57 protein-coding genes and 1 tRNA gene (1 of these 58 running past the window's edge) are annotated in these 57,671 nt (G+C 52.2%); 24 read left to right on the top strand and 34 right to left on the bottom strand.

Going from position 1 to position 57,671, the window contains the following annotated elements; all coding sequences use genetic code 11:
• From EVJ32_RS07090 to EVJ32_RS07080, 3 genes are all read right to left on the bottom strand, one after another.
• A protein-coding gene (locus EVJ32_RS07090; RefSeq protein WP_131457673.1) for a DUF2750 domain-containing protein crosses the window boundary here: on the bottom strand, positions 1-250 show its beginning. 467 nt of this gene lie to the left of the window's left edge; 250 of the gene's 717 nt are visible here — the first part of the coding sequence; its start codon is at positions 248-250; its stop codon lies off the left edge, out of view.
• A gap of 97 nt (positions 251-347) precedes the next feature.
• Positions 348-1,088, bottom strand: coding sequence for a hypothetical protein (locus EVJ32_RS07085; protein WP_131457672.1), 741 nt, complete (start codon positions 1,086-1,088; stop codon positions 348-350).
• The gene (locus EVJ32_RS07080) at positions 1,066-1,353 is read right to left on the bottom strand and encodes a hypothetical protein (protein ID WP_131457671.1); all 288 of its coding nucleotides are present in this window, start codon (positions 1,351-1,353) and stop codon (positions 1,066-1,068) included. The genes EVJ32_RS07085 and EVJ32_RS07080 overlap by 23 nt, the downstream gene beginning before the upstream one ends.
• Positions 1,354-1,624: 271 nt before the next feature.
• Here EVJ32_RS07080 and EVJ32_RS07075 point away from each other — a divergent pair, with 271 nt between their 5' ends.
• The 7 genes from EVJ32_RS07075 (at position 1,625) to EVJ32_RS07045 (ending at position 6,081) form a co-directional block, all read left to right on the top strand.
• Positions 1,625-2,080, top strand: coding sequence for a helix-turn-helix transcriptional regulator (locus tag EVJ32_RS07075; RefSeq protein ID WP_131457670.1), 456 nt, complete (start codon positions 1,625-1,627; stop codon positions 2,078-2,080).
• A 13-nt stretch (positions 2,081-2,093) separates the two neighbouring features.
• Complete coding sequence (locus EVJ32_RS07070; protein WP_131457669.1) at positions 2,094-2,540, top strand: hypothetical protein; 447 nt, start codon at positions 2,094-2,096, stop codon at positions 2,538-2,540.
• A complete protein-coding gene (locus EVJ32_RS07065) occupies positions 2,537-2,815 on the top strand; it encodes a hypothetical protein (protein ID WP_131457668.1) in 279 nt (92 codons plus the stop codon). The genes EVJ32_RS07070 and EVJ32_RS07065 overlap by 4 nt, the downstream gene beginning before the upstream one ends.
• 10 nt (positions 2,816-2,825) lie before the next feature.
• Entirely contained in the window at positions 2,826-3,242 is a 417-nt protein-coding gene (locus EVJ32_RS07060) for a group-specific protein (protein WP_131457667.1), read from the top strand.
• Complete coding sequence (locus EVJ32_RS07055) at positions 3,239-3,769, top strand: hypothetical protein (protein WP_131457666.1); 531 nt, start codon at positions 3,239-3,241, stop codon at positions 3,767-3,769. Before EVJ32_RS07060 ends, EVJ32_RS07055 begins: the two co-directional genes overlap by 4 nt.
• A gap of 1,051 nt (positions 3,770-4,820) precedes the next feature.
• Positions 4,821-5,657: a GGDEF domain-containing protein gene (locus EVJ32_RS07050; RefSeq protein WP_161568787.1), complete on the top strand. Its 837-nt coding sequence runs from the start codon at positions 4,821-4,823 to the stop codon at positions 5,655-5,657.
• A gap of 148 nt (positions 5,658-5,805) precedes the next feature.
• Positions 5,806-6,081, top strand: coding sequence for a GNAT family N-acetyltransferase (locus EVJ32_RS07045; RefSeq protein WP_236635566.1), 276 nt, complete (start codon positions 5,806-5,808; stop codon positions 6,079-6,081).
• Here the strand turns inward: EVJ32_RS07045 and EVJ32_RS07040 are convergent.
• Complete coding sequence (locus EVJ32_RS07040) at positions 6,066-6,479, bottom strand: hypothetical protein (RefSeq protein WP_131457664.1); 414 nt, start codon at positions 6,477-6,479, stop codon at positions 6,066-6,068. The genes EVJ32_RS07045 and EVJ32_RS07040 overlap by 16 nt on opposite strands.
• 75 nt (positions 6,480-6,554) lie before the next feature.
• On the opposite strand from EVJ32_RS07040, the gene EVJ32_RS07035 reads away from it, so the two are divergent.
• Positions 6,555-6,962: a hypothetical protein gene (locus EVJ32_RS07035; RefSeq protein WP_131457663.1), complete on the top strand. Its 408-nt coding sequence runs from the start codon at positions 6,555-6,557 to the stop codon at positions 6,960-6,962.
• Positions 6,963-6,998: 36 nt separating this feature from the next.
• Here EVJ32_RS07035 and EVJ32_RS07030 read toward each other — a convergent pair whose 3' ends face one another.
• From EVJ32_RS07030 to EVJ32_RS07020, 3 genes are all read right to left on the bottom strand, one after another.
• A complete protein-coding gene (locus EVJ32_RS07030; RefSeq protein WP_131457662.1) occupies positions 6,999-7,757 on the bottom strand; it encodes a DUF817 domain-containing protein in 759 nt (252 codons plus the stop codon).
• Positions 7,758-7,765: 8 nt separating this feature from the next.
• Entirely contained in the window at positions 7,766-8,626 is an 861-nt protein-coding gene (locus EVJ32_RS07025; protein WP_131457661.1) for a metal-dependent hydrolase, read from the bottom strand.
• Between the two features lie 221 nt (positions 8,627-8,847).
• Complete coding sequence (locus EVJ32_RS07020; RefSeq protein ID WP_131457660.1) at positions 8,848-9,843, bottom strand: helix-turn-helix transcriptional regulator; 996 nt, start codon at positions 9,841-9,843, stop codon at positions 8,848-8,850.
• A gap of 116 nt (positions 9,844-9,959) precedes the next feature.
• Here EVJ32_RS07020 and EVJ32_RS07015 point away from each other — a divergent pair, with 116 nt between their 5' ends.
• Positions 9,960-10,805, top strand: a complete 846-nt coding sequence (locus tag EVJ32_RS07015) for an alpha/beta fold hydrolase (protein ID WP_131457659.1) — start codon at positions 9,960-9,962, stop codon at positions 10,803-10,805.
• Positions 10,806-10,830: 25 nt separating this feature from the next.
• Here the strand turns inward: EVJ32_RS07015 and EVJ32_RS07010 are convergent, their stop codons facing one another.
• The 9 genes from EVJ32_RS07010 to EVJ32_RS06970 all read right to left on the bottom strand — a co-directional run bounded on the left by EVJ32_RS07010 (position 10,831) and on the right by EVJ32_RS06970 (position 18,637).
• Positions 10,831-11,247, bottom strand: coding sequence for a YhfM domain-containing protein (locus EVJ32_RS07010; RefSeq protein WP_236635567.1), 417 nt, complete (start codon positions 11,245-11,247; stop codon positions 10,831-10,833).
• Positions 11,248-11,338: 91 nt separating this feature from the next.
• Positions 11,339-11,761: a YhfM domain-containing protein gene (locus EVJ32_RS07005; protein WP_131457658.1), complete on the bottom strand. Its 423-nt coding sequence runs from the start codon at positions 11,759-11,761 to the stop codon at positions 11,339-11,341.
• 77 nt (positions 11,762-11,838) lie between these two features.
• Positions 11,839-12,132, bottom strand: a complete 294-nt coding sequence (locus tag EVJ32_RS07000; protein WP_131457657.1) for a hypothetical protein — start codon at positions 12,130-12,132, stop codon at positions 11,839-11,841.
• Positions 12,133-12,256: 124 nt separating this feature from the next.
• Positions 12,257-13,675, bottom strand: coding sequence for a glycoside hydrolase family 32 protein (locus EVJ32_RS06995; protein WP_131457656.1), 1,419 nt, complete (start codon positions 13,673-13,675; stop codon positions 12,257-12,259).
• An 18-nt stretch (positions 13,676-13,693) separates the two neighbouring features.
• Complete coding sequence (locus tag EVJ32_RS06990) at positions 13,694-15,124, bottom strand: sucrose-specific PTS transporter subunit IIBC (RefSeq protein ID WP_070327302.1); 1,431 nt, start codon at positions 15,122-15,124, stop codon at positions 13,694-13,696.
• Entirely contained in the window at positions 15,121-16,065 is a 945-nt protein-coding gene (locus EVJ32_RS06985) for a carbohydrate kinase family protein (protein WP_131457655.1), read from the bottom strand. The genes EVJ32_RS06990 and EVJ32_RS06985 overlap by 4 nt, the downstream gene beginning before the upstream one ends.
• 109 nt (positions 16,066-16,174) lie before the next feature.
• Positions 16,175-17,164, bottom strand: coding sequence for a LacI family DNA-binding transcriptional regulator (locus EVJ32_RS06980; protein ID WP_131457654.1), 990 nt, complete (start codon positions 17,162-17,164; stop codon positions 16,175-16,177).
• A 46-nt stretch (positions 17,165-17,210) separates the two neighbouring features.
• Positions 17,211-17,687: a GNAT family N-acetyltransferase gene (locus EVJ32_RS06975; protein ID WP_070327305.1), complete on the bottom strand. Its 477-nt coding sequence runs from the start codon at positions 17,685-17,687 to the stop codon at positions 17,211-17,213.
• Positions 17,688-17,773: 86 nt separating this feature from the next.
• A complete protein-coding gene (locus EVJ32_RS06970) occupies positions 17,774-18,637 on the bottom strand; it encodes a cation diffusion facilitator family transporter (RefSeq protein ID WP_070327306.1) in 864 nt (287 codons plus the stop codon).
• Positions 18,638-18,818: 181 nt separating this feature from the next.
• On the opposite strand from EVJ32_RS06970, the gene EVJ32_RS06965 reads away from it, so the two are divergent.
• From EVJ32_RS06965 to EVJ32_RS06940, 6 genes are all read left to right on the top strand, one after another.
• Complete coding sequence (locus EVJ32_RS06965) at positions 18,819-19,130, top strand: hypothetical protein (RefSeq protein ID WP_070327307.1); 312 nt, start codon at positions 18,819-18,821, stop codon at positions 19,128-19,130.
• Between the two features lie 41 nt (positions 19,131-19,171).
• Positions 19,172-19,963 (top strand): class I SAM-dependent methyltransferase, encoded by a 792-nt coding sequence (locus EVJ32_RS06960; protein ID WP_236639494.1) that lies wholly within the window; start codon positions 19,172-19,174, stop codon positions 19,961-19,963.
• Between the two features lie 147 nt (positions 19,964-20,110).
• The gene (locus EVJ32_RS06955) at positions 20,111-22,492 is read left to right on the top strand and encodes an immune inhibitor A domain-containing protein (RefSeq protein ID WP_131457652.1); all 2,382 of its coding nucleotides are present in this window, start codon (positions 20,111-20,113) and stop codon (positions 22,490-22,492) included.
• A gap of 109 nt (positions 22,493-22,601) precedes the next feature.
• Positions 22,602-22,672 (top strand) — tRNA-Thr (locus tag EVJ32_RS06950).
• A 136-nt stretch (positions 22,673-22,808) separates the two neighbouring features.
• Positions 22,809-23,369, top strand: a complete 561-nt coding sequence (locus tag EVJ32_RS06945; RefSeq protein WP_131457651.1) for a hypothetical protein — start codon at positions 22,809-22,811, stop codon at positions 23,367-23,369.
• 147 nt (positions 23,370-23,516) lie between these two features.
• Positions 23,517-24,212, top strand: a complete 696-nt coding sequence (locus EVJ32_RS06940) for a queuosine precursor transporter (RefSeq protein ID WP_201738373.1) — start codon at positions 23,517-23,519, stop codon at positions 24,210-24,212.
• 15 nt (positions 24,213-24,227) lie between these two features.
• On the opposite strand, the gene EVJ32_RS06935 is transcribed toward EVJ32_RS06940, so the two are convergent.
• On the bottom strand, positions 24,228-24,488 hold the full coding sequence (locus EVJ32_RS06935) for a hypothetical protein (RefSeq protein ID WP_233589672.1): 261 nt from the start codon (positions 24,486-24,488) through the stop codon (positions 24,228-24,230).
• A gap of 147 nt (positions 24,489-24,635) precedes the next feature.
• Here EVJ32_RS06935 and EVJ32_RS06930 point away from each other — a divergent pair, with 147 nt between their 5' ends.
• From EVJ32_RS06930 to EVJ32_RS06920, 3 genes are all read left to right on the top strand, one after another.
• Complete coding sequence (locus tag EVJ32_RS06930; RefSeq protein WP_070327312.1) at positions 24,636-24,992, top strand: PilZ domain-containing protein; 357 nt, start codon at positions 24,636-24,638, stop codon at positions 24,990-24,992.
• Positions 24,993-25,078: 86 nt separating this feature from the next.
• Positions 25,079-25,711 carry a hypothetical protein gene (locus tag EVJ32_RS06925; protein ID WP_131457650.1) on the top strand — a complete coding sequence of 211 codons (633 nt, stop codon included), beginning with the start codon at positions 25,079-25,081 and terminating at the stop codon, positions 25,709-25,711.
• 88 nt (positions 25,712-25,799) lie between these two features.
• On the top strand, positions 25,800-26,072 hold the full coding sequence (locus tag EVJ32_RS06920) for a hypothetical protein (RefSeq protein WP_236633769.1): 273 nt from the start codon (positions 25,800-25,802) through the stop codon (positions 26,070-26,072).
• Positions 26,073-26,143: 71 nt separating this feature from the next.
• Here EVJ32_RS06920 and EVJ32_RS16440 read toward each other — a convergent pair whose 3' ends face one another.
• Together EVJ32_RS16440 and EVJ32_RS06915 are read right to left on the bottom strand one after the other, a co-directional pair.
• Complete coding sequence (locus EVJ32_RS16440) at positions 26,144-26,275, bottom strand: hypothetical protein (protein WP_016509559.1); 132 nt, start codon at positions 26,273-26,275, stop codon at positions 26,144-26,146.
• A 57-nt stretch (positions 26,276-26,332) separates the two neighbouring features.
• The gene (locus EVJ32_RS06915; protein WP_131457649.1) at positions 26,333-28,996 is read right to left on the bottom strand and encodes a cation-transporting P-type ATPase; all 2,664 of its coding nucleotides are present in this window, start codon (positions 28,994-28,996) and stop codon (positions 26,333-26,335) included.
• Positions 28,997-29,242: 246 nt separating this feature from the next.
• On the opposite strand from EVJ32_RS06915, the gene EVJ32_RS06910 reads away from it, so the two are divergent.
• Positions 29,243-30,277, top strand: a complete 1,035-nt coding sequence (locus EVJ32_RS06910) for a PTS sugar transporter subunit IIC (protein ID WP_131457648.1) — start codon at positions 29,243-29,245, stop codon at positions 30,275-30,277.
• A gap of 40 nt (positions 30,278-30,317) precedes the next feature.
• Here the strand turns inward: EVJ32_RS06910 and EVJ32_RS06905 are convergent, their stop codons facing one another.
• The 3 genes from EVJ32_RS06905 to EVJ32_RS06895 form a co-directional block, all read right to left on the bottom strand.
• Complete coding sequence (locus EVJ32_RS06905; RefSeq protein WP_131457647.1) at positions 30,318-31,313, bottom strand: Gfo/Idh/MocA family oxidoreductase; 996 nt, start codon at positions 31,311-31,313, stop codon at positions 30,318-30,320.
• A 61-nt stretch (positions 31,314-31,374) separates the two neighbouring features.
• Positions 31,375-31,863, bottom strand: a complete 489-nt coding sequence (locus tag EVJ32_RS06900) for a GNAT family N-acetyltransferase (RefSeq protein WP_131457646.1) — start codon at positions 31,861-31,863, stop codon at positions 31,375-31,377.
• A gap of 85 nt (positions 31,864-31,948) precedes the next feature.
• On the bottom strand, positions 31,949-32,344 hold the full coding sequence (locus EVJ32_RS06895) for an OsmC family protein (protein ID WP_370250776.1): 396 nt from the start codon (positions 32,342-32,344) through the stop codon (positions 31,949-31,951).
• Between the two features lie 125 nt (positions 32,345-32,469).
• Here EVJ32_RS06895 and cls point away from each other — a divergent pair, with 125 nt between their 5' ends.
• Positions 32,470-33,927: a cardiolipin synthase gene (cls, locus tag EVJ32_RS06890; RefSeq protein ID WP_131457644.1), complete on the top strand. Its 1,458-nt coding sequence runs from the start codon at positions 32,470-32,472 to the stop codon at positions 33,925-33,927.
• Positions 33,928-34,155: 228 nt separating this feature from the next.
• The gene (locus EVJ32_RS06885; protein ID WP_161567620.1) at positions 34,156-34,998 is read left to right on the top strand and encodes a sensor domain-containing diguanylate cyclase; all 843 of its coding nucleotides are present in this window, start codon (positions 34,156-34,158) and stop codon (positions 34,996-34,998) included.
• A gap of 63 nt (positions 34,999-35,061) precedes the next feature.
• Here EVJ32_RS06885 and EVJ32_RS06880 read toward each other — a convergent pair whose 3' ends face one another.
• The 9 genes from EVJ32_RS06880 to adhE form a co-directional block, all read right to left on the bottom strand.
• Entirely contained in the window at positions 35,062-37,041 is a 1,980-nt protein-coding gene (locus tag EVJ32_RS06880; protein ID WP_131457642.1) for a methyl-accepting chemotaxis protein, read from the bottom strand.
• A gap of 198 nt (positions 37,042-37,239) precedes the next feature.
• Complete coding sequence (locus tag EVJ32_RS06875) at positions 37,240-37,905, bottom strand: alpha/beta family hydrolase (RefSeq protein ID WP_131457641.1); 666 nt, start codon at positions 37,903-37,905, stop codon at positions 37,240-37,242.
• A 48-nt stretch (positions 37,906-37,953) separates the two neighbouring features.
• A complete protein-coding gene (locus EVJ32_RS06870) occupies positions 37,954-38,475 on the bottom strand; it encodes a GNAT family N-acetyltransferase (RefSeq protein ID WP_131457640.1) in 522 nt (173 codons plus the stop codon).
• A gap of 132 nt (positions 38,476-38,607) precedes the next feature.
• Positions 38,608-40,515, bottom strand: a complete 1,908-nt coding sequence (locus tag EVJ32_RS06865; protein WP_131457639.1) for a PTS fructose transporter subunit IIABC — start codon at positions 40,513-40,515, stop codon at positions 38,608-38,610.
• Entirely contained in the window at positions 40,512-41,441 is a 930-nt protein-coding gene (gene pfkB, locus EVJ32_RS06860; RefSeq protein ID WP_131457638.1) for a 1-phosphofructokinase, read from the bottom strand. Before pfkB ends, EVJ32_RS06865 begins: the two co-directional genes overlap by 4 nt.
• Positions 41,438-42,184, bottom strand: coding sequence for a DeoR/GlpR family DNA-binding transcription regulator (locus EVJ32_RS06855; RefSeq protein ID WP_131457637.1), 747 nt, complete (start codon positions 42,182-42,184; stop codon positions 41,438-41,440). The genes pfkB and EVJ32_RS06855 overlap by 4 nt, the downstream gene beginning before the upstream one ends.
• A 142-nt stretch (positions 42,185-42,326) precedes the next feature.
• On the bottom strand, positions 42,327-43,235 hold the full coding sequence (locus EVJ32_RS06850; RefSeq protein ID WP_131457636.1) for an alpha/beta hydrolase: 909 nt from the start codon (positions 43,233-43,235) through the stop codon (positions 42,327-42,329).
• Between the two features lie 99 nt (positions 43,236-43,334).
• A complete protein-coding gene (locus EVJ32_RS06845; RefSeq protein ID WP_131457635.1) occupies positions 43,335-44,531 on the bottom strand; it encodes a zinc-binding metallopeptidase family protein in 1,197 nt (398 codons plus the stop codon).
• Positions 44,532-44,677: 146 nt separating this feature from the next.
• Positions 44,678-47,269: a bifunctional acetaldehyde-CoA/alcohol dehydrogenase gene (gene adhE / locus EVJ32_RS06840; RefSeq protein ID WP_131457634.1), complete on the bottom strand. Its 2,592-nt coding sequence runs from the start codon at positions 47,267-47,269 to the stop codon at positions 44,678-44,680.
• A gap of 386 nt (positions 47,270-47,655) precedes the next feature.
• Here adhE and EVJ32_RS06835 point away from each other — a divergent pair, with 386 nt between their 5' ends.
• The 3 genes from EVJ32_RS06835 to EVJ32_RS06825 all read left to right on the top strand — a co-directional run bounded on the left by EVJ32_RS06835 (position 47,656) and on the right by EVJ32_RS06825 (position 50,362).
• The gene (locus EVJ32_RS06835; protein WP_070327337.1) at positions 47,656-48,102 is read left to right on the top strand and encodes a MarR family winged helix-turn-helix transcriptional regulator; all 447 of its coding nucleotides are present in this window, start codon (positions 47,656-47,658) and stop codon (positions 48,100-48,102) included.
• A 79-nt stretch (positions 48,103-48,181) separates the two neighbouring features.
• Positions 48,182-48,895: a YebC/PmpR family DNA-binding transcriptional regulator gene (locus EVJ32_RS06830; protein ID WP_070327338.1), complete on the top strand. Its 714-nt coding sequence runs from the start codon at positions 48,182-48,184 to the stop codon at positions 48,893-48,895.
• Positions 48,896-49,042: 147 nt separating this feature from the next.
• The gene (locus EVJ32_RS06825) at positions 49,043-50,362 is read left to right on the top strand and encodes a Na+/H+ antiporter family protein (RefSeq protein WP_131457633.1); all 1,320 of its coding nucleotides are present in this window, start codon (positions 49,043-49,045) and stop codon (positions 50,360-50,362) included.
• 149 nt (positions 50,363-50,511) lie between these two features.
• On the opposite strand, the gene EVJ32_RS06820 is transcribed toward EVJ32_RS06825, so the two are convergent.
• The 3 genes from EVJ32_RS06820 to EVJ32_RS06810 all read right to left on the bottom strand — a co-directional run bounded on the left by EVJ32_RS06820 (position 50,512) and on the right by EVJ32_RS06810 (position 57,415).
• Positions 50,512-51,963 (bottom strand): glutamate synthase subunit beta, encoded by a 1,452-nt coding sequence (locus EVJ32_RS06820; protein ID WP_131457632.1) that lies wholly within the window; start codon positions 51,961-51,963, stop codon positions 50,512-50,514.
• On the bottom strand, positions 51,960-56,399 hold the full coding sequence (gene gltB, locus EVJ32_RS06815) for a glutamate synthase large subunit (RefSeq protein WP_131457631.1): 4,440 nt from the start codon (positions 56,397-56,399) through the stop codon (positions 51,960-51,962). The genes EVJ32_RS06820 and gltB overlap by 4 nt, the downstream gene beginning before the upstream one ends.
• A 269-nt stretch (positions 56,400-56,668) precedes the next feature.
• Entirely contained in the window at positions 56,669-57,415 is a 747-nt protein-coding gene (locus tag EVJ32_RS06810) for a TspO/MBR family protein (protein ID WP_070327341.1), read from the bottom strand.
• Between the last annotated feature and the right edge of the window lie 256 nt (positions 57,416-57,671).

The following is a 57,671-nucleotide window of genomic DNA, read 5'->3' as shown; positions in this document are numbered from 1 at the left end:
CGTTCGCAGCGACCGTTATAAAGTGTTCAGGCAACCCGCGCTCGTCCCTGTTCGCACGGATAATATCGTCCCACGTTTTGTTGAAGAAGCGTTCGTCTTTAATCGGATAGAAGAACCATTCCCCGACCTCGAATTTATTATCATGTCGCCACGCCTCCCGAAGTTCGTTCGGCAAACGACTCCCGAGCTCTTTTTCGACCGCTTCGATTGTCTCTAACGTAAATCCTGGAAGATTTGTTTCGATTCGCATTGCAATCCCTCATTTCGTCATTCAATAACATGAGTATACTTTTTTTGGCGAAAAGAGGGAATGCGTTTTTCGTGGTTTGCTTTGGTGTTTTAACGCTTCAAACACGAAGAAACGTTACATCCGTTCCGTTGATTTGAAGAAATCCGCCAGTACATCCGCGCAGGTCACCTGTCACCCGTCCGCATCGAATCGGCTTCTCCCGACGACCGAACGTCCAACGGTACAGTTCGCCGCCCGTCACGAAATAAGCTATCTCGTCGACAATCGTCATCGCCTCGCTATCACAGATTATCTTTGGTGTCCGATAGGCGACGATGCGTCCGTTACGGTCAATCTGTGTCAATTCGCGTTCGAGCGACGGGAAGAACCAGACACCTGATTCGGTCGTGACGAGGTGCTCACAGTCGACGATAATCGGGGCTTTACGCGTGTCGTGGTTATAGCGAAACAAGACGTACCCGCTTCTTGAGAAACAGACGAGCGCCTCGGTCGATATCCCCTCGCTAAAGATTCCCTCATCTCCATAGCCGACCCAAATACCCGACTCATCGACGACGATGGACGCGATAAACGTACCGGCGTGAAAACTTGTCTCGATGGAACCGTCCGCTCGAACGACCCAGGCGTTTGGTCGCAAGTTATCGCGTGTGAAGTCGACAAGCACAAATGTGGTTTCATCCATCACGCGAATGAACGGATCTGTCAATGCGAGTGCGAGTTTTATTTCTTCGCCTCGCCACGTCACGATGGCAGCGTCGTCTGCTTGATGCAGCGTGATGATTGTCCCGCCCCACAAGTCGGCATCAAGTAACCGGTTATGTGATCCGCTCATCGTCATCGCGTTTCACTCCTTTTTGTTTGGCTGACTTAAACCATTTTTTCAGCAACTGAATCCCAATCCATAAAATGACAATGATCCAGGCAGCCTCACAGGCACTCGTGAATAGGATGAAATCCAGTCGCCCGACGTCTTCAAGCTCACGAAAACCAAACTGTGGAATCTCCCAACTGATAAAAACTTGATAATAACCGACCAACCCAAAAACAAACGGAAACATCGACCAGAAAAACGGATTTATTCGCTTAGGCAAATGCAGCTCCACGTAATCCCCTCCAAATTAAAGTGATTCCCACTACATCCTCGAGCTGAACTTCCGTCTCTGAAACGGGTAACAACGTAATCAACTGTTCTTTCGTCATTTTTATTCCCCTTTCCAACTTCATCTATTTTATCGCAAGGATGATTCCGAATTATATACATAAAATGAGAGATCACATTGACACTGTTCATGCTTAGTGTAAAATTACACTTGTAACTAATTGTAAATAAAACACCTAGAAAAGGGTTAATGCTTTCAAGCAAAGAGGTGCTCGATGAACAAATCGGATTTCATCCAACTCGTATCAAAACAAGTAAAAACGGTTCGTCTGGAACGACAATATTCTCAAGAAGAGATGGCTGACATCTTAGGGTTATCCAAAAAGACGCTCATTCAAATTGAAAAAGAGCGGACCATCGCCAACTGGAGCACGATCGTCACATTGTGCTCCCTGTTTAATGATAGCGAGATTCTTTTGAGCGAAATCGGGGACGACCCAGTCGAGTTCGTCAGACTGATCGCCAAAGACGTCTCGTACGAACCGAAGTCAAAGACACTCGGTGGTCGTGTCTGGTGGAAGCAAACCGCAACAGAAGGAGATTATGTGTTGCAACAAAACCTGATCAGCGGCCATTACCGGATTTTAGATCGTCAAAACGTCCGCTGGCACAGCTCGTTCGACGTAGAAGAAGCCACACTCGTGTTGGCCAAACTAGCGCAAGACGTATGAAAGGAGTCAGATCGTGAAAACTAATAAAAGATGCATCGTGACGTTGTCAGTCGTTTATGTCATCGCGTTGATCGTGAATATTATCCCGTCGGCCACCTTCCCCGACGCAACAATTCGTCCCCTGCATGCCGCAGCCTCGGTCGCGCTCCTGTTCTGTCTACTAGGAACTTGTTTATTGCGAAATCAGGTTGCCAAGCTGTATATCACGGCACTCCTGTTCGCGAGTGTCACCGTTTTCACATTGAACAGCTTCGAGACGTATATGCGTGACATCCTTCTTTTGGACGCTTTATTTTCAATCCAATACCCGCTCTACATTCTATTCGTGTCCCCGTTGTTCGGCCTCAACTTCTTTTTGAACGTCGGAGCGGAATACGTCTCATTGATCACTTTCTTCATCGCGATTCTGTTACTCATCATCCACGAGGTCTCAATGACGGCTTCACGTGAACGGCTATGACAAGAGCGCAACTCATCGGATCTTCAAGCCTGCTGATTGCCATTCCCTACTTTCTACTCGCTCCGAACTGGACGCATGCTGGATTCGTCTGGATAGACGGTACAGCCACCTTGCTCATCATTTCGGCCATCGGTTTCAGCTTTCACATATGTCACAGTCGAGAGTGGACGCGACGACAAGGCATTACTTTCGGGATCGGCTTGCTCACAGCCTATGCTCTCGCGTTTCTATTTCTATTATGGCGAGTCGTCGCATACAACATGAATACGATTTAGGAGGCTACTTATGAAGTTTTACATCGGGTCCGATTTTTATAACATCAATCACGTCCGGCAATTGCGGGACCATTTCATCGAACAAGGCCACACCCATACATACGATTGGACCATGAATGAACGAGCAGCGACAATCGAGGACTTGCGAGACATCGGCGCTAAAGAATTCGAAGCGATTCGTACATCTGATTTTGTCGTCATCTTACTGCCGGCCGGGAAGAGCAGCCACGTCGAACTCGGGATCGCCCTCGGCGCGGACGTACCACTGTTCATCCATGATGCAGCGAATCGGTTCAACGACTTCGAGATGACGAGTACGTTTTATCATCTATCCTCTGTCACTCAATTGACAGGGCCGCTCGAGGCCATCCCTTCACATATCGCCGACCATTTCACAACGGTATACGCAAAGCAGGATACTCTATGATTTTCCCGATTTATTTGGTCGTAGGATTTATCATTCTGCTTCATATCATAACTATGGCCACGATTTATTTCACAGTGTACAAACGACGTCGAACTAACACTGTACAATCAAATCCAGGCCAAGGTGCCGCCATCGCACCGCCTGATAAACTTGCGATTGTCTTATTCATCGTCACTATAGTCGTGAGCGTCTTGATCAGTTATGTTGCAGGATACACCGACGCCTACAAAGCGTATGAACAAGATGTCTGGGTCCTTTCACCGTCTGACATTGAAACATTTTATGCTGAGGTACGAGAAGTTGAAGACGATGCTATTGAAGTCCAAAAGATGTCGTTCGATGACGCAACTGATCAAGGCACGCTTCGATATGAGATTGTGGAAGAACAGGTGAGCATCTATCGACAGGATAAAATCATCCAACTCTCTGACTTGTCTGAAGAGGATTTAATCTCAGTCATCCTGATGAAAGATCGATCGGGGATGACGAGCGTATTTAAAATCGAATTACTTAACGCCAAAAATTGATCCTTCTAAATAGAAGAGTCGTAATCCAATAAAACCGGCTGATTGAGAAAAAACTCTCACTAGCCGGTTTTTATTTGAATCTAAAATCATATTGAATAAGTCCTTATTCAATATGTCTACTCGTTTTCAGCCGAGACAAACATTCCTCTACGACCGAAATAATGACGTCTGGACAATCTAAATGGATTGCGTGCGACGCTTGCTCCGCAATCACAAGTCGGCTATCCGCCGAGAGAATCGTTTGCTAAATGCCCCAGCTATAAGTTATAGATTTCAAGTTTATTTTGAAATCGCTCATACGTATCCAAAATGATTTGAACATCTTCTTGGTAGAGATGACTGATTGTATGCATTGAATCAATCGACACCCACTGCACAGCTGAAATATCTTGATCAATCTGGCTCGACGCCAACGTATCTGTAAGTGCCACAAGATAATAGTGAGTTTGAATGTATTGTCCGCCGTGAGACTAACGTATGATCATATAAGCTGTCGTCAAATTTATTTAAAAAGTATTGGGATGAATTCAGACACCAATTCTGTTGCTTAGTCTATAATCAATAGTTTAGTCTATACTATTACTAGTTGAACTACCCCCACCTACGCCTTGTTTAGAGGTGGAGGATTCCTGAGTTATCCGACCTATCAGTCGGAACCTGATCAGGCTAACCCCGTCGTCCCGACGGTTGGAAGTTGATCGTGTCCGTTTCTTTAGTGCTGATGCCTACTTTGCTTGGTTTTCGCTACTTCGGTCATCTGCTAGGTGAACGTTGAAAATTTTACGTGACAGACGAACTTCCTGCCACAACCCTATATCTTCAGTTTTCAAGGAACGTGACACTTATTTTTTACCTGATTTCAGGAAGTTCAAACACGATGTCGAACCATTGCCGTATCGAAAGACACGCCTGGTTCGAAGGCGATTCATCTCCCACTTTCACTAGGGCTTCGCCCGCGTCGTTTAGAAGTGGGCGTATTCTCGCCTAATTTTGATAAACGAGGAATTTCCGTAAACATGGGGACAACACGAACTCAGAAAGAGGAATGATCATGAATCAATGGACTCAAGAATCAATTAAACTATTCGGGCTCATCTCTTGCCTCATCATCGGCACCATTCTATACGTGTCTCTACTCTTGATGAGTGACGTCGGAGTCATCGGATTAGTCATCTTACCAATCATCGTCATTGCCTCTCTCGCCTTTGGGATGCGGGCAGGATTGACGTTTTCTGTCGCCTTGCTGGCATTCTTGTTTGTCTACTTCTTGTGGTTCGCTCCTATCTATCAAGAAGGAGAAGTTCAGTTTTTCAACTGGAAAGGGCTTAGCTATACAGCTCTCCTCCTCACCATGTCTATCTTGTCCGGCCTCATTCATCAACTCGTGAAGAAGGTCCAGTTGTCACGACATGAGCTAGAAGAACGGGCCCGGCAACTGATCGCCGTCGATCCCGAGACGTGGCTCGACAACTCAGAACGGTTTCAGATGGACGTCAACTCAGAACGAGACCGTCTTATCCGCCATGGTGGTTCCTTCGCGGTCTCGTTTATCCAGCTGCACGAGTTCACGCATTTCGAGGAACGTTATGGACGGACCGAATATGAATGGTTTTTGAATTACTTCAGTGACGAACTCCACATGGCGACAAGACGTACCGATCAAAAATATCGGATCGCACACGATACGTTCGCTATCATTTTCCCGTATACATCACCTGAATCGGCACAAGTCGTCCATGATCGCATCCGTCCGCTGCTCGAACAATATGAACTGCAGAGCGGCGAACACGTTGGATTGACGTATGAGGACACGTTTTATGAAGTGAGTCGAGAGAATTGCAATGCGATCGTCGAGCAAATCCTCTCTAAAGCATCAGCAACTGGCTAGATGGAGAAGACGTGATTGACGGACGTCGCCCATATAGTGTATCAAGCGTTCGTCATGGGTACATCGAGCAAAAAAACATACGAAGACGTCGTCCACGACTTATCCGCAAACGTTGATTGCGCTCAAAGAAGGGAGGTGCGTCGGGACCGTGTCGTTGTTTGAGCAAGATTGCGCGACTCGGCCCGCCTACACTCCTTGGCTCGCTTCGTTATACACTGATCCGACATACCGAGGACAAGGCATTGCTGAAAAGTTGATTGAGTCATTACTTGCCCTTGCAATCGAGTTCGGTCATTCAACCGTCTATTTACGTACAGACAATGCGACCGACTATTACTTGGCGCGTGGATGGCTGCATGTCGAAACAACCGAATCAGGACTCGACATCTGTAAAAGGGATATTTTGAATCAATCGCTCGAGTAAAGGACGTCTCCTTCTGCCGAACGCAACTCATAGTCAACTCCAGTCGACTGTACTTTCGTCAACGTGACCGTACAATCAAACAGCGTGCCCGGCCCGTACGCGACGTCCGGCGTTGCTCGAAAATCGTACGATGCTTCTTCAAACCAGAGCGTCACCCCGCCCTGTTTCGATTGATTGTCGACGACGTAGCAACTTCCGCTCTCCGTCTCATAGCGGCCAAGCGCACGATCATATGTATCGGGTACGGCGAGCATAAAACAAACGATGGCTATTAAAACACTAAATACAGCACCTAGCAGTTTACTCAGTTTACGCTCGCTCCGCCACTGCGATATATACATGAAAGTTGAGAACACACACATGAATCCGACAACCCAAAACGCAATTAATTGTGCCAATCTGATCACCTCTTCCGTAGTATACGAGCACTGCTGAATAATGTTTCATCATCCCACCAGATTAAGGAGTCCTATATGACCCACTTCCTCAAGTTACAATCAATCTCAATTTTAATGGCACTCGTCTTATTGGTTAACATTCAACTACTCGCCAACAGTGGACGGCTGTCCTTGTGGATCGGCGACGCGTATGTACCTGTCATCGCTGTGATCGGACTCACCTCACTCGTCGTATTCGCACGTGTAGCTATCCAGCAAATCGTGCAGTTGACCCCAACACTTTGGAATCTCTTGCTTTATCTCTTATGGCTTCCGTACTTGGCTTTGTTCACGTTTGGCTGGACGCGTATCATCCCTCCTCCTAACGAAGCAGCCTGGCCGACACCGGTCGTCGGTCTATTGATAATCGCCCTCACGCTCACGTTCCCACTCTATATATTCATCGTCCATATGTGGGCCCGCTCCAAACAACCAACGACCTAAAAAACGTGTGCGACCGATTCCGGTTGCACACGTTTTTTACGAGAGTTCCTGGCGTCGCTTCTGCCACGCCACGAGCAAGATACTGATGATGACGAGCAAGAACCACGACGACAACTTGCCGAGGTCGACGAGTGCCCAGCCGCTCAACTGATTCGGATACGCCCAACCGTTATAGAACGTGACGATATTCTCGGCGAACCAGATGAAGCAGGCGATCAAAAAGAAAGCGACGACGACCGGCATCGTGAAACGGCGGTCGTCAAGCCGGTACGTGACGATGGCCCGCCCAAACGTGAGGAAGACGAGACCAATCAACAGCCAGCGCAAATCGAGCCAGATGTGGTGCCAAAAGAAGTTGAAGTAGATGGCAATACCGAGCCCGAAAGCGATCAGCGGTGGTGGCATCTTCAAAAACTCGAGGTCGAGCCGGCGCCACGACTGGACGACGTAACTGCCGACGCTCGCATACATGAAGCCGGCGTAAAGTGGGACGCCAAAAAGTTTCGTCAGCGCCTCGTCGGGATAGCTCCACGACCCCATCTGTACTTTGAACAGTTCGAGGCCGAGACCGATGACGTGGAACCAACTGATGACTTTCAGTTCTTCCATCGTCTCGAGCCCGGTTTTGACGAGCACGACTTGGACGAGCAGGCACCAAATGAGCAGCACGTCATAGCGTGGCAGCGGAAAGTCGAGCCATTTTGTCAGCGCGAGCGCACCGAAGATCGCAACCGGGAAGATACAACTGAGCGCCTGCTCGTAACCGAAAATGAACAAATAACGTAGCCGTCGCATGATGTCACCTACAATTCGATGTATTCATAGAGGAATGACGACTCGCCGTCAAAGAAACGCGGATCGTATAGACCGAGACGTTCATCCTCTTCGACGACGACAACGAACGGGGACCACTGTTTGAGCGTGATCGCTTCTTTATTCTCATCAAACAGCGGCGTCAAGTCGGCATCGTCCGCGCTCGTCAGCTCGTATTCGAGCTCAGGTGTCTGATAGATCGAGTCACTGAAGATCGAGACGGTCTCGTCCGTTTTCGTGACGACTGTGAACTGGGTCGGGATGAACGAGGCCGATAGTGCCACTTCTTCATGCTCGGCGGCGTACGTCTGATACAAGTACGCACCCTGCGCACTTTGAATCAAGACGTGGACAAGGATGGCTGCCCAAGCGTAGCGGTACACCGTATGCCGGACGTCCGCCCGACGCGCGACGAGCCAAGCGACGAGGAAAATCCCCCAATAGACGAAGTCAACGATCGGGATGACGCCGAACGTGACCCGGACGTCGGACAACGGTTCGAAATAACCGGTCCCCCAGGCGTTGAACAAATCGGCCGTATTGTGGATGAACACAGATAAGAGTGCCCACCAGAAATAGCGGACATCGGTCACGTTGAACAGCACGCGGACGAGTATGTAAATCAGTAACGCGAACAGCGGCACGAGGAAAATCGAGTGGGTGATGCCGCGATGCCACATCTGATACATCCCTTCCGTATCCCACAGCCGCGATATGACGTCACTGTCCGGAATCTGACTCCCGACGAGTGTTGTCACGAACAGCGCCCGCTTTTCATTTTTTTGTAGTTCACGCTTGTCGGCCGCCCCGTAGAGCGTCAAACCGAACAACGTATGTGTGATCGTATCCATGCAACACCTTCTTTCTGTTTTGAAAAGACATCCCCCTCATCGCGAGGCGGATGTCTGTCCATACTTTATTTCTCTTGGTCCATTTTCATGGCGCGTCTTGCGACGACGGCGACAAAAATGACAGCGACAATCGGAATGATCAAAGGCATCCAATTCAACATCCGCCTGTCCCCCTTCTACAAGTGTCGCAAGCAGTATATCACAGTTTCAAATCAATCGTTTTAGTGGATGCTCGCCTTGGCGTAACGGCCTGCCATCGACTCAATCGTTTCACGCATATGGTCGCGCAGCGTGATCGGTTCGAGCACCTCGACTTGCGTGCCGAGCGACAGGAGCCAGAAGACGAAACCGTCTGATACGGCCGCGTCGAAGCGGATGAGGAATCGTTCCTCTTCACGTGTGATCGATACATCTTCCCCGAGCTTGTCGAAGATGACCGGGAGCACCCGCTCATCGACGGCAAGAATGATCTCCTCATCGAGCCCGTTATACATGTTAAACGATTTTTGGAAGTAATCGTCCGCCAGATGATGCTTCAGGCGCGGCGTGTCGTCCTCGACGATTTCCGAATTGACGATGCGATCGACACGATAGTTGCGAATCTCCCCGATCGATTCGTCGATGCCGATCAAATAGTACTGCTCATGGTTCCAGTGTAGGTCGATCGGATTGACGACGTAGCGCTCGCCGTCACGGCGGAGCGGGAACGTGCGTTTCGTGACGTCAAAGCCGACGACGTCCGTGTATTGGAACGAGATCGCCTTCTGTTCTTGGATCGCCCGTTGGATGCGGTCGATATGGTACGGAATCTGTCCATGCTTTTTCTTCGGTGTCTTGATGATCGACTGGAGCGTCTCCGCTTCCGGGATGCTCGTCAGCTTCTGGAGCTTCTCGACGATACTTTCCGTCACATCTTCCGAGATGAACTTGGCCGCGACGATCGCATCGACCATCATGCGAAGCTCGTGAATTTCAAACAGACGGGCCGAATGCCAGTATTTTTTGGCGAGACCGTTCTTTTCAAGCTCATCCTGCACCTCGAACCCCGAATCGGTCAATGCTTGAATGTCGTCTTTCACCGATTTTTTTGCTAACTTAGAAGTATCTCCAATTGTCGATAAATATTCGAGCAAGTCTTCTAACGTCTTTGGATGATTGTCATCTGTGTGGCGTTCGAAAAACCGTCTCACCTCGAGTAACCGTTCTCGGTTGTTCACGGTTTAATCCCCTTTCAGTTCTCTATATGTATGATGTATAAACAGACATTATCATGTAATTTCCATGAAATAAAGTTATTTTCCATTACAATTCATTTAAGGAGGCGCACGCCGCTGTGAAACACTATGCCCATGTCAACGGCACGAAAATCGAATATATGGACCGCGGTCATGGTCCGGTCGTCATCTTGATTCATGGGACCCAATCGTCGAGTCTAGAACCGTACCATGTGGACCGTCTCGTCTTGTCCGGCTTCCGGGTCATTGTCCCATCACGGCCTGGATACGGTGAGACTCCGTACTCATTTTCGGCCACGCCGCAACAGTTCGCAGGACACTTACGGCGCTTGATGGAAGTCATGGCCATCGACCGCTATCACATCTACGGCATCTCGGCAGGTGGGCCAACGGCGATTGAGCTCGCTTCTAACAATGAGCGGACGGCGAGTTTGACGCTCGCTGCCGCCGTGACGAGCGTAGTCGACTTCCCGTACCGTGATTACGTCAGCCGAAACGTCGCCCAGCCCGCGTTCATCATGGCGCAATATGCGATGAAGTACTTCGTCTTTAAAGCGCTTCAAAAGCAACCGTTCGAGGCGACGGCGCGGATGATCGAATCGACGAGTCTGCTCGCGCTTGACGTCATCCGGGACGAAGTGACGCCGTACGATATCTTCTTATTGAAGCGGGTCGCGAGCCAGATGGCGTTCGGGCTCGGTGCCCAGTTCGATCTTAGGCAACGTGTCCCCGCCGAGGCGTTACGCGGGGTGACGTGTCCGACGTACATCGTCCATTCGAAGAACGACAAGGCCGTCCCGGTCCGGCATGCGTTCTACGCGAAGCGGCTTATCCCGCACGCCCAAATTATCATTTTGAACAGCCCCGGCCACTTGATTTGGATCGGCCGCCACGCCCGGAAGAGCGAACAGCAGATCGAGCGCTTTATCCGCTTCAACTCGTGAGACACCTGAGGTCAGGTGTCTTTTTTCAATCCGTCTCAAGCAGTTCAATCAACTCGTCCGTCACGTCAGCCGGGACGAGGTAAACCGTGTTCGTATCGTTTACGTTCATCAGGCTAGTCGGTTTACCAGATTCCCCAATCCAGACGTAATAGCGGTCTGTCTTATCACTCGTATATCGAACTTCCACATCATATTCGGGTGTCGCCATATTCACGATTCCTGGTTGTTCGTCAGCGTTTCGAATCATGTCCGCAAACACTTTGACGTCTTCGAGTCTGTCGTACGTGACGACGGCCCGCTCCTGGAACCGACCAAAGTCGACCGATTCAGCGATACGGACTTGCGCGATGTCTTCCGCAACCAGTTCGCTCGTTTCGCACCCTCCCATCAAGCCGACGGTCAAGGCCGCCAAACCTGTCATCCATTTATCCCGACGTTTCATCTAGTCTCACCTCCGCATGTTGTCTTGTATCTATACGAGAGACGCGTGTGATTGGTTTCATGGGGCAAAAAAAACCTTCTTATATACCGCTTCAGTCGTCAATCCCGAGCGTACGAATCAGCCGGTCCGTGACGTCCGCCGGCACTTTGTATACGAGATGCGTTTGCGAGACGTTCATCAGTACACTCGGTGACCCGACTCGACCGAGCCAAAGATAATAGCGTTCCACGTCATCGCCCTTGTAACGGATTTCGAGATCAAAATCCGGTTCATTGTGAATCGTTTCGCCCGTAAACTCATCAGCATTTCGAAGCATGTCCGCGAACACTTTAATGTCACTTAATCGATTCAACTCGATTAAAAATTGTTCACTGAATCGCGTCCTCCCTGAGGACTCAGCGATTTTCACCTGATCCATCTCTTCAGCGTCAATCGCCTTGAGTCGTTCTCTGCCATATCCATATGGCAACGTGATCCGCCTTACTTCTTTCATAAAATCAAACAGTCGGTCCACAATTACATCACTCCCAAGTTTATGATTATCCTTTCATACGCAAAAAGTGAGCGCTTGGTTTCACTTGCATTTCGGAATTATAATCTTCGTTTCTTCATGCTTCGTTCTAAAAAGATTGGCAACATGTTCAATCCAATCGAGATGCTCGTCAGTACCCACCAAGCTCGCCCCATGCCAGGTACGACATCCGCCAACGCACTCCAATCCTCCGCTTCGACCCAGACAGATAAATAACTATAATCCGCGCACACCGTCAACGCGGTCAGCGACAAGGCAATCGCCATCGGCAGCTTGTAGTCTCTCCCGACACTGAACGTATACAAGTTGAACAGCGTCGCCGCAATCGCAAGTAATCCAAATATGATCCACATTGTCCTATCGTCTCCTATTGTTTGATATGTAAGTTATTACCTATTCCCAGAATAACACACGCAAGGAATGAAACAGTCGGATTTATAGGACAACAAAAAAGCCGGGCCGAAGCCCAGCTCTTCCTTATTGATACGTCCAACCTGTCAGACTTGCGACCGCACCCACGTAGCGCAACTGCTTCTCGAGCTCGCTCGGGAACACGCGGAGCGTGGCGACGGCCTCGCCGTCATTGACGAAGCATTCGACACTCGACGAGTCGACGAACACATGAAGTGATTCGACGGCGATCGTTTTCGTCCGTGTCGTTCCGAACTCGGTCGCGAACGGCTCACCGGCGTTCGTCCGGTCGATCGTCAATTCATGCGTCGCTGCATCATAACGGATGACGAGTGACTCATTCCCGACTTGAAGCAGGTCGAGCGTGAAGTCAGATCCGTCCGTTTTCAGCTCGAGCTCGTAACGGTCCGGTGTCGAAGTTTCAATCACCGTACCGGATGCGTTGACGAATTCGTCTTGGCGCAGCTTCGTCATCGCTTGCACCGGACGCTGTTTGAGCGCCCCGTCCTCGAGCGAGAGTTCACGCGGTAACGTCAAGGCGTGGGCCCAGCCGTAGCGGTCCGTCGGGTAGTCAATCTCCGGCAAACCCATCCAACCGACAAGTACACGGCGGCCTTCATGTTCGGTCGTCTGTGGTGCGTAGAAGTCGAACCCGAAATCGAGCTCTTCGAACGCGCCGTGTGTGAACGTCAACGTCTCGACGTCGAGTTTGCCGATCAAGAATCCAGACTGATAGATGTTGTGATAACGGTGGCCTTCCGGCTCGATGCCTTGTGGCGAGAAGACGAGGACGTGTTGACCGTTCAGTTCGAACACGTCGGGGCATTCCCACATGTAGCCGAACGGGTCGAGACCCGTTTTGACTTCGCCGAGGAACGTCCAGTCGTTCAAATCAGCTGAACGATACAAGACGACACATCCCGTCTCGTTATCACGCTGCGCTCCGACGATGGCGTAATAGACATCGTTCTCGAGCCACACTTTCGGGTCACGGAAATGTTCCGTGTACCCGGCCGGTACGTCCGGGATGGCGACGTTCCGGCGTTCGATCTTGCCGTCTCGTAGCACGCCGATGATTTGCGAGGCGTGACGCGTCCAGTCGTCCGTCCGGTGGTTGCCGGTGTACATGACGTGGAGTTCACCGTCCTTCACGAAGCCGCTGCCCGAATAGGCACCGTGTGAGTCTTCGGTCGTCTCCGGGACTAACGCCACCCCGCGGTCCGTCCACGTGACGAGATCGGGTGATGTGACATGATACCAATGCTTCAGACCGTGTACCGGTCCGAGCGGGAACCACTGATAAAACATGTGATACTCCCCGTTGTAATACGTGAATCCGTTCGGATCGTTCAGGAGTCCTGTCGGCGGTTGGATATGGTATCCGAACCGCCACGGGGAAGCGGCCGTCTTCGTGCGGAGCGTCTCCATCTCGAGGGCACTCACGTCACGTAACGAGCGGTAACGCTCTGCCTTCGTCCAACTCATACAATCACTTCCTTTTTCTTAAGCTGCTTGTTTGACTGCTTCTTTTTTCGCTTGGCGTTTCGCAAGGACGAACGTCAATCCGAATGCGACCGCGAACGAAATTGCCATGCCGATAATATACGACACGATCGATGCCGGTGCGATCGAGATGATCCCTGGAAGACCTGCCGCACCGAGGGCGACGGCGAGGACTTCACGACCGACGATGAACGCCGAGGCGATCCCAGAACCGATGATGGCGGCGATGAACGGATAGCGCAGTTTCAAGTTGACCCCGAACATGGCCGGCTCGGTGATACCGAGTAGTGCCGAGATACCTGATGCCGAAGCGACACCTTTCATCTTCTTATCGCGTGTCAAGAAGAAGACGGCAAGCGTAGCCGCGCCTTGAGCGACGTTTGACATGGCCGCGATCGGGAAGATGAACGAACCACCTGTGCGCGCGATATCGGCGAGAAGTTGCGTCTCGATGGCGATGAAACTGTGGTGCATCCCTGTGATGACGATCGGGGCGTACAAGAGACCCATGACGAGACCACCGAAGAAGCCCAGCGAGTCATACGTCCAAACGAGCGAATCGATGATCAAGTTACCTGCTTCACGCGTGATCGGTCCGACGAATGCGAACGTGACGAACGCCGTGATGAGGAGTGTAAGCAGCGGTGTGAGCAAGATGTCGAGTGATACCGGCATAAATTTGCGGATGTTGATCTCAAGTTTCGATAAGATATAAGCCGAGACGAGGACTGGTAACACTTGTCCTTGGTAACCGAGCTTCTCGATCTCAAAGCCGAGAATGTTCCAAACCGGGATGTCACCGACCGTCGCTTGTGCGTAGGCGTTGACGAGATCCGGGTGGACCATGATCATCCCGAGCGCGGCGCCGAGATATGGGTTGCCCCCGAACCGCTTGGCGGCGGAGAACCCGATCAGGACGGGTAAGAAGACGAAGGCGGCGTTGGCGAACGTGTTGATCATCGCGGCGAGATCGGCGATACCAGGGTACTGGTCGATCAGCGAGCTGCCGTCGAAGAACAAATCAGGTGCCGTGAGCAAGTTGTTGATCCCCATCAAGAGACCGCCGGCGACGATGGCCGGGATGATCGGTACGAAAATATCAGATAGCATCTTGACGAACTGTTGGAGCGGGTTCATCTTCTTCGCCCCGGCCGACTTGACGTCGGTCGTCGACATGTCACCGAGACCTGTCAATTCGGCGAATTCGGCGTACACTTTGTTGACCGTACCTTGGCCGATGATGACCTGATACTGGCCGCCTGTCGAGAACGTTCCTTTGACGACGTCAAGTGCGTCGAGTTTTTTCTCATCGACTTTCGACTCGTCGTTTAGGACGAGGCGGAGCCGGGTCGCACAGTGGGCCGCGGCGGCGACGTTATCTTTTCCGCCGACCGCTTCTAAAATCGCTTCTGCTTCTTGTCTGTAGTTCATTCTGATTTCCCTCCTAGCGCTTCAAGCACACGTTGTTGTGATGGTATGGCCGGAATCGCGCCGTAAGCGGTGCATGTAAGCGCGCCGGTCACGTTCGCATATTCGATATCCTTTAGTAAACGAGCGTCATCGACCCCGAGTGTCGCTAAGCGATACAAGTAGGCACCGACGAAGGCGTCACCCGCTCCCGTCGAATCGACGCTGTCAATCTTCACCGACGAAATCACGTTGTTGCCGTCTTTCGTGGCGATCAATGTCCCGCGCGAGCCGAGCGTGATGGCGATCCGTGTCGCACCTGTTTCGAGAAGTGACGCGACCGCTTGATTTAAATCGTCATGCCCGGTCAAAAGTTGCGCTTCCTCTTCGCTCAACTTCACAAAATCGGCTTCTCCGATAAAGTGGAGCGAGTCTTGTTTAAACGCGTCGATATCTGTGACGAGCGCGTCCCGGTAGTTCGGGTCGAACGAGACGAACAAGCCGTCACGCTTGGCGAACTGTAACAGTTTGAAGTAAGCATTCTTCAACTCACCGTCTAGCAGTGCCGTCGCTGAACCGAAATGGACGATGTCACCTGGCTTGAACGCGGTCAAGTCGATCGCTTCGAACGCATAGTCGCCGTCACTCCCACGACGGAACGTGAAGTCGCGCTCCCCGTCCGCTTGGATCGAGACGAAAGCGAACGTCGTGTCACCCTGTTCGACTAGATTCTCGACGCCGACGCCGTTGTCGACGAGCGTCTGTTTTAAAAATTGTCCGAACGGGTCGGCTCCGACCTGTCCGAGAAAACTTGAGCGTCCCCCATGTTTACTGACGACGGCGGCCACGTTCGCCGGTGCGCCACCTGCTTTCTTCACGAACGTCGTCCCATTGACGAGATCGCTCGACGCGTCTTCACAAACCCAATCAATCAATAGTTCACCAATGCAATGTACGGTGTTCATCCGTCCACCTCCATGTTTGAATGTATTGCTTCGTATCATTTATCGAACCGGTTCCATAAACAAATAAAAAATGTTGCGGAACCGGTTCCGCAACACAAATGTAAACGATTTAATTCAACATGTCAACGCTTTCTCGCAATTTTAATTCAAAAGTTGTGAACGTTTTCATCGGGGTGGCTTCACCTGTCAGCAACTGGAGGATCATGTCAGCCGCACGAGACCCGGTCCGTCGATATGGAAGGTGAACCGTCGTCAGCGATGGATGCAATACTTCTGTGAAATCATACCCACCGAAACCGCTGACCGAGATGTCGTCCGGCACTCGTTTGCCGCCGTTCGCTAACCCTTTCAAGACACCTAGCGCGATGTTGTCGGTCGCACAAACGACGAGCGTCGCGTCCGTCACGTCGGTCGCGAGCTGCTCACCGATCGGGATGGCGTCGTCGATTCTGAACGTCGTCGTCATCGAACGGACGACGGCGCCAGCTTCATTGAACGCTCTCAAAAATCCGTCACGACGGGCTTGTCCGACGGCGATATCATCCTCTGCCACCCCGACATAGATGATGTCCCGGTGCCCCCACTCCATGAACTGTCGCCCGAGCGCATAAGCCGACTCATTGTCCGGGTAGACGAGGCTATGCACGCTATCGTGCTGCTGACCGATCAACAGGACCGGGATTTGAATCGCTGCGATCGCCTGTAGATGCGCTGGCGTCACCGTCGTCCCGAGCCAAATGATGCCGGCCACTTTTTGTTTGGCCAAGTTATACAGTTGCTCGATCTCACGCTCGGTCTGTTGGGCCGTGTTGACGACGAGCATCTGATAGCCGTACTCGGTCAAGCGTTCGTCAATCCCCATCATCGTCCTTGAAGCCGCGTACGAATCGAGCCGTGGGACGATGACGCCGATCATTTTCGTCTGCTTCGACTTCAAACTTTGGGCGAACTGGTTCGGTTCATATTTCGTCTCACGGATGACCCGCTCGATTTTTTCACGGGTCACCTTCCCGACCGACCCGCCGTTCAAATAGCGGGAAACGGTACTTTTGGCGACCCCGGCGAGCTTGGCAATATCATTGATCGTCACTTGTTTCATCTCAAAACCTCCATACGAAAAAACTGACGCGCTAGACGCCGTCAGTTCAGTGGTTCATCACGTATCGTTTTTTAAAGTTTAAATAATAAAGTCCGTTGCGTTTCTCGAAGCCGTTCTTTTCAAGGACGCGACGCATCGCATCTTTATGTGGACTCGTCGGCGGAATGCCGGCGCGGACGGTATGACCGTCTTTTAAATCGGATTGCTCAAGCGCGAGGCGCAATCCTTCTGTCGCATAACCTTTATCTTTATACGGGTCAAACACCATCAAATCGAGCTGATAGACGCGAGCAAGCTTGAGAAGCAGTACTTTACCGACGATTTGTCCGTCTTGAACAAGGTCGAAGTAAAAGTCCTCCCCATAACTATGCTCATCGGCCGTGTATACATGCTCGGCCCCCATCTCGACGAAAATACCTTTTAATTCTTCGGCTGAGATGCCGTAAGAGCTTTGACCATATTTCTGAAAATGTTCATATTCGATCTCATCGATCTGGCGAATAGGTTGACGCACGATTTTCATCCCGTGCCCTCCTTAACAGTTATTCCAACGTCTTTCCAAACTCATTATATACGAAGCGCGTCACGAAGCGCAAAAGATAACCTAAATCAGACCGGTTCGATATGAATGTGGACTGAATCGACGGCGTGGTGTTTATCGAGTTCCCGTTCGATATCGTCACAAAGCGTGTGGGCCTCGTCGACGGTCAAGGCACCGTCAACGGCGATCGTCACGTCGAGCATGACGTGGTTACCGAGATGCCGGCCTTTGATCTCCCGAACTTCTTTGACGGTATCGAAATGTTGAATCGTCTCTTCATAAGACTCGACGAGATCAGGCGGGAACCCGTCAGACAGTTGATGCGTCGCATCGAGAAAGATTTGGATGGCGGTGCGGATGATGAGTCCGGCGATGACGACCGCGAGCACTGTATCCATCCACGGCAGCTTAAAGTAAGCGAACAAGACGCCGAGCGTCGCACCGATCGAGATCAAGGCGTCGGCCAAATTGTCTTTCGCGGCCGCTTTCAGCGCGAGTGATTTGGTCTGTTTCGCCAAGTTCAAATTGTAGCGATGGACACCGTACATGACGATCGCACTAAAGAATGCGACGACGGCGGCGAGCGGGTTCGGCTCGACGTAGACACCGGCGAGCAGATTGGCGATGCTGTTCAATAATACGAACACCCCGACCGCGACCATGATGAGCGAAGCGACGAGCGCCGCAATCGTCTCCATCTTCGCATGCCCATACTTATGTTCAGCATCCCGCGGCGTTGCCGCCACACGAATCCCGATATAGACGGCAATTGATGCGATGACGTCGGTCGTATTGTTGAAACCGTCGGCGAGCACGGCTTCCGAATTGTAAATATAGCCGAAGACGACTTTGAGGACAGATAAAATCAAATAAGTCGTGATTGATAAAATGGCTCCTTTGAGCGCTTTTGGTGGATGATTTGTCGAATGCATCCGCCCACCTCCTTTTTAGCTAGGTTAGTATACCAGTTGTTCTTCGTGTGGGCATAGAGAAACAGTGTTTCCCGAAGTCAAAATAAATGGAATATATTCCCGGTAGTTTCGTCTTCCGAAAATTATGGTAAAGTAAACAAGAAGAGACCCTTGTGGTTAAACCGTAAAAGAGGTGAAACATATGTTCACAGAACGTGATGGTATTAAACTTCGTTTGGAACAAATTGACAGATTGTTATCCGATTTGAATCGTGAAGCGAAACAATTGATGGTACGCTTACGCGAACTTGATGCGAGTGGTGAGAGCCCACAAGAAGCGTCACTTAAGCCAGAAGATCGTGATACGCTCAAAACGTCGATCGATGAGACGCTCGAAGCGCTCCAAACCCGCTCGAAACGCCCGATCAACCCGAACGATGAGAAAAAGAAAGAACTCGCCTCGAACAAGGCGCTCATCGACGAGTTGTCAGATCTACTCAGTAAGAAAAAATGAGACGCCACCGCGTCTCATTTTTTAAGTAAGGAGATTAAATGATGTATATCGTCACAACTTGTCTACGACCGACTGAAACAATCATTCATAAGGCAAACGAGCACTCCTTGCTACACGATGTACCGTTCGTCTCGCGGCGAAAGCATTCAATCGAGACGTTGATGACCCGGTATGGTGCCGCCGTCCTCGTTTTCGATAAGCGCCGCGTTGAGTATACGCCGCTCGGCGCCAAAGAGCCGTTCTTCTTCCATCCATCAAGCTCGGTCTTCCGTGTCAAGCAACTGCTTCGTGACGGCAACGACCCACTGATCGATGCGGCCGACCTTCAACTCGGAGACCGCGTGCTCGATTGTACACTCGGACTCGGTTCCGACAGTATCGTCATGAGCCACGCCGTCGGCCCGAGCGGTCGCGTCGTCGGCCTCGAGAGCGAATTCATCACAGCGACACTCGTCAAAGAAGGCATGTCGGTCTGGGAAGAGAAAGAGAACGCTTTGAATGAAGCGATGCGACGCATCGAGGTCGTTTGGACCGACGCCCTCACTTATTTGAAAAATTGTGCGGATGACGAATTTGAAGTCGTCTATTTCGACCCGATGTTCGAAAAAACGATTTCAGAATCAGTTCATCTGAACCCGTTACGAGCGTTGGCAAACGAAGCGCAGTTGTCAGATGAACTGATTCTAGAAGCCAAACGCGTTGCGAAAAACAGAATTGTCCTAAAAGCACATTATGAGAGCCCGGCTTTCGAAAAGTATGGATTTAAGCGACTTTCACGCAAAACTTCGAAGTTCCATTATGGATATATCGAAAAAGAGACTCGTTCGGATTAGGTAATTTGACTTAATCGGGACGAAAGTCTCTTTTTTCTTATTTTTCATAATTATTATTTTCTGAATATTGACATTAATCAGACACAAGTTTAACGTTTACATCAAGCTCACACAATTTCCCATTATTTTTACAGGAGGTCAGTCCAAATGAAAAAACGTTCCATCCGTCGTACGACGCTCGCCGTCGCGCTGACATCGGTCATGAGCGTCAGTGCGATCCCGGCCGTCGGTGCCGCTCCACTTGCCGCTTCACCGTTACCAACCGCAACAAATACTGCCCCATTCGATCACAATATCATCGATGAGGATCGTCTCGCCAAAGCGCTCGAAAAGCGTGGCGTCATCAAAAAAGGGCTTTCAACGAAAGAGCGACAGAAAGCCGTCGACGCGTATATTAAAAAGAAGCAAGGTACAGCGCAAGATGCCCACGATCACAAACATGATGACAAATTGAATGACAAAGCGGCGAAAGCGAAAGAGAAGATACATAACCAATTCGAAAAAGAATCGAAACGTCTCCTCGACAAAGCGAAAAAAGGTCAAGGCAATTATCGAAAAGGCAAACCGAATGGCCAAATCAAAGTCGATCCGGCCAAAGCAACGGGCTATAACGGTGCGGTTCGTGAAGACAAAGTGCTCGTCCTCCTCGTCGAGTACAGCGACTTCAAACATAACAACATTGTCCAAGATCCCGGTTATATGTATAGCGACAATTTCAGCAAAGAACACTACGAGCAGTATATGTTCGGTGATAAGTCGTTCGAACTGTTCAACGGTGAGAAAGTTCAGACGTTCAAACAGTATTATGAAGAACAGTCTGGCGGCAGCTACACAGTCGACGGTACTGTCTCTGAATGGTTGACCGTACCAGGTACGGCGAAAGACTACGGCGGTGACAATCCGGCCGGCGGGAATGACAACATTGGTCCAGGTCCCCGTCAACTCGTCAAAGACACATTGAACGCGGCGGTCGCTTCAGGAATGGACCTCGCCGAATACGATGAGTATGACTTGTATGACCTCGACGGCGACGGCGACTTCAACGAACCGGACGGCTTGGTCGACCACTTGATGATCATTCATGCTGGTACCGGCCAAGAAGCAGGCGGCGGAGTCCTCGGTGACGACGCGGTCTGGTCACACCGTTGGGTACTGGATGGCGTATATGGTGTTGAGAACACGACGGCTGACGTCCCATATTGGGGCGGTAAAATGGCCGCATACGATTACACGATCCAACCTGAAGACGGAGCGGTCGGCGTATTCGCCCACGAATTCGGTCATGACCTCGGTCTTCCTGACGAATATGACACGCAGTACACAGGCCAAGGCGAGCCGGTCCAATCATGGTCGATCATGAGCGGCGGCAGCTGGGCTGGTAAAGTGGCAGGAACGGAGCCGACGAGCTTCTCGCCACAAAACAAGGAATACTTCCAAAAATTGATGGGCGGCAACTGGGCCAACATCACGGAAGTCGATCTTGAAGACATCACTGAGCAAGGTTTCGTCTCGAAGCTCGATCAATCGGTGACGAAATCGAACAACCCAGGGTTGTTGAAAGTCAACCTTCCGGACAAGAAAGTGAAAGGTATTGAACCTGAGTTCGGACAGTACTACTACTACTCGACAAAAGGTGATAACTTGCACACTGAACTCGTGACACCAAGCGTCAAGCTCGGTGCTGACGGCACACTCGCCTTCGATACACGGTTCGATATCGAATATGATTACGATTACTTGTACGTCAAAGCACTGAGCGGCGGCAAAGAAGTCGTCCTTGACGTCTATGGTGACGACAACACCGGAAATGACGCCGAGTCGACGAACGGCGCATGGGTGAACAAATCGTACGACTTGTCACAGTTCGCCGGTCAAGACGTCCAGATCGTGTTCGAATACGTGACAGACGGCGGTCTCGCCCTTGAAGGATTCGCCCTCGACAACTTGGCGATCACGTCAGACGGACAGACGCTTCTCGCAGATGACGCGGAAGGTGCTGAGGCGGTCACGCTCGACGGCTTCGTCAAGTCGGACGGTTATGACACGAAACCGCACTACTACTACCTCGAATGGCGTAACCACGCAGGCGCTGACACGGGTCTCTTGAACGGCCGTGGCGTCAAGTACAACACCGGTCTCGTCGTCTGGTATGCCGACGACTCGTTCTCGGACAACTGGGTCGGTATCCACCCGGGTGAAGGTTTCCTCGGAGTCGTCGACTCACATCCAGAGGCACTCATCGGTAACTTGAACGGCAAAGAAACGGTTTCAGGCAGTACGCGCTACCAAATTGCGGACGCGGCGTTCAGTTTAGACAAAACGCTCGCTTGGTACCTCGATTCTCCGAGCCGCGGAATTTACGACTACAAGGCACAATCTGGCGTGAAACAGTTCAATGACGCCAACACGTACATCAATTCGCTCATCCCGGATGCGGGCCGTAAGCTTCCACAATACGGACTCGTCGTCGACGTCGTCGGCGAAGCGAAAGACAATTCGGCTGGAGCTGTTTGGGTCCGGACGAAGTAAGCATGATTTGTTTGACCCTCGCCCTTCTCATCAAGAGAAGAACGGGGGTCTTATTATTCTAAAAAAGCTTGAATTTTCAAGTGAGACTGTGTAACATATTAGTTGTAACGCCTCTGTAGGTTAGTGGCAGACCTCAGCAATGGTAATGCTGCAGCACGAGTTCGATTCTCGTCGGAGGCATCAACTGAATCCGTTTTACGGAGCGATAAAAGCACTTTCTCGAAAAATAGAGAAAGTGCTTTTTATTGTATCTAATCCGATTTGATATTCCAATAAATGGTATAATGGGTAAATACATATATAAAGGAGACTAGATATGAAACATATCCCCATCTTACTTGCTGCCGTCACCTTATTGGCCGCCTGTTCTGAACAGACGACAGATCGTGCGTCTGACTCAGCCCAAAGGAATGAAAATGTCGTGATCGATGTATCTGAGACGCAACCCTTCTCCGAACCTGTCCCGACCGAAAAAGAAGTCTCGATATTTTTAGGCTATCTCCAGTCATTGAGCAGTGATACGCTCGGTGCGCTGCGTCAATCCGAGCAATCCATCTTCGCCTGTGGGACGTCTTGTGAAGACCGTCCGCTCGAAGAAATCTCTACTCAAATCGACAGTAACCGTGAAGAGCTTGAATCAATCCGTGCCGATATTGATGAAATTCTTCCGGCGCTTGACCACCTTGTGTCATCTGACGTATCAGGAATCGACCGTGAAGGACTGACCAACGTATTGAACGAATTCACATCCGTGAGTGAGGCGTTGACGCATTTTTTAGAAGCTGACGATTGGTCATTTTGGGAAGAAGCCCGGACCCAATTGAATAGCATGTCATCGACCATAAAAGGCATCGCTATTTATCTAAGTGGTGTGTGACATTATATCAACTACATAGGCTGCTCTCATCCAAACTCGGGTGAGGGCTTTTTTTCTTACAGTCATGGAAACTGTCTTGACACGTCTCCGGTTCCTCTATAAACTTGAAAAGTTGAATTGAATGATTTTTCGGAAGGAGCATGACAGATGCTGAATGAATGGTTATGGATCCCTTCTGCCCTGCTCACGCTCGGTCTCCTCGTCCTCAGCTACAAGCTGTTCGGACGGGTCGGACTGTACGCCTGGATTGCGATGGCCTCGGTCGTCGCCAACATCCAAGTGACGCAGCAGATTGTGATTGGTGGTTTCATCTTCACACTCGGGAACATCGTCTACGGTTCCCTTTATTTAGCGACAGACATCTTGAACGAGAAACATGGCCGTCACGCTGCCCGCAAAGGCGTCTGGCTCGGGTTCTTCATCTTGATCGTCTCGACGGTACTCATGCAGTTCGCCTTGCTTTACGAACCGTTTGAAGAAGCGCTCTATATGCATGAGAGCTTCGAGGCGTTGTTCTCGATGCTCCCGCTCATCACGCTCGGCAGTCTCGCGGCGTACCTCGTCTCACAACTGTTCGACGTCTTCATCTATTCGAAGATTCGGGCGAAGACGGGTGAGAAGAAACTGTGGCTCCGGACGACGGGCTCGACGGTCGTCTCACAGTTGATCGATACGCTCACGTTCTGTACGATCGCCTTTTGGGGAATGGAATGGGACATCTGGTGGAACATCTTCGTCACGACGTATGTCGCGAAGTTCATCATCGCCTGGATGGCCACGCCGTTCATGTATTATGCGAAGCGGACCGAACCACAAGACGACGAGACGGAAAAAGCAGCCTAATAAAAAACCGCAACCTCAACGGGTTGCGGTTTTTTCTCGGATTTGCAGACGCACCGCGTAAGGCCGTGCATCTTCGAGTGACGACGTCTCCCGACAAACAGTGAGTGCCATGTAAGCGTCGATAGCGAGCGCTTCGATGGTCTCGTCCGTCGTCTCGACCTCAAGTATGGTGTAGGGCGGCAGATGTTCGAGCTTGACCCACTGCCCGTGCAGGTTCTTCACATAGATGATTGGTTCGTCAATCGAGTAACGTCGGAGTAAATCAGACACGTTCACGCGATCCCCTCCTTAAACCAAACCTTTATCCTCATTATAGAAAGCGCTTACGATTCTGTAAACCGTGCTTCCCGAAAATTTGGCGGTCCAACGCTTCAAAAATCGTGAAATCGAACCGATAATCTAGTAGAGAAATGAGGTGAACCGATGCGTTATCGCCGACAAGAAACGTTCCGCTATATTTTACCGAACCCCCGTTTCATCCCCTACCGCCTCGTATGGGAAGACAAGGAGTTGCATGACGGTGAAGGCATGCTGCTCAACATTAGTGCCCACGGCTTGAAGTTGCGCTGCGACTACTTGTTCCCACTGTCGGAAGGGCTGAAAGTTCAGGTCGTGCTCGACCTCGTTCCTTTAATCCAATCAATCGAATTGACTGGTCACGTCCGTCACCGTAGTCAAATGGGAAGCATGTACGATTACGGGATCCGTCTTGAAGCGAATTCAGAAGAAGCCCAACAGCTCGTGACGATGATCAAAGCTTATGCAAGAGAGAACCAATGAGAACGTGTCGTCAGACACTTCTCATTTTTTGTTCGTCCGATAACAGGGTATACTAATGACAACAGAGACAGATTAGAGGTGTAGCCATGACTAGAAAATTTTTATTGATTCCTTGGGCCGCCGCGATCGCCATCGCGCTACTCGGTCCTAACACCCCGTTCTCGAGCCGGTTCTTGCTCGACTTCCTGACGTACAATACCGATGCCTATGAAGGATATTCTTTGTCCCTCTTTAGCGTGCTAGGCGTCTACCCGCTCGCGCTGTTCCCGCTGCTTTGGTCGGAAGTGAACCAACTGCGGCCGAATCCACTCCTACCGGCAGCAACCGGTTTTGTCGTCGGAGGATTCATCATCGCTCCGTATCTCGCGTTCGCACGGCAGTCGCCCTACCCGACGCCAATCAAGCCGTTGCCGACGAGACTGCTCGGGGTCGTGTTGCTCCTCGTCACGATCGGTTTATTCATCGCTGCCGTGATGACTGGGAACGTCGCACAGTATTGGTCATACGTCGAACAGAATCAATTCGTCCGCACGATGACGGTCGATTTCTTCTTGCTCGCCTTCGTCCAAATGACATTGATGACCCGGGATGCGAAGCGCTATAAGATGAGCTTGTGGCCGCTCCCGTACATCCCGCTATTCGGTCTATTGTTTTGGCTCATCATTCGTCATAAGCAACCGTTCAACGAGGCGCCGCCGCGACGGCCGAAAGTGGTTTGATGCTGTACTTGAGAGTGGGTTTCCCAAAACCCACTCTTTCCTTTATACTAGAGCGAGAGTTTATCTAGAGAAAGAAGGGTCAAATCCAATGAGATTTTTTAAAGTAATGACACACACGAACGACAAGGGAGAAGACGTCATCCTAAGCGAGTATTTCAAAATCGCCGACAAACAGGCTGAACAATTCCTCAAAGATACGTTAGAGCTCGACATGTTCGACGAGAAAGTGACGCTCAAAGAGTGCCAAGTCGCGAAAGACCGGTGGGAATGCCCGGTCGGTGACTTCGTCGTCGTCGAATACTTCAATGAAAAAGAGTTTGATAAAATGAACGAGTATCGTGTGGTCGCACCGAAAAAGTGATCCACAGCAAAGGCGACTTTCCCATTTAATCGGGAAAGTCGCCTTTTTATCGTTCGAGTCATCGACGTGCGTTATGACTCCTCGTTATCTTCTTCCGGATCCGGATCTGGATGTTGCGTCGGAGCCGGTTTTTTCGCCGGATCAGACTCATCGTCTGGCATCGGGTCCGGGTGAACCCCTGGTTGCGATTCGTCACGTTTCATTGAGCATCCCTCCTCTGTCATAGTGGACTAATTCCACATTGATCAAGAGTCGAAACATCAGTGTATGTCTTTATTGCCGATGACACGACGTGAGATCGCTTTTTCAATCTCGACGATGACGAAGACGATGGCACCGAAGACGACCGGATAGATCCAATCATTCAAATCAAGTGCCGCTGTCCCGAACAACGTGTGCATAAACGGCACGTACGTGATGAACAGTTGAAGTGCAATCAATAGTGCCGATACGATAAACGCAATCTTGTTATCGAAAAAGTGGCGGTTAAACGCCGGAGCGAGTTCGGTCCGACAGTTATACAAGTGGAACAACTGGGCCATGACGATCGTATTGAGTGTGATCGTCTGCAGCTTCGCGATTGAGAAATCAAAGTCGGCTAACATGTAGTTGATGATCAAGCTACCTCCCCCGATCAAAATCGAGACGAAGATGATCCGGAACACGTAATAGCGACTCAACAGCGGGACGTTCGCCGGACGCGGCGGACGTTTCATCGTGCTCTCTTCGAGCGGTTCGAAGGCGATCGCGAGCGACAGTGTGATGGCAACGACCATGTTGACCCAAAGGATTTGGACCGGGCTGAGCGGTGCCGCGGCACCGAGCAAGATGCTCATCGCGACGAGGAGCGCTTGTCCACCGTTCGTCGGGAGCAAGAACAAGATCGTCTTCTTCAAGTTGTCGTATACACGGCGGCCTTCACGCACCGCGTTGTAAATCGTTTTGAAGTTGTCGTCGACGAGGACCATCTGCGACGCCTCTTTTGCGACTTCGGTCCCTTTGATACCCATCGCGACACCGATATCGGCCCGTTTCAAGGCCGGGGCATCGTTGACACCGTCACCGGTCATCGATGTGATGAGCCCGTTTTGCTGCAATCCTTTGACGAGACGCAGCTTATCATTTGGGCTCGTCCGGGCGAACACATCGTTATGAACCGACGCTTCTTTGATCTCCTCGTCCGACATGTTCGTCAATTCTTTCCCTTCAAGTGCGCCTTCGACTTCCATGCCGAGTTCACGGGCGATGGCGACGGCTGTGTCTTTATGGTCACCCGTGATCATCTTGATGCGGATACCGGCGTCACGGCAAGCCGCGACGGCTTCAATCGCCTCTGGACGTGGTGGGTCGACGATTCCATACAAACCGAGGAACGTGATACCGGATTGGACGTCCTCATGGTCGACCGTCTCTTTCGAGCGATCGACCCGTTTGAATCCGCCACCGAGGACACGTTGTCCGCGGTCGGCGATCTCTTTACGTTTCTCATCCCAATAGGTGCGGTCAAATTCCGTATCTTCAGCCATATCGAACAGGCGGTCTGGCGCCCCTTTGATGAAGATCATCCGCTCATCTTTATAGTCGACGAGCGTCGCCATGTACTTATACTCCGAATCGAACGGGATTTTCGAGATGACTTTCAGCCGTTCGATCGGTCGCTCCGCTTTTTCGGCGAGCGTGAGCAAGCAAGCTTCTGTCGGGTCGCCATTGATGACCCATTCACCGTTTTCTTCATACAATTGGGCATCGTTACACGTCTTCCCGACCGTGAACAGGTCGATCATCGACTCGTCGTCATCGAGGTCGAACGGTTGACCGTTTTGTTCGAGGTCACCATCTGGAGCGTATCCGCCGCCTGACACTTCGATGTCGTGCTTCGCCGTGACGACTTGCTTGACGGTCATCTCGTTTTTCGTCAGCGTACCCGTCTTATCGGTACAGATGACAGAGACCGCCCCTAACGTCTCGACGGACGGTAGACTACGGACGATTGCTTTCTTCTCGGCCATGTTACGAACACCGAGTGCGAGAATGATCGAGATGACGGCAGGGAGACCTTCCGGGATTGCTGCGACCGCTAACCCGATCGTCGTCAGCATCAGTTCGATCGGATCGAAATCACGTACAAAGTAGCCGAACGCGTAAATGATGACCGAGATCACAAGGATCGCAATCGAGACCGTTTGACCGAATTTCGTCGTCTGACGGATGAGCGGTGTCTTCACCGTCTCGACTTCAGCGATCGATGCGTTGATTTGACCGAGCTCCGTCCCTTCACCGATCGACGTGACGATCGCTTTCGCGCTGCCCGTCGCTATACTCGTTCCTGAATAAATCATGTTTTTCCGGTCACCGAGGACAGCATCTTCCTCCACGACTTGAATTTTCTTCTCGACCGTCGTCGCTTCACCTGTCAGAGCCGATTCTTCGACTTTGAACTTCTCGGCTAGAATGACTCGCGCATCGGCCGGGACTTTGTCACCGGCAGCGAGCACCAAGACGTCTCCGACGACGAGTTCGCTCGATTCGATTTGGAACTGCTTGCCGTCTCGGATGACGCTTGCTTTCGTCTCGAGCAGTTTTTTAATCCCCTCAAGCGCCTGTTCAGCCTTGTTTTCTTGCAAATAACCGACGACGGCAATGATCGTGACGACGAGCGCGATGACGATCGTATCGATATACTCACCTAAAAAGCCGGTGACGACAGCCGCACCGATTAGGACGTACACAAGAATATCATTGAACTGTCTCAAAAATTTTATGATTTCAGGTGTCTTTTCCTTTTCCGGCAGAACGTTCTTCCCGAACTGTTCTTGCCGACTCGACACTTCTTGCTTCGACAGCCCGTTGTCTACGTCTGTCTCAAGACTACTCCTCACCTCTTCCGGTTCGAGTGCGTGCCAATTCTTGTTCTCCATCTGCATCTCTACTCCTCCTTGGTCGATCCTATATGAAAATCTATCTCTTTTATGTTCCCACTCCATGGCTTCCTGACACATCAGACGACACATTTTCACAACATTTTCAAAAAAACCGTTCACATTTGCCTCGTTTTTCATTTGGAAACGCTACCATCCAAAAAAGTCGTGTCAGATGGATGAAATGGCTTTACATAACGGTCTGAATGGTTAACTATAGAGAAAATAAAACAGAGAGAAAGAGGTACACGTATGGTCATTATTCAAGGGATCGCCCTGTTGCTGTTGATTCTCGCCTTGTTCACGTTATTCAGTTACAAAGCACCGTTCGGGATGAAAGCGATGGGAGCACTCGCCGGCGCCGCAATCGCGAGCTTCCTCGTCGAAGCGTTCAACGCCTACGCGATCGGTGGGTTACTGCCGCTCCCTTTATATGAAGAAGTCGGCCAAGCTGCCGGTGCGCTGTCGGGACCTGCGGCAGCGGCACTTGTCGCGATTGCGCTCGGCATCAACCCGGTCTACTCGTTGATGCTCGGTTTGTCCGTGTCAGGCTTCGGGATTCTCCCCGGCTTTTTCGCAGGGTACGTCCTCGCCTTACTCGGCGGCAAGCTCGACCGGCACCTTCCGGCCGGTGTCGACATGATCTTTTACGTCATCATCATGGCACCGCTCGCCCGTCTCGTCGCCATCGGTGTCGATCCGCTCGTCTCGAACACGCTCGCTCAAATCGGGGCGGTCATCGAGCTCGCAGCGACGCAAAATCCGATTGTGATGGGACTCGTCCTTGGCGGAATCGTCACGGTCGTCTCGACATCACCGCTCAGTTCGATGGCGCTCACGGCGATGCTCGGTCTGACCGGTGTCCCGATGGCAATCGCGGCCCTTGCCCTGACGGCGTCGATTTCGATGAACTATTTACTCTTTAAGCGATTGAACATCGGCTCGAAGAAAGACCAACTTTCGGTCGCGATCGAACCGCTCACACAAGCCGACCTCATCTCGGCGAATCCGATCCCAATCTATAGCGTCAACTTTGTCGGTGGTGCCATCGCCGGACTCATCGTCGCGATGACCGGAATGGTGAACAACGCACCTGGGTCTGCCGCCGGTATCCCGGGACTGCTCGTCATGTATGGCTTTAATGACTGGCAGACGGTGACGGTGACGGCAATCATCGTGTTCGCCGTCGGCATCATCGCCGGTCTCGTCGGCAGCAAACTGTTCAGCAATTTCCCGATCGTTCGACATACGGAAAAGATGGCAAATCCTGAAGAGGAAGCCGCATGAAAAAGCAGGAAGTCCAATTCGCGGACTTCCTGCTTTTTCGTTATTCAAACGATAACGTTGTTTGCGTTTGAGACGATTGCCGTGCAAGTTCGATCACACGCGTCGTCAACAAAGCGTCCTCGAGGGAAACGACCGGCCGTCGCGTCGAATAACTGTCAGCGAGCTGGCGATAAAATGCCAAATAACGCCCCGGCTCGATTTCAATCGTTTGCGGCTCATTTACAACGAGTGTCCCCGTCTCACGGACACCCGCTTCGATCGTGCCGTCTCGGAGCGCGGCCTCTTGCGGGTCGAGACCGTATTTCATAAAGCTGCCTGCCGTACCGTGGACTTCAAAGCGAGGCGCTTCAACGGCGACGAACGGGTTCGAACGTAAGTAGACGCGCTTTTCACCGTAGTGCAGCGTCACGTTGAAGCCGTCATCGGACTGTCCGCCGTCTCGTTGGACCATGACGTCTGCTGAGACGTGGTCCGGTTCGCCGAACAACACGAGCGCCTGATCGATCAAATGACTGCCGAGGTCGAACAAAATACCAGACCCAGGACCTGCGTTCTCACGCCATCTGTCCCGGACAAGCGGACGGAACCGGTCAAAGCGTGATTCATACACTTTCCAGTCTCCGATTCGGTTTGATTCGAGCAGTGACGCCACCGTCAAGAAATCTCCGTCCATGCGTCGGTTGTGGAACACGTTGACGATCCCGTCACGCGTCTTCTCGAGGGCGATGAGGGATTCCCCTTCCTCAGACGTTAGGAACGCCGGCTTCTCGACGAGGACGTCTTTGTTTGCGTCGAGACACGTCGTTACCATGTCTTTATGTAAGTTCGACGGTGTCGTGATCACGAACAGCGTCGCATCGGTCGCGATCGCTTCTTCGAGCGTCACGTATACGTCCACGTCAGGGAGCACGGCACGGACGTCATCCGGTCTAGAGGAGACGACCCCAGTAATGTTGAATTCCTCGAGCGTCGTCAAAAATGGTAGGTGGAACGTCGTCGCTGAAAAGCCGAAACCGACCACTACTGTGTTGATCATATGTATTCCTCCTTTGTTTCTTCACGATTGATTGTAACAAAAAAAGGGGTATATTGACCCCTCACGCACTGACACTTTCATCCAATCCATATTCAAACGTGTTGTATCCGTTACGTGAATCGACGTAAACGAAACCAAAACGTGGATAATACTCGTTCAAAAACTCGTTGTCGGCGACACAGTCGAGACGGATCGGCTCGTTACCATCGGCTTCGCGGAGTACATGTTGCATCAGCTGTTGACCGACGCCACGGCCTTTCAATTGTTCACTGACGACGATGCGATGTATGTATTGACCGCGCTCGCCATCTTCCCATAAATTGTGATCCCATTCATCCGGAGGAAGCAAGGCGATCGAGGCCAATACATAGCCATGTTGTTCATACACGTACACACTTCCCGTCGCAATGTCGGTTCGCACGCGTTCTAACAAATCTAGCTCCAAATATTCCGTCCACTGGTCACTTCCTGTTTCATTAAGCGCTACGGCTCGTTGTTCGATTAGGTGCGCGATGTGCTTAGCATCGCGTTTCGTCGCGAGTCGAATCATAACGTCCTCCTTTATTTATGCAGTATTTGAAATACCAATATAACGGAGACGTTTGACCGATTTCAACCATCTTGCCTGAGCGATGTCATGGGAACGGGATGACGTCGCCCCCGTTCAATTGATAACTATACGTCAAAGTCGCGTTCAAGCTATGCGATACCGAGCAATAGCGGTCGACGGACAGTTCGATGGCACGGCGGACCCGTTCCTCCGGCATCTCCCCTTCGAGCACATACAGGATGTGGATTGCTGTGAACCGCATCGGGTGCTCGGTCGCCCGCACTGCGTCGACTTCCATCCCGAACCGTTCGAGCGGCAGGCGCATCTTGTGCAAAATCGAAACGATATCGATGCCCGTACAGGCCGCCGTGGCGTGCAGCAACATCTCGGTCGGCCGTGGCCCCGTATCCAATCCCCCGACATCCGCCGCCGCATCGAGCGTCACGCTATGTCCGGAAGGTGTCGTCGTTTGAAACGCCATCCCTTGTTGCCAATCCACTTTCAAGTTCATCTCAGTCTCCCCCTTATTTTTTCACTAGAATACTATTCCCTCGATTGAGGTATTATAAAGCTAGTTGCACAATTTGTCGTTTAGGAGTGGGTCGCATGGAGTGGTCGGTCATGATCAGTTGGGGGCTGTATATCGTCCTCGGGTTAAATTTATTGTTCGCTTTAGCCGTTATCTTCGCGGAACGCCGCGATGTCGGTGCCACCTGGGCCTGGCTGCTCGTCTTGTTTTTCCTACCGATTTTCGGATTTATCATCTACTTGTTCCTCGGTAGACAGCTGAAAAAAGATAATTTCTTTAACTTGAGTGTTGAGGAGCGATCGTTTCATTCGTTGCAAGTCGAGAGTCAAATCGAGCAGATTCACCGTAAAGAGACCGCGCTCGCCCAACCGCTATTTGAGAAGTACGAGCAGTTGCTCGAGATGAACTTGCGCTCATCGAAGTCACTCATCAGCGTCCACAACAAGTCGACCATCATGCATGACGGGGAACAGAAGTTCAAGGCGCTGATGGACGATATCCGTAGCGCAGAGACCGAGATCAACATCCAGTATTACATCATCCAGCGTGATGCCCTCGGGAAGGCACTGATCCACGAACTGATCGAGCGCGCCAAAGCGGGCGTCAAAGTCCGGCTGTTGTATGACGCGGTCGGATCGCGCAGCCTCCGCGATTCAGACTTCAAGGAGTTGATCGCGCATAACGGTGAAGTCCGTGTCTTCTTCCCGCCGACGTTCGGCTTGATCAACTTCAAGTTGAACAACCGGAACCACCGAAAAGTCGTCATCATCGATGGGAAAATCGGCTACGTCGGCGGCTTCAACGTCGGTACCGAATACCTCGGCCTCGTCGAAAAATTCGGCTACTGGCGCGATACCCACCTCCGGGTCGAGGGGGACGTCGTCTATCACCTGCAGCACCGGTTCATCTTGGACTGGAACTTTTCGGGGAGCAAGCATCACGACCCTGAAAACTCGTTCTGCTTCGCGCGCCACGATATTAAAGAGCAGTCACCGATGCAAATCGTGACGAGCGGACCGAACTCGGACACCGAGCACTTGAAAAATATGATGATCAAAATGATCGCGTCGGCCAAGCAGCGGGTCATCATCCAAACGCCTTACTTCATCCCGGATACGAGCTTCATGGACGCCTGCAAGATGGCACTGTTGTCCGGTGTCGAGATGGACATCATGATTCCCGGAAAACCGGACCATCCGTTCGTCATGTGGGCGTCACTGTCGTTCCTCGGTGAGCTGCTCGATTACGGGGCGAACGTCTACATGTACGATGAAGGCTTCCTGCACGCGAAGACGCTCGTCGTCGATGACGAAATTTCGACCGTCGGCACGACGAATTTGGACGCCCGCAGCTTCCGCTTGAACTTCGAAGTGAACGCCATCATCTACGATGAGCGGGTCGCGCTTGAGCTCGCCTCGTTGTTCGAGTCGGACGTCGCCGTCAGTCGGCGCTATACGGTCGACGACTATGCGGTCCGGAAGTGGAGCGTCCGGATGCGCGAAGGTGTGTCACGGTTGCTCAGCCCAATCTTATGACCGTTGTGAGATCGCGCAAGCGGTCTCTTTTTTATGTCCATCAGCCGACAATTTCTAGATTTCAGCTTATTTTTATCATGTTTTAGCTAATATTCTTCCAAATAAGGGTATAAAGTATCAGTACGAACGTCCTAAACTCTCGTTTCGTTAAAGAAAGGAGGAAGTATGCGTTCGCGCATATGTCATTCTATGGCTGATCAAGAACGAATTCACCAAGACACCCACACCATGAAACCCGATCCTTCCTCGTGGGACCAGTTACCGATCGGTCTCTTTGCATTCGATACGTTCGGACGCATCATCAGTTACAACGATTCGTTCGTCGACTTACTCGGGGTCGTCCCGACGACAAGCTCGATGTTTGAACGGTGCACGACCTCAACGTTTGACTTATACGGTGCCGTCGCCCGTGTACTGGCAGGCGAGACCGTCCGTTTAGCCGGTTGGTATACCCCTCCGAATCGACAGCCCCGTTTCGTCCGGACGACGATGTCGCCAAGCTTTCAGGCTGACGGCCGAATCGACGGCGGGGTCGGCGTCATCGAAGACACGACCGAACAGCGACGTTATGAAGAACGGATGGAGCATCTGTCGTCACTCGACCCGTTGACCGAGTTATTCAACCGTAAAAAAGTCGGCGACGTCCTGACCTCGGCTGTCCAAGATACGGCCGACACGAAAGCACCTGCCGCCGTCATCATGCTCGATATCGACTACTTCAAGCTCGTCAACGACACGTTCGGTCACCCGACCGGCGATCTCGTGTTACGTTCGATCGCTCAATTGCTCCGCCGCAATATAAGGAAGACCGATTCGATCGGTCGCTGGGGCGGCGAAGAGTTTTTAATCGTCGCCCCGCAGTCGACACTTACTGATGGCATCCAGTTGGCCGACAAGTTACGTCAAAAGATCAACGACGAACCGTTCGGTCCGGTCCCGCACGTCACATGTTCGTTCGGCGTCAGTTCGCTTGATGGCGGAAAGACCGTCGAACAAGCACTTCAAGACGCGGACGAGGCGCTGTACGTGGCAAAAAACTCAGGCCGCAACCAAGTGTCGAGCAAACGATGATATGAACTCTAAGAAGAATCGAAGTGTACCAAAAAGGCAGAGCGGATCCGCTCTGCCTTTCGTTTATACATTGAATCGTGATACGAGTTCTTGCAACTCCTCCGCCATATCGGCGAGTGCTTTCGCGGATTGCGACACTTCCTCCATCGAACCGAGCTGGTCTTCTGTCGTCGCCGCGACTTGTCTCGAGGCGTTCGAGTTCTCCTCAGCGATGTGAGCGATTTGCGTCGCTGATGCTGAAACTTCTTCGACGTTCGCCGCGATTTCTTCGACAGTGGCCGTCACGTCCTCGATCCGTGGCGTCATCTCCTGCGTCCGTAACATGATCTTCTTGAAGCGCTCCGCCGTGTTCTCGGTCGTCTCAAGACCCGCTTTCGTATGGGCCGACACTTCTTTCATCAACGTGACAGACCGCTCCGTCTCTTGCTTGATGTTCTCAATCAACTGCGAAATTTGCTTCGTCGAGTCCTGTGACTGTTCGGCTAACTTACGGACCTCACTCGCGACGACGGCAAACCCTTTACCGTTCTCACCGGCGCGGGCAGCTTCGATCGCCGCGTTCAAAGCGAGCAAGTTCGTCTGCGTCGCGATCCCGTTGATCACATCGACAATGTTTCCGATCTCGTTCGAACGCTTGGCGAGCGACTCGATGACTGCACCGAACGTCTCGACCGATGTGTCGATTGCTTTCATTTGCGTCACGTTATGAGTGACGGCAGCAGTCCCGTCTTCCGCTTCGATCGCCGTCTCGCGAGACAGTTCCGATACGTCCGTCGAGCTTTCAGCGATGCGCATGATGCCTGCCGTGATTGCTTGGAGCGAGACGGCGTTGTCGTCGAGCTGACGTTTCGAATCGTCGGCCCCGGCCGCCATCTGCTGGACCGCGCCGGCAATCTGCTCAGAAGATGCCGCATTCTGCGCCGAGTTGGCCATGAGTTCTTGCGACGATGCGGCGACTTGCCCGATCGATTGATCGAGATTGATGATGATCGAGCGGAGTGACGCCGTCATGCCGTTGAAACTTTCAGCGACACGTCCGATCTCATCGTTCGAATCGACGACGATCTCTTCCGTCAAATCTCCTGCTTGAATCCGTTCCGCGCCCGTCGTCAACCGGTTCAACGGTCGAATGATCGAGCGTAAGATGAAGTATAAGATGACGGCAGCAAGCAAACTCATCCCGGCGATGACACTTAATGTCGTCCACAGGATACCGACCGTCTCATCTGTAATTTCTTTATCATACAACGTCCCGGCCACTTTCCAGCCCGTCAAGTCGTTCGTCATGAAGTCCATTTGTTTGTCTTCATTTTCGAACACATATGAAAAGCTGCCGTCTTTGCCGTCGTAAAGCGATTCGACCCAATCGCCTGATGCCTTCTCGCCTGCGGCTAACGTCGGATGGGTCACGAACTGCTGGTTCGCATCAAGGATTGTGACATAGCCTTCTTTCCCGATTTGAATGCCAGCCGCAACACTCGCGATGTCATCGACGTCAACGTCGACTGCGATGACGCCACGACCGTCATCCGTTGTCTGCGATAGCGTGACCATCATTTTACCTGATGACGCATCGACGTAAGGGTCGGTGATGACGACGTTCCCTCCGGCACCATCTGCCGCTTCGTACCACGGACGTGTCCGGGGATCATAGCCGTCAGGCAACGACTGGACAGGGTAAATCGTCATCACGCCTTCCGTCGACGCGTAATAGATGTTCGTCACTTTCGGATGGGTCGCCAAATATTCGACGAACTTCTCCTCTAACCCAAGGTTGTCTTCTCCTTCTTCGTAGAGCGACTCGTCAATCCGCCCCGCAAAAAAGGCGACGTCGCGCTCAATCGGTTCAATCAGATTCGTGATCTCGTCATTCATCCGCTCCACACCCGCGTGCGCCGACTGCATGATTTGATCCGTAATTTTTTGTTTCGCCTGATAGTAAGCGACAAAGCCGATCAATAACGATGGAATCAATAATAAGAGCAATGACATCGTGATCAACTTTTGTTTAATGCTGATGGTTCGTTGTTTCGTCCGTTTCATAAATAACCCCTATTCCCGAGAATAACTCTCGCTACGTTAACCTATGTATCGGCTAGAATTCGGGGCTTTTTGATGACCTTAGCAAAAAATCGTCACCGTTTTTCTATTCTTGTCAATTGAAAACCTTTTCATTATATACAGAAAACCGTCTGCTCGCATCAAACGAACAGACGGTCCTATCAATGGGTTAACCGCGGCTTAATCGCCATCCGTTACATTGTCTAGTAGGAACTGATTGATTGCATCGATCACTTGTGTGAGGACGGCAAGCGAGCCCAACGTATCGTGCTCACGTTCTAGGCTGTGGTTCACATCAGGAAGCAGAACCGACGTCAGCAAAGGAACGTCTGAAATTTCTTTGTAACGGCTCTCCGTATAACAGTGGTCACGGTCCCCGATGACGACGAGGCGAGGTGTCTCAGACGAAACGATAGTCTCCCTGACATCATCTCGTTGAATGAGTGGCGTTAGCCAGATAGCAAACGCATCCTGGAAAATCGATCTTTTCAATTCCGTGACCATTGCGATCGTTCCGAGCGACTTGCCGATTAAATAAAATTGCTCATATGTATGCTGCGACAACACGTGGTCGACAATTGTGGCCACATCCTGTCTAACAATCTCGCCGATGTCTTCGATTTCATCGTATTGCTCGCGATAATATTCATAGTTGATCTCCAACACATCAACGTGGCGTTCAAGTAAAAGGCTCGTCGAAAAATGAAACACCGGGGCATCGGTCGAATAGCGAAAACCGGGCAATAAAATGGCCAGCTGAGAAGAAGTCGTCTCATGTTGCATCAGCGAATACGGGATTTCGATTCTGCCAATTCCTGTCACTGTACTCGTTACTACTTGAATCATAATCTGCCCCCTTATTAATGAAATAGACGCGGCCAGATAGGCCGCGTCTCAAGCTCCGACAATCGCATCATGGGTCGCTTCCGTCCAGCCATAGGCGACTTCGCGCAACGCGAGTTCGCCGAACAAGCGCTCTTTCGCATCGACGACTCGTCCTTGGCGCTGTTCATAAAACGCCCGGTGCGGGTTCAGCTCGAGCGCCCAGATGATAACGCCACGGCTAGACATCGTTTGGACCGCGCGTTCGAGTAAGAGTGAGCCGATCCCGTTCCGTTGATGGTTTTCTAAAATGTAAATCGCGTAAATCTCGTTCGGATGGTCCGGATAGTCCCCCGTCCGCTCGTCCCCATACAATACGAAACCAACGATCTCCTCATCGACTATGGCGACGAATCCGCTGATTTCGCGGTTGGAAAGGGCACTCCGGACTTTTTCCGACCACTCGATCGACCCAGAAGAAAGCTTTAATAAAAACTCGGTCGGAACGATTCCCCGATAAGTCGTTCGCCAACCGTTGACCCTGACGCGCGCGATCCCGTAAGCGTCTTTCGGCTCAGCTTTCCGTATTTGCATCCGTACCCCCTCCTACCCTAAGTTTTACAAGTAGTTTACCACAAATCACCGAATCGAAATCACACTTCTTCCAGAAACGACTGACAATCATTTGACAAAAAACGACCGTAGGAATCCCTACGGTCGAGTTTGTTAAGCGACGTCACGCGTTGGCTCTGCAGTCGCTGTCGTAAGCGGTTTTTTCAAGAACGAGAGAAGGAGTGCCCCGACGAGTGCCCCTGCGAGAATCGCAAGTGCGTAGAGACCCATGCTCATCGCGACGTTTCCAGCTCCTTCAAGTAACGGGAAGACGAAGATCCCACCGTGTGGCGCCGGCAATTGAATCGCGAAGAAGGCAGATAATCCACCGGCGAGTGCTGACCCGAGAATCGCTGACGGCAATACCCGGATCGGGTCGGCCGCAGCGAACGGGATGGCCGCTTCTGTGATGAACGAGGCGCCCATGATGTACGCCGTCTTACCAGCTTCACGTTCTTGTTTCGAGAACTTCTGACGAGCGAACACGGTTGACGCGAGCGCGACGAGAAGCGGTGGCACCATCCCACCTGCCATGACGGCCGCCATGACTTCTTGGTTACCGGCTGTGAGTGCCGCCGTACCGAACACGTATGCTGTCTTGTTGATCGGGCCACCCATATCGACGGCCATCATCCCACCGACGATGACACCGAGCAAGATGGCGTTAGCACCACTCATGCTGTTGAGCGTATCCATCAACCATGTCATGAACGCTGCAATCGGTTCGTTGACGACAAGTAGCATGATCATCCCTGAGATGAACGAGCCGAGCAACGGATACAGGAGGACTGGTTTAATTCCTTCAAGCGTCGCTGGCAATTTCGCGAGTGCTTTTTTCAAGAACAGGACGACGTAACCAGCTAAGAAACCGGCGATGAGTCCACCGAGGAATCCGGCATTCCCTTCGCTCGCGAGCACACCGGCGACGAGACCAGGTGCGAGACCCGGACGATCGGCGATCGACATCGCGATGAAACCGGCAAGGATTGGGACGAGGAATCCGAACGCCGCGCCACCGATTGTCATGAGCTGAGCCGCAAATTCATTGTACGACGGGTCATCTGGGTTTGCCGAGTTGATGCCCCAGAAGAAGCTGAGGGCAATCAATAGACCACCGGCGACGACGAGTGGCAGCATGGCTGATACCCCGCTCATCAAGTGTTTGTAAATGCCGGTGCGCTGTTCTTTAGGAGCGCCTGACGTCCCTGTCGAACGGTAAACCGGTGCATCTTGTTTCACAGCCCGGTTGATCAACTCTTCCGGTTTGCGGATGCCTTGCGCGACCGGTACTTCGATCACGTGTTTCCCGGCGAACCGCTCCATGTCGACGGCTTTATCGGCCGCGACGATGATAGCTGTCGCTTTGGCGATATCAGCTGCCGTCAATTCGTTTTTGACGCCAGTCGAACCGTTCGTCTCGACTTTGATGTCGACACCCATCGCTTCTGCTTTTTGTTTCAAGCTGTCTGCTGCCATATACGTGTGCGCGATGCCGGTCGGGCAAGCCGTGACGGCAAGGATATAAGGTGCATCCTTTTTGACCGTTTTTTCAGCAACCGGTGCCGCTTCGGCCGCTTCTTTCTCTTCGATCGCGCGAATGACGTCATCTTCTGACGTTGCCGCATAGAGACGTTCCTGGAATTTTGGATCCATAAGGAAGACGGATAATTTCGAGAGTGTTTCCAAGTGCTCGTTGTCGGCGTGTTCGCCTGCTGCGATCATGAAGAACAGGCGGCTGTCTTGGCCGTCGAGCGCTTCATAGTCGACTCCGCTCGAGCGACCAAAGGCGATCGCGGGTGCTTTGACAGCTTTCGTCTTCGCGTGCGGGATGGCAATCCCTTCACCGAGTCCGGTCGTGCTTTGCGCTTCGCGGGCCAAGATGGCGTCGCGATAACCGTTCCGGTCCGCTAGCTTACCGGCCCGGTCGAGCACGTCGACGAGCTCTTCGATGACGTCTGCTTTTGAACGACTGCGGAGATTCAGTTGGATCGTGTCCTTTTTGAGTAGGTCCGTGATGTTCATGTTGTTTCCTCCAATCGGGATAGTGGGGTGACGTCGACTTCGCCGACCAAGCGGTCCACGTCTTGTTTCGTACAGAGGCCAAACGTATAAGCAGACGCGCTGCCGGTCGTGACCGCATAGCGGAACGCCTTGGTTGCGTCGTGGTCTAAAATGTTAGCGACAAAACCGGCGACGAGTGAATCCCCCGCTCCGACCGAGTTGACGAGTTTCCCGCTCGGCGTGTTCGCCGTATAGGCACCTGTCGCGTTGACGAGCATCGCGCCGTCTCCTGCGAACGAGACGATGACGTTTTTGGCGCCACGCTCGACTAACTGTTCCGCGTAAGGGAGCGCCTGGTCAAACGTCTCGATATCGACATCAAACAGTTCACCGAGTTCGTGATGGTTCGGTTTGATCATGAGTGGTTCGAGCGAGAGCACCTCGAGCATCGCCTCTTTTGTTGTATCGACGACGAAGTCGGCTCCGTTCGCTCGAACTTTCTCAGCGAGCGTCCGGTAAAGTGTGCTCGGCAGATTGCCAGGGATACTTCCGGCCAAGACGACGATATCGCCTGCTTGGACGTGTTCGAACTGTGCCGTCAACTGTTCAAGTTCCGCGTCCGAGATGACAGGACCACTCGCGTTCAATTCCGTCTCTTCTTTCGCCCGGATCTTGACGTTGATTCGGGTCTCGCCATCGACTTCGATGAAATCGGTCTCGACACCCTTGTCCGTCAACGCTTTCTTAATAAATTCACCTGTCGTCCCGCCGATGAATCCTAGGGCGACCGTATCGGCGTCGAACTCACGTAATACGAACGAGACGTTGATACCTTTCCCTCCGGCCCGCTGCGTCGTCTCTTGGATGCGGTTGACCTCACCTAAGACGACTTCTGGTAACGTGACGTAATAATCGATTGATGGGTTGAGTGTTAACGTGTAAATCATTGGGCGTTCACCACCTTTGTTAATGTTTCGACTGAACTGACGTACGGTGCACCGCTCATCGTGATGAGTGTCGCCGCCTCGAGGGGCGCCACTCGGCTGAACGAACGTTTCCCGAATTTTGAATCGTCCGCCAAGATGTAGGCGTCCCGAGCCAGTTCAATCGCTGTTTTTTTGACGAGGGCTTCTTCTGGGTCAGGCGTCGTATAGCCCGCTTCTAGGTCGACCCCGTTGATACCGAGAAAAGCGACATCGACCCGGTAGTTCATCATGCTCTCGCGGGCATTGTAGCCGACGAGCGCTTGCGTCGAACGTTTCAACTCGCCGCCGACCACGAACGTCTTAATATCGAGATCGAACAAGTCGTTGGCAATCGGGAGGCTGTTCGTGACGACGATGACTTTCTTTCCGGTCAAGAACGGGACCATCGCTTGTGTCGTCGTCCCGGCATCGAGATAGACGGACATCCCGTCTTCGATGAACGTCGCGGCCTTCCGTGCGATCGCGACTTTCTCATCGACGTGCCGATCCCGTTTTTCCTCGAACGTCGGCTCATCTTCAGCGCGAACGACGAGCGTCGCCCCGCCATGGACCCGTTCAAGGTAGCCTTCGGCCTCAAGGTCCGTCAAATCACGGCGGATCGTCGACTCTGACGCCCCCATCCATTCGACCAACTCTTTCAGCTTGACGATCTTTTGTTCCAACAACCGTTGCAAAATCATCTGATGTCGTTGTTTCGTTAACATCGTATTCCCTCCGTATCTCCAATATAAAGCGTTTACATTCAAAAAACAATCAAAAACATTCAAATTCATTCACTTTTTATCTTATCGTCACAATTATAACACAAAAAACGGTCACTAAGTGACCGCTTACGACTGTTTTTCACTATTTGATTAACCAATCGTTCAATTTCTGTAACAACTGTGGATGAAGCGGGGCCTCGATCGCCTCACGATATTCTTTGTGCAACGTTAAAAGTGAATGCGGGCTCGTCCGTTCGACGAGGAGGTGGTTCATATCTTTAATGATATAGCTGTCGACATCGCCTTTCGTCCGCAGTGAATGGACGTGTTCAGGCGGGACTTGGACGTCACGGTCACCGGTGATGGCAAGCAGCGCGACGCGCACGAGCTCGAGCCGTTCCCGGACGTCATACGACGCATGTTCGCGAATCCACTTGGCGTTGACGACTTGGCCTCGGTATTTGAACGCAGCGACGTTCGTCCGGAGCGACCGCTCGAGCAGATCGTCTTGACGCTGTCTGACTTTTTTCGGGACGCCGGTCAACCGGTAAAACATCCCTTTCAACCCTTTCACGCGCCCGATCTCGGACGCGAGCGCGTCGGCTTGATGTAAGAACATCTGCTTCGACGAGTCGTTGAAGCCGGCGAGGAGGATCAACCCGGCCGCATTCGTCTCGAGTTGAACGGCCGGGGCGATGACCGCCCCTTCGCTATGGCCGAGCACGTAGACGTCGCCCGTTTCAGGCAACCGTTGGATCGTTTTCACGACTTCGATCGCATCGTTGACCAAGTCATGGAGTCCGACTTTATTAAAGTCACCATCCGACTCCCCGATCCCTTGTTTGTCGTACCGAAATACGTTGACGCCCATGCCATATAGCGCGTCGGCTAGTTTTTTATACGTATTGAAGTGGACGGGTCCGACATTGCCGTTCCGGTCACTCGGCCCGCTCCCGCTCAAGATGACGACCGTCTTTCGCGGCGTATCATGCAATAAAAGCGTACCGGCCAGTTCACCGTAATGTCTTGTAATGTTCATGTTTCGTTCCATTGTATCGCCTCCTCTTTCATCATACCGAACAATTCGAGAGAGGACGAGTGTTTCAGTCAAAAAGAAAGAACCGCCCTCACACGGGGACGGTTCAAGACATCATTGTGTGGCGAGCCAATCTGTTAGCCAAGCGACGTGGTCTTCCATCGCCTCGTTCGACAAACGGTCGATTGTATCGGCTTCAGTTAAAGCATCAAACTCAGCCGTCAATGAATCGCTTAATGACATGACCGGTACGCCTTCCGCATGAAATTCATCTAAATACGACGTCCCGAGTGGCTTCACATCAAGTGATGACCAGCTTCCTTGCTCAAGGACCGGCAGTCTTGTCATCACTTTTGTCCTTACAAAACGTGCACCTTCCCCGGTACCAAGAATATCTAATGACAGTACTAAAGACGGCAAAGTTTCAGCCTGTTTCGCTGTTTCTAAATAATCCATGGCGGTCTCGTAGCCACCCCCACTTCCGTTCAAGAAGACATACCGGATCGTCGCATCCGTATCAATGCCATCCATTTGTTCGATGAGCGCGTACAATATCGATGAACCACCAAGGCTCCATAACGCATGGTCCCCGTAACCCGTGCCGTCAAGCCTAGCCAAGATCACAATCTCCTCGTCTGTTTTACCAGGTTGAATAAATTCGACATACGGCACCTCGTCGTCGACGAACGGTTCGACCGAGACATGCGTCCCGTCCGTCAAACGATCTGCTGTCTCAACATCGACGCCGATGCCGGGCAGCCGCGTCCGTGGCGAAGTATAAATGGTTCCGTAATAACCCTCTTCTTGTTCATCGGGCGTGACAATGTACCCTTCGGCTCCTGCCTCCAACAGGTTGAGTAAGTGGCGATTCGCCTCATCATCAATGAGGACCTCTCCATATGGATCAGCCGACGTGTCCCTCCCGTCAAGCTCGAGTGATTTGACCGTCATCGGCAAAACGACGACTTTTCCTTCTACATCATCAATCGGTTCGTTCCAATCCGTTTGAATCACTTCACCGTCAAATCCAGCTTCTAAGATGAAATGAGATACACCATCGAATCGTTCGTCGTCTTCAATGGTCAACGTCGTCCAATGGCTCGGTACGGAGGCATAATGGACGAAACGGTCCATCTCAAGATCGAGCTCGGTCCCGAGCGACTCGAACAGCTCGACGTTCTCCCAACTGTTAACGTCTCGGTCGTACGACGCAAAATATTCGGCCGTCTCATACGGGCTTGCGTAAGCGGCCGGACTGAAGTAAAGAAATACGGCATACAAGGCCGACAGTAAGCTATAAATGATTGTCATTTGGTCGTCTCCATCTACATCAATATTCGCCATACTTGATTGGCATTATTCAATTATAGTAAGTCATCTGACAATTGTATATCCTAATTTACAGCAAAAAAAGCGGTCATCCCCGTTGTGAGGATGACCGCTCTGATCATGGATTCTTAGACGCCTTCGTACGCTGCGTACATGATTTCTTTCAATTCTTCGACGAGCGGCATTTTCGGGTTCGCCGTCGTACATTGGTCTTCGAACGCATCGACCGCCATTTTGTCGATCTTCGCATCGAGGTCCGCTTTCTTGATGCCTTGTGCTTTGAACGAGAGTTTGATGTTCAAGCGCTGTCCGAGCTCGATGATCGCTTGGACGAGTGACTCGACGCCTTCTTCAGTCGTCTTCGCCGGGAGTCCGAGGAAGCGTGCGATTTCAGCGTAGCGCTCGTCAGCGATGAATGACTCATATTTCGGGAACGCCGCAAGTTTCGATGGGCGTGTCGCGTTGTAGCGGATGACGTGCGGCATGAGGATCGCGTTCGTCCGACCGTGCGGCACGTGGAACTCGCCACCGATTTTGTGCGCGATCGAGTGGTTGATCCCGAGGAACGCGTTCGCGAATGCCATACCAGCCATCGTTGAGGCGTTGTGCACTTTTTGACGAGCTTCAGCGTCGCTTCCGTTTTCGTAAGCTTTCGGGAGGTAGTCGAAGATCATCTTCATCGAACGGAGGGCCAGTCCGTCTGTATAGTCGTTCGCCATGACCGATACGTACGCTTCGATCGCGTGTGTCAAGACGTCCATTCCTGTGTCAGCCGTGATTGAAGCCGGTACCGTCATAACGAACTCAGGGTCGATGATGGCGACGTCTGGTGTGATCGCGTAGTCGGCAATCGGGTATTTGACGTTCCGTTTTTTATCAGTGATGACCGTGAACGGTGTCACTTCTGAACCTGTACCTGACGTCGTCGGGATCGCGACGAACATCGACTTGTTGCCGAGCGTCGGGAACTTGTACGTCCGTTTGCGGATATCCATGAACTTCTGGCGAAGGTTTGAGAACTTCTCTTCTGGACGTTCGTAGAAGAGCCACATCCCTTTCGCAGCATCCATCGGTGAACCACCACCGAGCGCGATGATCATGTCTGGTTGGAATTGGCGCATCGCCTCAGCACCGGCCATGACCGTCTCGACTGATGGGTCTGGTTCGACTTGGTCGAAGATGCGGTAGTCAACACCAGCCGGCAAGTTTTTGATGACTTTGTCAGCAAATCCGAGTTTGACCATCATTTCGTCTGTGACGATCATTGCCCGTTTTTTCGACGTGAGCGACTGCAAGTATTGAACCGAGTTTTTCTCGAAGTAAATTTTTTCAGGGACTTTAAACCATTGCATATTCACGCGACGTCTCGCCACCTTTTTCACGTTGAGTAGATGTTTCGCCGTCACGTTCTCAGAGACGGAGTTTTTACCGTACGACCCACAACCGAGTGTGAGTGATGGTGTCATTTCGTTGTAAAGGTCACCGATACCGCCGTGTGCCGTTGGCGAGTTGACGATGATGCGGCAAGCTTTCATGCGAAGTCCGAACGCGAGGATCGCGTCGTCGTCTGTCGAGTGGATTGCGGCCGTATGACCGAGACCACCGATTTCAAGCATTTTCTCAGCGATCGCGAAGCCTTCTTCTCGTGATTGAACTTTATAAGCGCCGAGCACCGGGCTGAGCTTCTCGTGTGAGAGCAGTTCTGTCGCGCCGACTGTCTCGAGTTCAGCGATCAAGATTTTCGTGTCGGCCGGGACGCTGAGTCCAGCTTTCTCGGCGATCCATGCTGCCGGTTTCCCGACGATCTCAGGGTTGACCGCACATGTGTCTGTCTTGATGACGAGTGTTTCGAGTTTGGCTTTTTCTTCTGGTGAGCAGAAGTAGCAGCCAAGCGCTGTCATTTCACGTTTCACGTCTTCATATACTTCTTGGTCGACGATGATCGCTTGTTCTGACGCACAGATCATGCCGTTATCGAACGTTTTCGATAAGATGACGTCCGAGATGGCGCGTTTTACTTTCGCTGTCTTGTCGATATAAGCCGGGACGTTACCAGGTCCGACGCCGAGCGCTGGTTTACCTGTCGAGTAAGCCGACTTCACCATTGCCGCGCCGCCTGTTGCGAGTACCATGGCCACGCCTGGGTGGTTCATGAGTGCTTTCGTCGCGTCGAGTGACGGTTTTTCGACCCATTGGATCAAATGTTCCGGTGCACCTGCTGCGATTGCTGCGTCACGAAGGACGCGGGCCGCTGCACTTGAACATTGTTGTGCTGACGGGTGGAAGCCGAAAATGATCGGGTTACGTGTTTTGATGGCGATGATCGCTTTGAACATCGTCGTTGATGTCGGGTTCGTGACCGGTGTGACCCCGGCGACGACACCGACCGGCTCGGCGATGTATGTGATGCCGTTTTGCTCATCGTCTTCGATGACGCCGACTGTTTTCTCACCGCGAAGTGAGTTGAAAATATATTCTGTCGCAAAGATGTTTTTGATCATCTTGTCTTCAAACACACCGCGACCTGTTTCTTCAAATGCATGTTTAGCGAGTACGACGTGTTGCTCGAGTCCGGCTAACGCCATCGCTTGGACGATCGTGTCGATTTTCTCTTGGTCAAACGTCATCAACGTGTCGAGTGCCGTGTGCGCTTGCTTAACGAGCGTGTCGACCATCTGTTCTGCTGATGTTTCCACTACTGCTTTCTCTTTAACTGCCATGTTGGTTTCCTCCTCATGAATGAGAGCTGATCTTCTGACTTGATGGAGAGCACGGGATAATCGGTTTGCCTGATAAGAGTTTGTGCTTTCCTTCACATTCATAGAATACACCGTTTCATTCAATTTGTGCGTGACAACAATGTGAACTCTTTCACAATATTTTTTTGCTGTTTGAGGATAGGTCTTGATTTTTATAGATCAGCTCAGTAAAATCGTATGCGTTTTCATGAAAACAAGGACAGACCTATATGTAAACGCTTACATTATTTGTGTCGTTAGTTTGGCGGAATCGGTGTGTAAATGCTCACAGTCCGATGATTGCTCGTCCACCCCGCCTGTGGTCGTGTATAATGAAGAAAGAACCTGACTAGGAAGTGACTATGACTATGCCAAGACAAGATGCAGCCGATCAGTTTGTGAAACTGATCCCGTTAATCAGAAGAAAACTGCTCCGCCGCTCCGACCTCCCGCAAATCCCGAACTTAAATTTCTCTCACTTTCATCTATTGATGTTGATCGAGGATGAAGGCGCGGTCACGAACGGACAAATTAGTGAGACGTTATCAATTGCCCCGCCGAACGTGACGCCGCTCATCACGAAGCTCGTCGACGAAGGGTATATTACACGTGTCCCTGACGAGCGCGACCGCCGCGTCATCTGGAACCAATTAACCGACCAAGGAGAGCGCGTGCTCCTCGAGCGGCGCGACTCGTTTCGGCGCCTGTTCGAGGATCGGTTAGCGTTCCTCGATGAGGATGAGACCGACCGCTTGATCGACAGTTTAAAGACGCTGACCGAGATCGTTGAGAAGATGGACAAGAGCGAGGGATGATTTTCTCTCGTCAACGCTCGCTTCTTCTTATATAATCGACAGTGAATCTATCGAACAATGGAAAGTGAGATGACACGTAATGGGTCGTAAATGGAACAACATTAAAGAGAAAAAGGCGTCTAAAGACGCCAATACGAGTCGTATCTACGCGAAGTTCGGCCGCGAGATCTACATCGTCGCCCGCCAAGGTGAACCTGATCCGGAATTGAACCAATCGCTCAAGTTCGTCGTCGAGCGCGCGAAGACGTATAACGTCCCGAAAGCGATCATCGACCGGGCCATCGACAAAGCGAAAGGCGGCGACGAAGAGAACTTCGACGAACTCCGCTATGAGGGCTTTGGGCCGAGCGGGTCGATGCTCATCGTCGACACGCTCACGAACAACGTCAACCGGACCGCCTCTGAAGTTCGGGCCGCGTTCGGCAAGAACGGTGGTAACATGGGCGTCAGCGGGTCGGTCGCGTATATGTTCGATGCGACGGCCGTCATCGGTGTCGGCGGGATGACAGCAGACGACGTGCTCGAACTCATGATGGAGCACGATCTCGATGTCCGTGACGTCATCGAAGAAGATGAGACGGTCATCGTCTATGCCGAGCCGGAAGAATTCCATGCCGTCCAGACCGCGTTCAAAGCGGCGGGTGTGGAGACGTTCGAAGTCGCCGAGCTGACGATGCTACCGCAAAACGAAGTCGAACTCGACGAAGCGTCGAAAGAGCAATTCGAGAAACTACTCGACGTGCTCGAAGACTTAGAAGACGTTCGTCAGGTGTACCATAACGTCGAACTATGATGAAGAAGCGATAACTTTTCGAAGTTGTCGCTTTTTTTGTTTTCATGATTTGACAAGTCATAAAACGTATGTTAAATTTCAAAAGTCTTTATCGTATTAAAGTGATAACAAGAGAAAGAACTTATGATTCGAAAGGTGTTGGAACTCATGAATGCTGTATTATTAGCTGTCATTGTCTTATTTGCTCTCGCGATCAGTCGTGTCCATATCGTCTTATCGCTCATCCTCGCCGCCATCGTCGGTGGACTTGTCGGAGGACTCGGTTTCAACGACACGTTGACCGCTTTCAGCGACGGGCTTGGTGGCGGTGCCACGATCGCCCTCAGCTACGCCCTGCTCGGTGCGTTCGCCGTCGGCTTGTCAAAGACCGGCCTGCCTGACGTCCTGGCTGAACGGTTGATCAGCATGTCTGGCCGTGATGTGACCGGCAAGAGTGTCGGTCGCGTCAAAGCGTTACTGCTGTCGCTGCTGCTCTTACTCGCTATCAGCTCACAGAACGTCTTACCGATCCACATCGCCTTCATCCCGATCGTCGTACCGCCGTTACTCGTCTTGTTCAATGAGTTGAAACTCGATCGCCGGCTCGTCGCGACGATCCTCACGTTCGGGCTTGTCACACCGTACATGTTGCTACCGGTCGGCTTCGGCGGCATCTACTTGAACGAGATTTTGCTCCCGAACGTCGAGACGAACGGGATGGCCGTCGGTGACGTCAATATCGTCAGCATCATGGCCATCCCGGCACTCGGGATGCTCGTCGGACTCATCACCGCTTTCTTCCACTACCGGAAACCGCGGTCGTATGAAACGATCCAACTCGGTCCGAGCGACTATGAGGTCCGCACGTTGAGCAACATGAAGATTTGGTTGACGGCGATCGTCGTCTTGGTCGTCTTGGTCGTTCAATTGCAGACCGAATCGATGATCGCTTCGGCCGTGACCGGTTTGATCCTGTTGACGCTCTTCCGTCTCATCCCTTGGTCAGAAGCGGACGATATCTTTACGAGCGGCATGCGCATGATGGCCTTCATCGGTTTCGTCATGATCGCCGCGAGCGGATTCGCCGCCGTCATCCGTGAAACGGGTGCGATTGAACCGCTCGTGAGCGGAGCAAGCAACTTGATGGGTGACTCGCAGTTCCTCGCCGCCCTCGTCATGCTCCTCGTCGGTCTCGTCATCACACTCGGTATCGGCTCGAGCTTTTCGACCATACCGATCATCGCCGCCATCTTCGTGCCGTTATGTATCCAGTATGGTTTCTCGGTCGAGGCGACGATCGCCATCATCGGAACGGCCGGAGCACTCGGTGACGCCGGTAGCCCGGCGAGTGATTCGACGCTCGGACCGACGAGCGGTTTGAACGCGGACGGGCAACACGACCACTTGCGTGAGACGGTCTGGCCGACGTTCCTCCACTACAACATCCCGCTCATCATCTTCGGCTTGATCGCCGCGATGGTATTATAATCACTTGCGGTTACGCCGCGCGTAAATCGTGCCCAGTAAGACGAGTACAAGTAAAAACCAAAACCCGGTATACATGAGGACTTCCATTAGCATCTCTGACTCCTCCTGTTGATCAATCTAAAAAGGAGCGACGAAATCGTCGCTCCTTTTTATGATGAAGTTTTTAGACGAGATTGACAAGCCTCCAAGTAAGCGTCGACCGTTTCAGCGACTTCTCGCCCTTCGCGGATCGCCCAGACGATCAAACTTTGTCCGCGTCTCGCGTCTCCGGCGACGAAAATGCCGTCTACGTTCGAAACGTAATCTCGTTTCGCTTCGATGCCTAGTTTCCGTAATTCGGATTCAGGGCGCTCAAAACCGATGGCGACGAGGACGAGGTCGGCCGGATACGTCTTGTGTGAATCTTCGACGACGAAGAACGTCGCGTGACCGTCTGGTTTGACGATCTTCTCCATCCGTTCCGTCTCGATGCCGGCGACGCGACCGTCTTGGTTAATAACTCGGTTCGAGCGGATCAAATACGTTCTCGGGTCATGCTCGTAACGTTCGATCGCCTCGGCGTAAGCATAATCGACCGAAAGCGTGTCTGGTTGAAGTGGCCACGGACGTTCTGGCGCCCGGAACATGCCTTTTTCCGGGTGTTTGCCGAACTGTGTGACCGATTTCGCACCTTGCCGGATCGCCGTCGCGACACAATCGGCCCCGGTGTCACCGCCACCGATGACGATGACGTCTTTCCCGGCCGCGTCATACTGTGCGTCGATCATTTTTCCGCCGAGCACCCGTGTCGACTCGGTCAAATAGTCCATCGCCGGTTCGACGCCGGTCGCATCGTCCCCTTCGATTCCGAGCGTCCGCTGTTTCTGCGCCCCCGTCGCCAGGATGACGGCATCAAACTTGTGGCGGAGTGACTCGACCGTCACATCAACACCGACGTTGACACCTGTCTTAAAGCGGATTCCTTCCGCCGCCAGCAAGTGAATCCGGCGCCGGACGACGTCTTTATCAAGCTTCATGTTTGGGATTCCGTAAAACAACAACCCGCCCGCCTCGTCAGCTTTTTCATACACAGTGACGTGATGACCGATTTGATTCAACTGGTCCGCCGCAGCGAGACCCGCTGGACCGCTGCCGATGATGGCGACCGAGCGTCCGGTCCGCATCTGGACGAGGCGCGGCTGGACCCATCCTTCTTCGAACGCGCGGTCGATGATCGTCCGTTCGATCGATTTGATGGCGACCGGGTCCTCGCTGATGCCGAGCGTACACGACCCTTCACATGGGGCCGGACAAACGCGGCCCGTGAACTCTGGGAAGTTGTTCGTCTCCATCAACCGCTCGTAAGCGCGATACCAGTCTTGGTCCGAGACGAGCTTGTTCCATTCCGGAATCAAATTGTGGATCGGGCACCCGATCGTCTCTTGCCCGATCATGTCACCGACGTGACAAAACGGGGTCCCGCAGTCCATGCAGCGCTCGGCCTGCTTGACGATCGGTTCATCGTCCATCCGGGATGCATATTCATCATAGTCACGTATCCGCTCGAGCACTGTCCGCTCAGGGAGCGTCTCACGTGGGATATCGATAAATTTATGTCTCATACTACGCCTCCTTCAGTCACGACCCGGAACAGTTCGAGGGCACGGTCTGCCTCGTTCAGTTCCGGACGAGTGGCTTCAATTTGACGCATGACGTCAAGTACGTTCGCATAATCGCGAGGTACGATTTTGACGAAGCGCTTCCGCTCGTCATCGAACGACTCGAGGATACGACTCGCTTTCACACTATCCGTGTGGAATTGATGCATCTCGAGCAGCGAATAAATCTGTTCTGTGTCCTCATCGGTCAACTCGCGTTCGACCGCTACGAGTTCCGTGTTGACGAGTTGGTCATAGTCTTGGTCACCGTATAGGAAGGCGACACCTCCGGACATCCCGGCCGCGAAGTTGCGGCCGACCGTTCCTAGGACGACGACCGTCCCACCGGTCATATATTCACACCCGTGATCCCCGACGCCTTCAGTGACGGTGACGGCACCTGAGTTTCGGACCGCGAACCGTTCCCCCGTGTGTCCGTTAAAGAATGCCATCCCCGATGTCGCCCCGTACAAGCAGACGTTGCCGGCGATGATTTGTTCGCTCTCGTCGAACGGGGCATGTTTCTCAGCGATGACCGCGAGTTTCCCGCCGCTCAACCCTTTTCCGACATAATCGTTCGCATCCCCGATCACAGAGATCGTGATGCCATGAGGAAGAAATGCGCCTAAACTTTGTCCGGCCGATCCGCTCAGTCGGAGTGAGATCGTATCTTCAGCCAAACCGATGTTGCCGTGAACTTTCGTCACTTCGTAGCCGAGCATCGTCCCGACGGCCCGGTCCGTATTGCGGACCCGCCCGACGAAGAACGTCGGTTGAAGCGATTTGATCGAACGCGATACGGCTGGGATCAATTTTCGATGGTCGTACGACTGAAAAGCCGGATGAGGTAACTCTTCCTTCCCCGGTAACGCTGTCGGGACCGATAACATCGGTGTCAAATCGAGCATTTTCGCTTTCGCGTGCTCCTGTTTCCAGGCGCTCTCTTCTAGCAAGTCCGTTCGGCCGATGACCTCACCGATCGTCTTCGCGCCGAGCGAGGCGAGTATTTCGCGCACTTCTTCGGCGAGGAACGTCATAAGATTGACGACGTGTTCCGGTTTACCCATGAACTTTTGGCGAAGCGCCGGGTCTTGTGTCGCGACGCCGACCGGACACGTGTCCAGATGACAGGCCCGCATCATGATACAGCCGAGCACGACGAGCGGTGCCGTCGCGAACGCGTATTCCTCCGCCCCAAAGATGGCGGCGAGGACGATATCGCGTCCGGTCATGAGCTTGCCGTCCGTCTCGAGCGTGACGCGGCCGCGAAGTCCGTTCAATGCGAGCGTCTGGTGTGTCTCAAGCAATCCGAGCTCCCACGGGAGACCAGTATGCTTGATCGACGTTCGAGGCGAAGCACCTGTCCCGCCATCGTAGCCGCTGATGACGATCGTGTCGGCGTTCGCCTTGGCGACGCCGGCCGCAATCGTTCCGACACCGGATTTCGAGACGAGCTTGACGCTCACTTTTGCTTGCGGATTGACGTGCTTCAAGTCAAAGATCAACTGGGCCAAGTCTTCGATCGAGTAGATGTCATGGTGCGGTGGCGGCGAGATGAGCCCGACACCTGGGACCGAGCCGCGCACTTCGGCGACCCACGGGTAGACTTTATTGCCAGGCAACTGCCCACCTTCCCCTGGTTTCGCACCTTGCGCCATCTTGATTTGAATCTCATCGGCATGATACAAATATTCGGCCGTGACACCAAATCGTCCACTTGCCACTTGTTTGATCCGACTGATGCGCTCGTTCCCGTCCGCGTCAGGAGTGAAGCGGTTACGGTTTTCGCCGCCTTCACCTGAGTTGCTCTTCCCGCCGATCCGGTTCATGGCGATGGCGAGCGTCTCATGTGCCTCTTTCGACAGTGAGCCGAACGACATCGCGCCCGTCTTGAAACGGCTGACGATCGAGGCGACCGATTCGACCTCGTCGATCGGGATAGGCTCTTGCGATTTAAAGTCGAACAACTGTCTTAAAAATTGACCGGATGCTTCGTGCTGTTTGACGTAAGCGTCATAGTAACGGCGTTCGTTCTCACGGCACGCCCGCTGCAACAAGTGAATCGACTTAGGGTTAAAGGCGTGCTCTTCTCCGTCGGCTCGCCACTGGAAATCTGCTCCCGCTTCAAGCGGACGGTCACGGCTAAACGCCGATTCGTGCTGACGCCGTGATTCTGCTTCGAGCTCCTTGAACCCGATCCCGGACAGTTGTGACGTCGTCCCGCGGAAATGACGGTCGATCAATGCGCGGTCGATGCCGACCGCCTCAAAAATTTGTGCTCCCCGGTAACTTTGCACGGTCGAGATCCCCATCTTCGACATAATTTTGACGATTCCATCGACTGCAGCCGTTTGATAGCGGCGGATTGCTGCTTCGACCGAGAACGAAATCAATCCGGCTTCTACCGCTTCCGCGATCGTCGCGTACACTAAATACGGATAGACCGCATCGGCCCCGTATCCGATCAAAGCGGCGGCTTGGTGCACTTCTCTCACTTCTCCGCTTTCAGCGATGAGACTGCATGACGCCCGTAAGTTCGACCGAATCAAATGTTGATGGACCGCGCTCATGACGAGCAGGGCCGGCATCGCGAGCGATGACTCGGACATGTCACGGTCAGACAAGACGATGACTTCAGCCCCATCTCGGACGGCCGCATCGACACGTTCAAACAATGACTCGAGCGAACGTTCGAGGTCTGTTTCATACGTTGTCGTGATGCGGGCGACGTTCATTTTCAACTTCACCGCCTCGACTGTCGCCGCGTCAATGATCGGATGTTCGAGCCAGACGCGGCGGGCGTGTCCCCGACCGGTATGAACCGGATTCGCTTGAGGACCGAGCCAAGTGAACGTCGCCGTGACGATTTTCTCGCGCAACGCGTCGATCGGCGGGTTTGTCACTTGGGCGAAGTGTTGCTTAAAGTAATGGAACAGCGACCGCGGTCGCTCTGACAAGACGGCGACCGGTTGGTCATGGCCCATCGAGCCGATCGGATCTTTTTTCTCGAGGATGAGCGGCACGAGATATTGCTCGATATCCTCTTTCGTGTATCCGAACGCCCGTTGTTTACGGTGCACCTGTTCGACGACCGGTTCATTCACAGGCTGGTCCGCAATCGTCGTCATCTGCTTCAACCATTTCCCGTACGGTTCGGCCCGGGCGATTGTCTGTTTGATCTCTGCGTCTGGGATGAGACGTTTCGATTCCAAGTCGATGAGGAGGAGCTGCCCGGGACGGAGACGCTGCTTCGTCTTGACGTTCTCCGCATGGACCGGGATGACCCCGCTCTCAGACGACAGGATGAGTTCCCCGTCCATCGTCTCGATATAACGCATCGGCCGCAAGCCGTTCCGGTCCAAGATTGCCCCGATTTGACGCCCGTCCGTGAAGACGACGCCCGTCGGTCCGTCCCACGGCTCCATGATCGACGAATGGTACTGATAAAAGTCTTTTTTGAACGGATCCATCGATACTTCGGCGAACGGCTCAGGGATGAGCATCATCGCCGTGTGTGCGATCGAACGACCGGTCCGAGTGAAGAACTCGAACGCGTTGTCGAGCATCGAGGAGTCACTGCCCGTTTCTTGGAGCACGGGGAACAGTTCGTTCACATCATCGAACAGGTCGGTCGAGGTCACACCTTCGCGGGCACGCATCGCATCGATGTTCCCGCGCAACGTGTTGATCTCACCGTTATGCACGATCATCCGGTTCGGATGGGCCCGCTCCCATGACGGGAACGTGTTCGTCGAGAACCGTGAATGGACGATCCCGAACGTGCTCTTATAAGCCGGCGATTGCAGATCGAGATAAAACCGCTCAATCTGGATCGGCGTCAACATCCCTTTATAAACGATCGTCTTCGTCGACAGGCTCGGAAGATAAAGGTTTAATTCGTCTGTTTTCTCGATCATCCGGCGAAGCTGATAGAGCGAGCGTTCGTTTGAATCGTAGTCCGCGAACGGGCACGACACGAACCATTGATAAATCGTCGGTTGTGTCACCCGAGCGTGTTCACCGATCGCCAAACTGTCGACCGGTACTTCCCGCCAGGCGATCGTCGCGAAATCGAGTTCATCGGCGAGTCGCTCCATTTGTTGTTGCTTGTCGCGCAACTTTGTCTCGTTCGGTTGGAAGAACACCATGCCGACCGCATAGCCCCCCGGCGCTGGCAAGTTCATCGTCTGAGTGAATAACTCGTGTGGCAACTCGGTCATGATGCCGGCCCCGTCACCAGCGTCGATGACGCCTTGCCCACCTCTATGTTCGAGCTTACAGAGCATCGATAGCGATTTGCTGACGATCTCGTGCTTTGTTTCTCCCATTAAATTGACATATAACCCAATACCGCATGCGTCTTTTTCGAATCGTGGATCGTACAAACTTGTTCGCTCCATCGAATCAGCCCCTCTCTATCCATCTTGTTCGTAATTTTTATTCTGTTCTAAATATTCTGAAAAATCAAGTATGTTGAATAGATTTTTGCATAACGGTAACGGGATGAATATTTTTTGTAAGCGGATACATATTTGATATCAGGGGATTTCTCAAAACAACTTATAATCCATAATGAATATTTATCCATCAAATATATTTATGTATAGGTTCATCAGAACTTGTTATTCCCAAAGAAAAAGATAGCCCGTTTAGGCTATCTTTTTGCTTGTCATACTGTTTTTCTAGAGTGATGCAAAAACGAACGCGGCCGTTTCCAAATGATCAAGCCGACGTAACCGAGCGCGAGCACGATGAGCGCGCTCACGAGGACGACGTAAAGCGTCCCGTTGTCGATTCGGGCGAAGATGCCCACATACGCCCAGGCGAAGACGAGCGGGTAGATGAAGTCGCGGTGCCACCACATGAACACCAAAGCGAGGACGACCCCGACCATGAGCATGAGTGACGTCCATGCCAACTCATCTAAGCCGAGCAACGTCGTAATCCGTTCCGTCTTCATGACGATGAAGACGTTAACGATCGTCGCGACCGACACCCAGCCGAGGTAAACCGAGAATGGGAAACGGTCAAGCCAGCTCGTCGACGTGCGGAAGGCGATGTAATACAACCAAGCGAGCGTCGCTAAAAAAGCGGCCATGACGACGAGCGAGGCGATGAACCACTCGTTTGTGAACGCGAGCAGCCAAAGACCGTTCAAAATACACGACACGAGAAAACCTGCCTTCATCCGGTTAGCCTGTCGGTTCGCGACCGACCCTTTCTTCAATTGGAGTACGAGCCATACTGCGAGCGCGACGTAAATGAGTCCCCAAATCGAGAAAGCGTATCCGGCCGGCTTGAAATAAATATCGATCCGGTCTGACACGGCCGCGTTATTACCGCTCGCGAAGTAGTTGATGACGACTGTTGCTAAAAACGCCAGCCAGTTGACTAAAGGCCATTTTGACAAGTCCATAAATAGGATCTTCCGAAGAAGACCTGACACCTCCTTTATTAACATAGTATTCTATACCCGTGTGTCTCTGCTCATACACAAGCGAAATGAAAAAGAGACTCAAATAATGAGTCTCAATCAGTGTGAACTACTCACCACTTATTTGCTTCGCAACTTGAAGTGGGAGCTTCTTGGGAAGACCGTGCTTTGACCAGCCACGGTTGTGGACCAAGCTCGTCGGGCAGTCCCTGCCCTGGAGTGTTTCAGTCGGCGAGCC

This window comes from Exiguobacterium sp. SH5S4 (genome assembly GCF_004337045.1).
GTDB lineage: Bacteria > Bacillota > Bacilli > Exiguobacteriales > Exiguobacteriaceae > Exiguobacterium > Exiguobacterium aurantiacum_A.
This window is presented reverse-complemented; position numbering and strand designations above follow the sequence as displayed.

Bases quoted from the DNA above. Each gene is read 5' to 3' on its own strand.
- EVJ32_RS07085 (WP_131457672.1), bottom strand. From the start codon at position 1,088: ATGACGATGAGCGGATCACATAACCGGTTACTTGATGCCGACTTGTGG.
- EVJ32_RS07075 (WP_131457670.1), top strand. From the start codon at position 1,625: ATGAACAAATCGGATTTCATCCAACTCGTATCAAAACAAGTAAAAACG.
- EVJ32_RS07065 (WP_131457668.1), top strand. From the start codon at position 2,537: ATGACAAGAGCGCAACTCATCGGATCTTCAAGCCTGCTGATTGCCATT.
- EVJ32_RS07060 (WP_131457667.1), top strand. From the start codon at position 2,826: ATGAAGTTTTACATCGGGTCCGATTTTTATAACATCAATCACGTCCGG.
- EVJ32_RS07055 (WP_131457666.1), top strand. From the start codon at position 3,239: ATGATTTTCCCGATTTATTTGGTCGTAGGATTTATCATTCTGCTTCAT.
- EVJ32_RS07050 (WP_161568787.1), top strand. From the start codon at position 4,821: ATGAATCAATGGACTCAAGAATCAATTAAACTATTCGGGCTCATCTCT.
- EVJ32_RS07035 (WP_131457663.1), top strand. From the start codon at position 6,555: ATGACCCACTTCCTCAAGTTACAATCAATCTCAATTTTAATGGCACTC.
- EVJ32_RS07030 (WP_131457662.1), bottom strand. From the start codon at position 7,757: ATGCGACGGCTACGTTATTTGTTCATTTTCGGTTACGAGCAGGCGCTC.
- EVJ32_RS07025 (WP_131457661.1), bottom strand. From the start codon at position 8,626: ATGGATACGATCACACATACGTTGTTCGGTTTGACGCTCTACGGGGCG.
- EVJ32_RS07010 (WP_236635567.1), bottom strand. From the start codon at position 11,247: ATGAAACGTCGGGATAAATGGATGACAGGTTTGGCGGCCTTGACCGTC.
- EVJ32_RS07000 (WP_131457657.1), bottom strand. From the start codon at position 12,132: ATGTGGATCATATTTGGATTACTTGCGATTGCGGCGACGCTGTTCAAC.
- EVJ32_RS06995 (WP_131457656.1), bottom strand. From the start codon at position 13,675: ATGAGTTGGACGAAGGCAGAGCGTTACCGCTCGTTACGTGACGTGAGT.
- EVJ32_RS06990 (WP_070327302.1), bottom strand. From the start codon at position 15,124: ATGAACTACAGACAAGAAGCAGAAGCGATTTTAGAAGCGGTCGGCGGA.
- EVJ32_RS06985 (WP_131457655.1), bottom strand. From the start codon at position 16,065: ATGAACACCGTACATTGCATTGGTGAACTATTGATTGATTGGGTTTGT.
- EVJ32_RS06980 (WP_131457654.1), bottom strand. From the start codon at position 17,164: ATGAAACAAGTGACGATCAATGATATTGCCAAGCTCGCCGGGGTCGCC.
- EVJ32_RS06975 (WP_070327305.1), bottom strand. From the start codon at position 17,687: ATGAAAATCGTGCGTCAACCTATTCGCCAGATCGATGAGATCGAATAT.
- EVJ32_RS06970 (WP_070327306.1), bottom strand. From the start codon at position 18,637: ATGCATTCGACAAATCATCCACCAAAAGCGCTCAAAGGAGCCATTTTA.
- EVJ32_RS06965 (WP_070327307.1), top strand. From the start codon at position 18,819: ATGTTCACAGAACGTGATGGTATTAAACTTCGTTTGGAACAAATTGAC.
- EVJ32_RS06960 (WP_236639494.1), top strand. From the start codon at position 19,172: ATGTATATCGTCACAACTTGTCTACGACCGACTGAAACAATCATTCAT.
- EVJ32_RS06955 (WP_131457652.1), top strand. From the start codon at position 20,111: ATGAAAAAACGTTCCATCCGTCGTACGACGCTCGCCGTCGCGCTGACA.
- EVJ32_RS06945 (WP_131457651.1), top strand. From the start codon at position 22,809: ATGAAACATATCCCCATCTTACTTGCTGCCGTCACCTTATTGGCCGCC.
- EVJ32_RS06940 (WP_201738373.1), top strand. From the start codon at position 23,517: ATGCTGAATGAATGGTTATGGATCCCTTCTGCCCTGCTCACGCTCGGT.
- EVJ32_RS06930 (WP_070327312.1), top strand. From the start codon at position 24,636: ATGCGTTATCGCCGACAAGAAACGTTCCGCTATATTTTACCGAACCCC.
- EVJ32_RS06925 (WP_131457650.1), top strand. From the start codon at position 25,079: ATGACTAGAAAATTTTTATTGATTCCTTGGGCCGCCGCGATCGCCATC.
- EVJ32_RS06920 (WP_236633769.1), top strand. From the start codon at position 25,800: ATGAGATTTTTTAAAGTAATGACACACACGAACGACAAGGGAGAAGAC.
- EVJ32_RS16440 (WP_016509559.1), bottom strand. From the start codon at position 26,275: ATGAAACGTGACGAATCGCAACCAGGGGTTCACCCGGACCCGATGCCA.
- EVJ32_RS06915 (WP_131457649.1), bottom strand. From the start codon at position 28,996: ATGCAGATGGAGAACAAGAATTGGCACGCACTCGAACCGGAAGAGGTG.
- EVJ32_RS06910 (WP_131457648.1), top strand. From the start codon at position 29,243: ATGGTCATTATTCAAGGGATCGCCCTGTTGCTGTTGATTCTCGCCTTG.
- EVJ32_RS06905 (WP_131457647.1), bottom strand. From the start codon at position 31,313: ATGATCAACACAGTAGTGGTCGGTTTCGGCTTTTCAGCGACGACGTTC.
- EVJ32_RS06900 (WP_131457646.1), bottom strand. From the start codon at position 31,863: ATGATTCGACTCGCGACGAAACGCGATGCTAAGCACATCGCGCACCTA.
- EVJ32_RS06895 (WP_370250776.1), bottom strand. From the start codon at position 32,344: ATGGCGTTTCAAACGACGACACCTTCCGGACATAGCGTGACGCTCGAT.
- cls (WP_131457644.1), top strand. From the start codon at position 32,470: ATGGAGTGGTCGGTCATGATCAGTTGGGGGCTGTATATCGTCCTCGGG.
- EVJ32_RS06885 (WP_161567620.1), top strand. From the start codon at position 34,156: ATGAAACCCGATCCTTCCTCGTGGGACCAGTTACCGATCGGTCTCTTT.
- EVJ32_RS06880 (WP_131457642.1), bottom strand. From the start codon at position 37,041: ATGAAACGGACGAAACAACGAACCATCAGCATTAAACAAAAGTTGATC.
- EVJ32_RS06875 (WP_131457641.1), bottom strand. From the start codon at position 37,905: ATGATTCAAGTAGTAACGAGTACAGTGACAGGAATTGGCAGAATCGAA.
- EVJ32_RS06870 (WP_131457640.1), bottom strand. From the start codon at position 38,475: ATGCAAATACGGAAAGCTGAGCCGAAAGACGCTTACGGGATCGCGCGC.
- EVJ32_RS06865 (WP_131457639.1), bottom strand. From the start codon at position 40,515: ATGAACATCACGGACCTACTCAAAAAGGACACGATCCAACTGAATCTC.
- pfkB (WP_131457638.1), bottom strand. From the start codon at position 41,441: ATGATTTACACGTTAACACTCAACCCATCAATCGATTATTACGTCACG.
- EVJ32_RS06855 (WP_131457637.1), bottom strand. From the start codon at position 42,184: ATGTTAACGAAACAACGACATCAGATGATTTTGCAACGGTTGTTGGAA.
- EVJ32_RS06850 (WP_131457636.1), bottom strand. From the start codon at position 43,235: ATGGAACGAAACATGAACATTACAAGACATTACGGTGAACTGGCCGGT.
- EVJ32_RS06845 (WP_131457635.1), bottom strand. From the start codon at position 44,531: ATGACAATCATTTATAGCTTACTGTCGGCCTTGTATGCCGTATTTCTT.
- adhE (WP_131457634.1), bottom strand. From the start codon at position 47,269: ATGGCAGTTAAAGAGAAAGCAGTAGTGGAAACATCAGCAGAACAGATG.
- EVJ32_RS06835 (WP_070327337.1), top strand. From the start codon at position 47,656: ATGCCAAGACAAGATGCAGCCGATCAGTTTGTGAAACTGATCCCGTTA.
- EVJ32_RS06830 (WP_070327338.1), top strand. From the start codon at position 48,182: ATGGGTCGTAAATGGAACAACATTAAAGAGAAAAAGGCGTCTAAAGAC.
- EVJ32_RS06825 (WP_131457633.1), top strand. From the start codon at position 49,043: ATGAATGCTGTATTATTAGCTGTCATTGTCTTATTTGCTCTCGCGATC.
- EVJ32_RS06820 (WP_131457632.1), bottom strand. From the start codon at position 51,963: ATGAGACATAAATTTATCGATATCCCACGTGAGACGCTCCCTGAGCGG.
- gltB (WP_131457631.1), bottom strand. From the start codon at position 56,399: ATGGAGCGAACAAGTTTGTACGATCCACGATTCGAAAAAGACGCATGC.
- EVJ32_RS06810 (WP_070327341.1), bottom strand. From the start codon at position 57,415: ATGGACTTGTCAAAATGGCCTTTAGTCAACTGGCTGGCGTTTTTAGCA.